This is a genomic window from Paracoccus wurundjeri, assembly GCF_030678915.1.
Classification (GTDB): Bacteria; Pseudomonadota; Alphaproteobacteria; order Rhodobacterales; family Rhodobacteraceae; genus Paracoccus; species Paracoccus onubensis_A.
Genome location: NZ_JAUUTZ010000014.1, coordinates 1 through 55420, shown reverse-complemented (window position 1 = coordinate 55420; position 55420 = coordinate 1). Strand labels below are relative to the sequence as shown.

The 55420-nt window shown below is 62.1% G+C and carries 57 protein-coding genes (1 of these 57 cut by a window edge); 32 read left to right on the top strand and 25 right to left on the bottom strand.

The genetic code is table 11. From position 1 onward, the window contains the following. A protein-coding gene (locus Q0601_RS14580; protein ID WP_305290586.1) for an EI24 domain-containing protein crosses the window boundary here: on the bottom strand, positions 1 to 291 show its 5' portion. 426 nt of this gene lie to the left of the window's left edge; only the first 291 of its 717 coding nucleotides appear in the window; the start codon lies at positions 289 to 291; its stop codon lies off the left edge, out of view. After that, on the bottom strand, positions 288 to 860 hold the full coding sequence (locus tag Q0601_RS14575; protein ID WP_305290585.1) for a nitroreductase family protein: 573 nt from the start codon (positions 858 to 860) through the stop codon (positions 288 to 290). The genes Q0601_RS14580 and Q0601_RS14575 overlap by 4 nt, the downstream gene beginning before the upstream one ends. A gap of 111 nt (positions 861 to 971) precedes the next feature. On the opposite strand from Q0601_RS14575, the gene Q0601_RS14570 reads away from it, so the two are divergent. Further along, a complete protein-coding gene (locus tag Q0601_RS14570; RefSeq protein ID WP_305290583.1) occupies positions 972 to 1220 on the top strand; it encodes a DUF167 domain-containing protein in 249 nt (82 codons plus the stop codon). Between the two features lie 30 nt (positions 1221 to 1250). Here the strand turns inward: Q0601_RS14570 and Q0601_RS14565 are convergent, their stop codons facing one another. After that, positions 1251 to 1496: a hypothetical protein gene (locus Q0601_RS14565; RefSeq protein WP_119747743.1), complete on the bottom strand. Its 246-nt coding sequence runs from the start codon at positions 1494 to 1496 to the stop codon at positions 1251 to 1253. 138 nt (positions 1497 to 1634) lie between these two features. On the opposite strand from Q0601_RS14565, the gene Q0601_RS14560 reads away from it, so the two are divergent. Next, positions 1635 to 2390: a M48 family metalloprotease gene (locus tag Q0601_RS14560; protein WP_305290582.1), complete on the top strand. Its 756-nt coding sequence runs from the start codon at positions 1635 to 1637 to the stop codon at positions 2388 to 2390. 290 nt (positions 2391 to 2680) lie between these two features. Then, a complete protein-coding gene (locus Q0601_RS14555; RefSeq protein WP_305290581.1) occupies positions 2681 to 3001 on the top strand; it encodes a hypothetical protein in 321 nt (106 codons plus the stop codon). Between the two features lie 37 nt (positions 3002 to 3038). Here Q0601_RS14555 and ilvN read toward each other — a convergent pair whose 3' ends face one another. From ilvN to Q0601_RS14540, 3 genes are all read right to left on the bottom strand, one after another. After that, entirely contained in the window at positions 3039 to 3599 is a 561-nt protein-coding gene (gene ilvN / locus Q0601_RS14550; RefSeq protein ID WP_305290580.1) for an acetolactate synthase small subunit, read from the bottom strand. 64 nt (positions 3600 to 3663) lie between these two features. Then, a complete protein-coding gene (locus Q0601_RS14545; protein ID WP_305290579.1) occupies positions 3664 to 5418 on the bottom strand; it encodes an acetolactate synthase 3 large subunit in 1755 nt (584 codons plus the stop codon). 160 nt (positions 5419 to 5578) lie between these two features. Then, a complete protein-coding gene (locus Q0601_RS14540; protein ID WP_305290578.1) occupies positions 5579 to 6418 on the bottom strand; it encodes an arginyltransferase in 840 nt (279 codons plus the stop codon). A 200-nt stretch (positions 6419 to 6618) separates the two neighbouring features. Here Q0601_RS14540 and Q0601_RS14535 point away from each other — a divergent pair, with 200 nt between their 5' ends. Further along, positions 6619 to 9420: a [protein-PII] uridylyltransferase family protein gene (locus tag Q0601_RS14535; protein WP_305290577.1), complete on the top strand. Its 2802-nt coding sequence runs from the start codon at positions 6619 to 6621 to the stop codon at positions 9418 to 9420. A 25-nt stretch (positions 9421 to 9445) separates the two neighbouring features. On the opposite strand, the gene Q0601_RS14530 is transcribed toward Q0601_RS14535, so the two are convergent. Beyond that, positions 9446 to 11497 carry a glycosyltransferase gene (locus Q0601_RS14530; protein WP_305290576.1) on the bottom strand — a complete coding sequence of 684 codons (2052 nt, stop codon included), beginning with the start codon at positions 11495 to 11497 and terminating at the stop codon, positions 9446 to 9448. A gap of 76 nt (positions 11498 to 11573) precedes the next feature. After that, positions 11574 to 12722, bottom strand: a complete 1149-nt coding sequence (gene carA, locus Q0601_RS14525) for a glutamine-hydrolyzing carbamoyl-phosphate synthase small subunit (protein WP_305290575.1) — start codon at positions 12720 to 12722, stop codon at positions 11574 to 11576. A gap of 177 nt (positions 12723 to 12899) precedes the next feature. Here carA and Q0601_RS14520 point away from each other — a divergent pair, with 177 nt between their 5' ends. Then, a complete protein-coding gene (locus tag Q0601_RS14520) occupies positions 12900 to 13364 on the top strand; it encodes a GatB/YqeY domain-containing protein (protein WP_305290646.1) in 465 nt (154 codons plus the stop codon). A gap of 315 nt (positions 13365 to 13679) precedes the next feature. On the opposite strand, the gene Q0601_RS14515 is transcribed toward Q0601_RS14520, so the two are convergent. The 5 genes from Q0601_RS14515 to Q0601_RS14500 form a co-directional block, all read right to left on the bottom strand. Beyond that, positions 13680 to 14177, bottom strand: a complete 498-nt coding sequence (locus Q0601_RS14515; protein WP_305290573.1) for a DUF2244 domain-containing protein — start codon at positions 14175 to 14177, stop codon at positions 13680 to 13682. Continuing rightward, positions 14177 to 15853 carry a cytochrome c oxidase subunit I gene (locus Q0601_RS14510; RefSeq protein WP_305290572.1) on the bottom strand — a complete coding sequence of 559 codons (1677 nt, stop codon included), beginning with the start codon at positions 15851 to 15853 and terminating at the stop codon, positions 14177 to 14179. Before Q0601_RS14510 ends, Q0601_RS14515 begins: the two co-directional genes overlap by 1 nt. A gap of 187 nt (positions 15854 to 16040) precedes the next feature. After that, a complete protein-coding gene (locus Q0601_RS24705; RefSeq protein ID WP_370656143.1) occupies positions 16041 to 16502 on the bottom strand; it encodes a DUF6636 domain-containing protein in 462 nt (153 codons plus the stop codon). A 9-nt stretch (positions 16503 to 16511) separates the two neighbouring features. Continuing rightward, positions 16512 to 16943, bottom strand: coding sequence for a c-type cytochrome (locus tag Q0601_RS14505; protein ID WP_305290571.1), 432 nt, complete (start codon positions 16941 to 16943; stop codon positions 16512 to 16514). Positions 16944 to 17207: 264 nt separating this feature from the next. Further along, positions 17208 to 17858, bottom strand: a complete 651-nt coding sequence (locus Q0601_RS14500) for a GntR family transcriptional regulator (protein ID WP_305290570.1) — start codon at positions 17856 to 17858, stop codon at positions 17208 to 17210. A 115-nt stretch (positions 17859 to 17973) separates the two neighbouring features. On the opposite strand from Q0601_RS14500, the gene Q0601_RS14495 reads away from it, so the two are divergent. The 9 genes from Q0601_RS14495 to Q0601_RS14455 all read left to right on the top strand — a co-directional run bounded on the left by Q0601_RS14495 (position 17974) and on the right by Q0601_RS14455 (position 26854). Beyond that, on the top strand, positions 17974 to 18957 hold the full coding sequence (locus tag Q0601_RS14495) for a TRAP transporter substrate-binding protein (protein ID WP_305290569.1): 984 nt from the start codon (positions 17974 to 17976) through the stop codon (positions 18955 to 18957). Then, positions 18954 to 19460, top strand: coding sequence for a TRAP transporter small permease subunit (locus tag Q0601_RS14490; RefSeq protein WP_305290568.1), 507 nt, complete (start codon positions 18954 to 18956; stop codon positions 19458 to 19460). Before Q0601_RS14495 ends, Q0601_RS14490 begins: the two co-directional genes overlap by 4 nt. Continuing rightward, on the top strand, positions 19460 to 20776 hold the full coding sequence (locus tag Q0601_RS14485) for a TRAP transporter large permease (protein ID WP_305290567.1): 1317 nt from the start codon (positions 19460 to 19462) through the stop codon (positions 20774 to 20776). Before Q0601_RS14490 ends, Q0601_RS14485 begins: the two co-directional genes overlap by 1 nt. Beyond that, positions 20773 to 22065, top strand: a complete 1293-nt coding sequence (locus Q0601_RS14480; RefSeq protein ID WP_305290566.1) for a malonyl-CoA decarboxylase — start codon at positions 20773 to 20775, stop codon at positions 22063 to 22065. The genes Q0601_RS14485 and Q0601_RS14480 overlap by 4 nt, the downstream gene beginning before the upstream one ends. Beyond that, positions 22062 to 23567, top strand: a complete 1506-nt coding sequence (locus Q0601_RS14475; protein WP_305290565.1) for a malonate--CoA ligase — start codon at positions 22062 to 22064, stop codon at positions 23565 to 23567. Before Q0601_RS14480 ends, Q0601_RS14475 begins: the two co-directional genes overlap by 4 nt. A 220-nt stretch (positions 23568 to 23787) precedes the next feature. Then, positions 23788 to 24366 carry a peroxidase-related enzyme gene (locus Q0601_RS14470; protein WP_305290564.1) on the top strand — a complete coding sequence of 193 codons (579 nt, stop codon included), beginning with the start codon at positions 23788 to 23790 and terminating at the stop codon, positions 24364 to 24366. Further along, complete coding sequence (locus tag Q0601_RS14465; protein WP_305290563.1) at positions 24363 to 25307, top strand: DMT family transporter; 945 nt, start codon at positions 24363 to 24365, stop codon at positions 25305 to 25307. Before Q0601_RS14470 ends, Q0601_RS14465 begins: the two co-directional genes overlap by 4 nt. Before the next feature lie 216 nt (positions 25308 to 25523). Beyond that, a complete protein-coding gene (locus Q0601_RS14460) occupies positions 25524 to 26585 on the top strand; it encodes an MBL fold metallo-hydrolase (protein ID WP_305290562.1) in 1062 nt (353 codons plus the stop codon). 68 nt (positions 26586 to 26653) lie between these two features. Further along, positions 26654 to 26854 (top strand): hypothetical protein, encoded by a 201-nt coding sequence (locus tag Q0601_RS14455; RefSeq protein WP_305290561.1) that lies wholly within the window; start codon positions 26654 to 26656, stop codon positions 26852 to 26854. On the opposite strand, the gene Q0601_RS14450 is transcribed toward Q0601_RS14455, so the two are convergent. After that, on the bottom strand, positions 26847 to 27299 hold the full coding sequence (locus tag Q0601_RS14450; RefSeq protein WP_305290560.1) for a DUF1801 domain-containing protein: 453 nt from the start codon (positions 27297 to 27299) through the stop codon (positions 26847 to 26849). The genes Q0601_RS14455 and Q0601_RS14450 overlap by 8 nt on opposite strands. Before the next feature lie 195 nt (positions 27300 to 27494). Here Q0601_RS14450 and Q0601_RS14445 point away from each other — a divergent pair, with 195 nt between their 5' ends. From Q0601_RS14445 to Q0601_RS14435, 3 genes are all read left to right on the top strand, one after another. Then, positions 27495 to 28265, top strand: coding sequence for a division plane positioning ATPase MipZ (locus Q0601_RS14445; protein WP_305290559.1), 771 nt, complete (start codon positions 27495 to 27497; stop codon positions 28263 to 28265). 94 nt (positions 28266 to 28359) lie between these two features. Further along, positions 28360 to 29532 (top strand): efflux RND transporter periplasmic adaptor subunit, encoded by a 1173-nt coding sequence (locus tag Q0601_RS14440; RefSeq protein ID WP_305290558.1) that lies wholly within the window; start codon positions 28360 to 28362, stop codon positions 29530 to 29532. Further along, positions 29529 to 32585 (top strand): efflux RND transporter permease subunit, encoded by a 3057-nt coding sequence (locus Q0601_RS14435; RefSeq protein WP_305290557.1) that lies wholly within the window; start codon positions 29529 to 29531, stop codon positions 32583 to 32585. The genes Q0601_RS14440 and Q0601_RS14435 overlap by 4 nt, the downstream gene beginning before the upstream one ends. Before the next feature lie 129 nt (positions 32586 to 32714). On the opposite strand, the gene Q0601_RS14430 is transcribed toward Q0601_RS14435, so the two are convergent. The 4 genes from Q0601_RS14430 to ccmI all read right to left on the bottom strand — a co-directional run bounded on the left by Q0601_RS14430 (position 32715) and on the right by ccmI (position 35823). Then, positions 32715 to 33773: an aldo/keto reductase gene (locus tag Q0601_RS14430; RefSeq protein WP_305290556.1), complete on the bottom strand. Its 1059-nt coding sequence runs from the start codon at positions 33771 to 33773 to the stop codon at positions 32715 to 32717. Between the two features lie 150 nt (positions 33774 to 33923). Further along, the gene (gene ruvX / locus Q0601_RS14425) at positions 33924 to 34391 is read right to left on the bottom strand and encodes a Holliday junction resolvase RuvX (RefSeq protein ID WP_119747691.1); all 468 of its coding nucleotides are present in this window, start codon (positions 34389 to 34391) and stop codon (positions 33924 to 33926) included. Continuing rightward, on the bottom strand, positions 34388 to 34594 hold the full coding sequence (locus tag Q0601_RS14420) for a hypothetical protein (protein ID WP_305290555.1): 207 nt from the start codon (positions 34592 to 34594) through the stop codon (positions 34388 to 34390). Before Q0601_RS14420 ends, ruvX begins: the two co-directional genes overlap by 4 nt. Continuing rightward, positions 34594 to 35823, bottom strand: a complete 1230-nt coding sequence (gene ccmI / locus Q0601_RS14415; RefSeq protein ID WP_305290554.1) for a c-type cytochrome biogenesis protein CcmI — start codon at positions 35821 to 35823, stop codon at positions 34594 to 34596. Before ccmI ends, Q0601_RS14420 begins: the two co-directional genes overlap by 1 nt. 174 nt (positions 35824 to 35997) lie before the next feature. On the opposite strand from ccmI, the gene Q0601_RS14410 reads away from it, so the two are divergent. The 15 genes from Q0601_RS14410 to mnmH all read left to right on the top strand — a co-directional run bounded on the left by Q0601_RS14410 (position 35998) and on the right by mnmH (position 48567). Further along, on the top strand, positions 35998 to 37269 hold the full coding sequence (locus Q0601_RS14410; protein WP_305290553.1) for a sarcosine oxidase subunit beta family protein: 1272 nt from the start codon (positions 35998 to 36000) through the stop codon (positions 37267 to 37269). After that, a complete protein-coding gene (locus Q0601_RS14405; RefSeq protein ID WP_305290552.1) occupies positions 37269 to 37595 on the top strand; it encodes a hypothetical protein in 327 nt (108 codons plus the stop codon). The genes Q0601_RS14410 and Q0601_RS14405 overlap by 1 nt, the downstream gene beginning before the upstream one ends. Positions 37596 to 37746: 151 nt before the next feature. Next, entirely contained in the window at positions 37747 to 37959 is a 213-nt protein-coding gene (locus Q0601_RS14400) for a hypothetical protein (protein ID WP_119752138.1), read from the top strand. A gap of 168 nt (positions 37960 to 38127) precedes the next feature. Beyond that, entirely contained in the window at positions 38128 to 38463 is a 336-nt protein-coding gene (locus Q0601_RS14395; RefSeq protein WP_305290550.1) for a TfoX/Sxy family protein, read from the top strand. Further along, the gene (locus Q0601_RS14390) at positions 38464 to 38829 is read left to right on the top strand and encodes a sarcosine oxidase subunit delta (protein WP_305290549.1); all 366 of its coding nucleotides are present in this window, start codon (positions 38464 to 38466) and stop codon (positions 38827 to 38829) included. It abuts the gene before it with no gap. Next, positions 38826 to 41756, top strand: a complete 2931-nt coding sequence (locus Q0601_RS14385; RefSeq protein ID WP_305290548.1) for a sarcosine oxidase subunit alpha family protein — start codon at positions 38826 to 38828, stop codon at positions 41754 to 41756. The genes Q0601_RS14390 and Q0601_RS14385 overlap by 4 nt, the downstream gene beginning before the upstream one ends. Beyond that, entirely contained in the window at positions 41749 to 42267 is a 519-nt protein-coding gene (locus tag Q0601_RS14380) for a sarcosine oxidase subunit gamma (RefSeq protein WP_305290547.1), read from the top strand. The genes Q0601_RS14385 and Q0601_RS14380 overlap by 8 nt, the downstream gene beginning before the upstream one ends. A 115-nt stretch (positions 42268 to 42382) precedes the next feature. Further along, positions 42383 to 43366, top strand: a complete 984-nt coding sequence (gene meaB / locus Q0601_RS14375) for a methylmalonyl Co-A mutase-associated GTPase MeaB (protein ID WP_305290546.1) — start codon at positions 42383 to 42385, stop codon at positions 43364 to 43366. 49 nt (positions 43367 to 43415) lie between these two features. Continuing rightward, a complete protein-coding gene (locus Q0601_RS14370; RefSeq protein ID WP_305290545.1) occupies positions 43416 to 44483 on the top strand; it encodes a bifunctional transcriptional activator/DNA repair enzyme AdaA in 1068 nt (355 codons plus the stop codon). A gap of 39 nt (positions 44484 to 44522) precedes the next feature. Further along, complete coding sequence (locus Q0601_RS14365; protein WP_305290544.1) at positions 44523 to 45251, top strand: isocitrate lyase/PEP mutase family protein; 729 nt, start codon at positions 44523 to 44525, stop codon at positions 45249 to 45251. Between the two features lie 127 nt (positions 45252 to 45378). Beyond that, the gene (gene rpmB / locus Q0601_RS14360) at positions 45379 to 45678 is read left to right on the top strand and encodes a 50S ribosomal protein L28 (protein ID WP_119752130.1); all 300 of its coding nucleotides are present in this window, start codon (positions 45379 to 45381) and stop codon (positions 45676 to 45678) included. Between the two features lie 166 nt (positions 45679 to 45844). Beyond that, complete coding sequence (locus Q0601_RS14355; protein ID WP_305290543.1) at positions 45845 to 46189, top strand: hypothetical protein; 345 nt, start codon at positions 45845 to 45847, stop codon at positions 46187 to 46189. A gap of 31 nt (positions 46190 to 46220) precedes the next feature. Continuing rightward, positions 46221 to 46700: a copper chaperone PCu(A)C gene (locus Q0601_RS14350; protein ID WP_305290542.1), complete on the top strand. Its 480-nt coding sequence runs from the start codon at positions 46221 to 46223 to the stop codon at positions 46698 to 46700. A gap of 234 nt (positions 46701 to 46934) precedes the next feature. After that, positions 46935 to 47507: a L,D-transpeptidase gene (locus Q0601_RS14345; RefSeq protein ID WP_119752127.1), complete on the top strand. Its 573-nt coding sequence runs from the start codon at positions 46935 to 46937 to the stop codon at positions 47505 to 47507. 7 nt (positions 47508 to 47514) lie between these two features. After that, the gene (gene mnmH, locus Q0601_RS14340) at positions 47515 to 48567 is read left to right on the top strand and encodes a tRNA 2-selenouridine(34) synthase MnmH (protein ID WP_370656142.1); all 1053 of its coding nucleotides are present in this window, start codon (positions 47515 to 47517) and stop codon (positions 48565 to 48567) included. Between the two features lie 79 nt (positions 48568 to 48646). Here the strand turns inward: mnmH and Q0601_RS14335 are convergent, their stop codons facing one another. The 7 genes from Q0601_RS14335 to Q0601_RS14305 all read right to left on the bottom strand — a co-directional run. Next, positions 48647 to 49453, bottom strand: coding sequence for a purine-nucleoside phosphorylase (locus tag Q0601_RS14335; protein WP_305290541.1), 807 nt, complete (start codon positions 49451 to 49453; stop codon positions 48647 to 48649). After that, positions 49437 to 50402, bottom strand: a complete 966-nt coding sequence (locus Q0601_RS14330) for an ABC transporter permease (protein ID WP_305290540.1) — start codon at positions 50400 to 50402, stop codon at positions 49437 to 49439. Before Q0601_RS14330 ends, Q0601_RS14335 begins: the two co-directional genes overlap by 17 nt. A gap of 2 nt (positions 50403 to 50404) precedes the next feature. After that, complete coding sequence (locus Q0601_RS14325) at positions 50405 to 51043, bottom strand: LysE family translocator (RefSeq protein ID WP_305290539.1); 639 nt, start codon at positions 51041 to 51043, stop codon at positions 50405 to 50407. Beyond that, on the bottom strand, positions 51043 to 52140 hold the full coding sequence (locus Q0601_RS14320; protein ID WP_305290538.1) for an ABC transporter permease: 1098 nt from the start codon (positions 52138 to 52140) through the stop codon (positions 51043 to 51045). Before Q0601_RS14320 ends, Q0601_RS14325 begins: the two co-directional genes overlap by 1 nt. Continuing rightward, positions 52140 to 53789 (bottom strand): ABC transporter ATP-binding protein, encoded by a 1650-nt coding sequence (locus Q0601_RS14315; protein ID WP_305290537.1) that lies wholly within the window; start codon positions 53787 to 53789, stop codon positions 52140 to 52142. The genes Q0601_RS14320 and Q0601_RS14315 overlap by 1 nt, the downstream gene beginning before the upstream one ends. Before the next feature lie 8 nt (positions 53790 to 53797). After that, positions 53798 to 54793 (bottom strand): BMP family lipoprotein, encoded by a 996-nt coding sequence (locus Q0601_RS14310; protein ID WP_305290536.1) that lies wholly within the window; start codon positions 54791 to 54793, stop codon positions 53798 to 53800. Between the two features lie 152 nt (positions 54794 to 54945). Then, the coding region (locus Q0601_RS14305) for a GNAT family N-acetyltransferase (protein WP_370656141.1) at positions 54946 to 55420 on the bottom strand (475 nt) is incomplete at its 5' end.

Genomic DNA, 55420 nt, shown 5'->3' with positions numbered 1-55420 from the left:
CCGCTCGGCGAAGATGCCGCAGAACCCGGCGGCCACCGGTGCCATCAGGAAGAAGCCCATCAGCGGAAACAGCGCCAGGGAACTCCAGGACAATGCACTGCCGACATCGACAACGCCGATCCATGGCAGGCTGAAACTGCCGGGCGTGAACAGCCGGATCAGCCAGAACGTCCCGGCTTGCAGCAAGATGAACAACAGGATCGTCAATGCGATCCCCATCAGCACCAGCGACAGGATCTGTGGCCGCAACAGGTCGCCCCAGGCGCGGAACAGGGCGCGGGTGACGATCATTCCAGCCAGCTTGTCTTGGCGGCGATATCGGGGCGGGGACGCTCGGGCGGGGGATTGCCGCGCGTGCCGATATGTACCAACCCGGCGATTTTCTCGCCCTCCTTCAGCCCCAGATGGCTGCGTGCGAAATCCTGATTGATTGCCGCGAAACCGGTCAGCCATGCGGCCCCCCAACCCGAGGCAAGCGCCGCGTTCACCAGTCCCAGACAGACCGCCCCCGCAGACAGGACCTGCTCCCATTGCGGGATCTTGGCGCTGTCGACCGGCGATGAGATCACCGCGACGATCACCGGCGAGGCGAATGCCGAGGCAGCCTTGTCTGCCGCCGCCTCGTCCTGCCCGTCTGCAAGAACCTCTTGCCTCAGGATCGGCTGCAAGCGATCGAGGATCCCGCGGCCAAGAATCACGAAGCGCCAGGGTTCCAGCTTGCCATGATCGGGCGCGCGGGCCGCCAGTGTCAGCAGTTCCTGCAACTCGTCCCGGTCCGGCGCGGGGCCTTGCAACAGTTTCGGCGGGTGCGAGCGGCGGGTGGCCAGAAATTCCAGTGCCGCGTCGTTGCGATATTCCATGCAGTTCCTCCTGTGGCGGGTGAACAGATAAGGCGATATCCGGCGCTTTTCCAGTGCGCTTGCATATCCCGGGGGATTGCGGGCGGATGATCGGCGCGGCATTCTGACGTCATGACCGATCTCAGCCATCTTGCCCGCGACGGGGCCGAGCTACGCCTGCGCGTCACGCCGCGGGCGCGACGCAATGCGATCAGCGTCGAGGCTGGCGTGATCCGCGTTTATGTGACCGCGCCACCTGAAGATGGCAAGGCGAATGTCGCCGTCGCGAAATTACTTGCCAAATCCATGGGCGTCGCGAAATCACGCCTGACATTACTGCGCGGCGCGAGTTCGCGAGACAAGCTGTTCCGGCTTGATTAGCATCGACTGCCGAGCCCTGTCGCTTACCGGCTAATCTTCTTTCTCGATTCTGTAATTCCCCTCGGGCAGGTTCAGGGCAAGGCGCAGCTCGGCAAGCTGATGCAACGTAAAGATGACCCGCGCGACCTGAGTGCCATCCGGGTCCATCTGTTCGACGATAACCCTGTCGTCAAAGGTCTGGATCACCACATCCTCATTCAGCGGGCGGGTATTCGGCCCGGTTTCGTCTATCAGCGTGATGACCGTGGCGTCGAATTCATGTTCGATGGTGAACATTCGGACCTCCATGATTTACGCCACAGTCGCGTGAAATCTGCCGGCGGACAAGGGGCCGGGGGTTGCACCGGCCCAAAGCCGGGATAATGTGAGAAACGATCAAGATGAAAACCCTTGCGGTTGTGGGACGGAAACGGAATGCGTGCAGGTTCGGGCAAGTTCGGTATTGTTGCATTGGCTTTGGCGGCGTTTACCGCTCTGACGGCTTGCGAACCCGTTCCAACCCAGCCGCAACCCGCGCCTCAATCGCAGCAGACACAGACAATCGCGCAGGTCAGAACGCCGGAATCCGCTGCCCGGACCTTTGTCAGCGTCATGCGCCGCATGGAACCCGCGGTCGAGCGGGAATGCCACCAGCGCCGCACCCAGCCGATCAATTGTGATTTTCAGTTCGTCGTCGATGACCGCCCGAATCTTGAACCGAACGCGTTCCAGACCCTTGACGATACCGGCCGCCCGGTCATCGGTTTCACGCTTTCCCTGATCGCCGCAACGCATAATGCCGACGAGATCGCCTTCGTCGTCGGCCACGAAGCCAGCCACCACATCCTGAATCACCTTGACCGCAAGGCCGGCGCCGCAACCGCCGGGGCGGTCATTCTGGGCAGTCTTGCCTCGGTTTATGGCGGCGACGATTCCATCATCACGACCGCACAGCAGATCGGGGCCTCGGTCGGGTCGCGCTATTACTCGAAAGACTGGGAATTGCAGGCCGATTATCTGGGCGCGATCATCACCCAGAACGCCGGTTATGATCCAAGGGTCGGCGCGCGGTTCTTCGAGCGCTTGCCCGATCCCGGTAATCACGTGCTTGGCAGCCATCCGCCACGCGCCGCCCGCCTTGCCCAGGTCGAACGCGCGATCGAGGATGTCCGCAGCGGTCGCGTGCGTTAGCGTCTGAATTCGGAAAAACACCGATATTCGGGAAAAGGCCGGCGATCGATGAATCGCCGCAGCCTTTGCATGGCGGGTTCATGTGGATTTGCGTGATCCAATGACCACCCGTCAGGGATTACTAAAAATTTAAGAGATTTTTTGTAACGAAACTCGCCTTAAAGATGTATAGTCCTGCGTGCATCCTGTCCTGACGGGTCCGATACGCGTGGATCATGGGACAGGCTTTGGCGCGGTGCGGCAGATTTGTTGCGCGAAACCGGTGAAACAACGCATGGGAAAGAAGATCCATGATTGGCGTCGTCCTTTGGGGCAAGGAAGAAAGCGAAACCGCCGTAATCTGGTGCGAAGATCAGGCATCGATGATTTATCTGAACGGGCGCAGGCATTTGCGCGACGCGTCCTGGTGGCCCGGCCCGGGTGATCTGGTCGAACTTGACAATGAAATTTCCGGAAACCGGCGCCATGCACGACGGGTTTCACGCCTGCCACAGGGGCAAAAAGCGAAGGTCCCGCAGGAAATACGCTGCCCGGTCGATCCAAGCTGCACCAGCCTTAGCTTTCCGGTATGCGATTACACCTGTCCGCCATGCAAGCAGCGCTGCGGTTAAGATCGCGCGGAGCCACCCGTTACGGTAGTTCGATGGTTCAGACGCCACGCGCTATTGCGGCAACGCCGGTCCGTGCCAGTTCCTTCAGCCCCAGCGGGCGCATCAGATCGGCGAACGCGTCCAGCTTGGAGGGTGTGCCGACAAGCTCGAACACGAAACTTTCCAATGTCGAGTCGACGACATTCGCGCGGAAAATCTCGGCAATCCGTAGCGCTTCGACCCGCTTGTCACCCTGACCACAGACCTTGAACAATCCCAGTTCGCGCTCGACCGAGGCGCCCTCGACGGTCAGGTCATGTACCTCATGCACCGGCACGATCCGGCCAAGCTGCGCCTTGATCTGCTCGATCACGGCCGGGGTGCCGCTTGTCACCATGGTGATCCGCGACTGATGGCCGGTATGATCGACCTCGGCTACCGTCAGGCTGTCAATATTGTAACCGCGCCCCGAAAACAGCCCGATCACGCGGGCCAGTACGCCCGGCTCATTTTCGACCAGAACCGCCAGCGTATGCCGTTCCTCGACCTGCGAATTCGGATCCCGCAGATCATAGGCCGAATGGCTCGACGCGCCCTGCTGTATGTTCAACGCATTCATGTTCAGCCCTTTCTTCTTTGCTCAAATACCTCGGGGGCGTGGGGGCTGGCCCCCGCGCGGCCTGTCAGACCAAAGCCGCCCCGGCGCCCTGTATCGCCCCTTCGGTCGAGGCATCGCCAAGCAGCATCTCGTTATGCGGTTTGCCCGACGGAATCATCGGGAAGCAATTCTCATGCTTCTCGACCAGAACGTCGAGGATGAACGGCCCGTCATATTCGATCATCTGCCGGATCGCATCGTCCAGATCCTTCGGATCCTGAACCTGCGCGCCCTTGCAGCCGAACGCCTCGGCCAGCTTGACGAAATCGGGCAGGCTGTCCGACCAGCTCTGGCTGTAGCGCTCGCCATGCAGCAATTGCTGCCATTGCCGCACCATGCCCAGCCGTTCATTGTTCAGGATGAACTGCTTGACCGGCAGGCGGAACTGAACGGCGGTGCCCATCTCCTGCATGTTCATCAGCCAGCTTGCCTCGCCCGCGACATTGATCACCAGCGAGTCGCGATGCGCCATCTGCACGCCGACCGAGGCAGGCAGCCCGTAGCCCATCGTGCCCAGCCCGCCCGAAGTCATCCAGCGGTTCGGTTCATTGAAATGCAGGAATTGCGCCGCCCACATCTGATGCTGGCCGACCTCGGTCGTGACGTAACGATCCCGGTCCGCGGTCAGAGCCTGCAGGCGTTGGAGGGCATATTGCGGTTTGATGATCGTGTCGCTGTTCTTGTAGGCAAGGCAGTTCTTGCTTTTCCAGCCCTCGATCTTTTCCCACCACTTGCCGATGGCGGCGGAATTGGTCTTGCGGCCGCGCGATTTCCAGATCTTCAGCAGATCCTCCAGCACATGTCCGACATCCCCGGTGATGGCGATATCCACATGGATAACCTTGTTGATGCTTGATGGGTCGATATCGATATGCGCCTTGATCGAACCGGGGCTGAAATCGGCGACGCGCCCGGTGATGCGGTCGTCGAAACGGGCACCGATATTGATCATCAGATCGCAGTCATGCATGGCAAGATTGGCTTCGTACAGGCCATGCATCCCCAGCATCCCGATCCAGTTCCGCCCCGAGGCAGGATAAGCGCCCAGCCCCATCAGGGTCGAGGTGACGGGAATATTCGTCGCATCTGCGAGTTCGCGCAGAAGCTGGCTGGCGCCCGGCCCCGAATTGATCACGCCGCCGCCGGTATAAAGAATCGGACGTTCGGCCTTTTCGATCAGTTCGGCAAGCTGGGTGATCGCCGTCACATCGCCCTTGCGCGCGGGTTGGTAGCGCGCCGGCTCGATCTGCTTGAGGCCGCGATACTCATCCTCGGCGAACTGGACATCTTTGGGGATATCGACCAGCACCGGACCCGGACGGCCCGAGGTGGCGACGTGGAACGCCTTGTGAATGGTTTCGGACAGTTTTGCCGTATCCCTGACCAGCCAGTTATGCTTGGTGCAGGGGCGGGTGATGCCGACGGTATCCGCCTCCTGGAAACCATCGGTGCCGATCAGGAAGGTGGGAACCTGCCCGGACAGGACGATGATGGGGATCGAATCCATCAACGCATCGGTCAGACCGGTGACCGCATTGGTCGCGCCCGGCCCCGAAGTCACCAGAACGACCCCGGGCTTGCCGGTCGAGCGGGCATAGCCCTCGGCCATATGCACCGCGCCCTGTTCATGGCGCACCAGGACATGGGTAATGTCGTTCTGCTGGAAAAGCTCGTCATAAATCGGTAGCACCGCCCCGCCCGGATAGCCGAATACGGTATCGACGCCCTGATCGCGCAGCGCTTCGACAACCATTCTTGCACCCGTCATTGTTCGGGACATCTTCTCTACTCCATCTGACCTAACTTGCAGCGCCGGTTCCGCCCGTCGCCGTGTCGGCGCAAACTATGGGGAGGTCACGGAAGGGTCAATGGGGTATGGCGGATAAAATGACGCCAATGGCGCTAAAATTGAAATTTTCTTTCGCGAACCGGTTTTGCGATCATCGTCCGAACTGGGGCAAGGAGATTCGCGCGACCTGTTCGACGATGGGATCGACCGAAAGCGGATGGGTTTCGTTCGAGTGATCTTCCGGCTTGCCCAGCCTTTGCCAGACCCCGCCCTTGTAAATCTCAAGCGCCGAGAAGCGGGCCTTGTAATCCATCTTGCGACTGCCCGGAACCCAATAGCCCAGATAGACATAGGGCAGGCCCGCGCCACGCGCGATCTCGATATGGTCAAGGATCATATAGGTGCCAAGACTGGCCGCCTGAAGCTGCGGGTCGTAGAAGCTGTAGACAAGGCTCAACCCGTCATCCAGCACATCGGTCAGGCAGACCGCCGCCAGATGATCGTCGCCTTTCGCCAGCTTTTCCGGGTCCGCCCCGTCGCAGCGATACTCGATGATGCGGGTCTGGACCGGCGTTTCCTCGATCATGGCCGCGAATTCGAACACATCCATATCTGCCATGCCGCCATCGGCGTGACGACAGTCCAGATAGCTGCGGAAAAGCTCGTATTGTTCCTCGGTTGCCCAGGGCGTCATGTTGATGCGGCTCAGGCCGCCATCACGTCGCAAAAGCCGCCTTTGGGTGCGGGAAGGCGTGAAATCCGCCACCCGGATCCGCGCGGACATGCAGGCCACGCAGCTTTCGCAGCTGGGCCGGTAAAGCACATTCTGTGAACGGCGGAAGCCCTGCCGCGACAGGGTGTTGTTCAGTTCCGGCGCATTTTCGCCCTGCAGGGCCGTGAAAAGCTTGCGCTCTGCCCGGCCGTGAAGATAGGGGCAGGGTTGGGGCGCCGTGACATAGAACTGAGGCGCATGAGGCAGAGTATGGCGCATCAGCTCGACCCCTTCTGCAATATTTGTGTTTTCGTAGGTTTCATGCGCGTTCGGGCCGGAATCTGTCGATGACGTGAATCTGTCGGTACTGGTTATTCGGGAAGCCTAGCAACGAATGCGAGGATCGCCAAGCACCGAAAGTATGACAAGGCGCAATCTTTGCGCGTTGACCGGGGCCGGGCTTCGGATAGTCTGACGCCATGGATTTTGCAACTCGTATCACCCGTTATCCCCTGCCCATAGATCAAACCCGTGCCGATTCGGTTTCCGGGCTGTTTTCGACGCTGCCGGCGCCGGTGCAAAAACTGATCGCGGGCGTGGCGGGAACCAGCCCGTATCTGGCGGGATTGCTGGAACGCGAGGCCGAATGGCTGCCCGGGGCCTTGGAGCAGGACGATGTCGTGGCGCGGGAAACGGCAGGTTTCGAGGAACTGGACGCCGCCGATCTGGGTCCCGCACTGCGCCGTGCGAAGCGGCGTGTCGCGCTGTTCACGGCGCTGGCGGATCTGGGTGGCGTCTGGTCGCTTGAACAGGTGACCGGCGCTTTGTCGGATCTGGCCGATCGTGCGGTCGATCTGGGCTTGCGGGTGCATGTCGCTCAGGAACTCCGTCGCGGCAAGCTGCCGGAAAGCACGGCCGATGCGGGCGGGATATTCGCGCTTGCGATGGGCAAGGGCGGCGCAAAAGAGCTGAATTACAGCTCGGATATCGATCTGATCGTTCTGTACGACGATTCGGCCTATGCTTCCGGGGATCAGCACGAGGCCCGCGCCGCATTGATCCGCGCCACCCGCAAAATGGCCGCGACCCTGTCGGATGTGACCGAGCATGGCTATGTCTTTCGCACCGATCTGCGTCTGCGCCCCGATGCGTCGGTGACGCCCGTCTGTATTTCCGCATCCGCCGCGCTTGGCTATTACGAGGCCGAAGGCCGCACATGGGAACGCGCAGCCTTCATCAAGGCCCGCGCGGCAGCGGGCGATATCGCCGCGGGCCAGCGGTTCCTGCATGAATTGCGGCCTTTCGTCTGGCGCAAGCATCTGGATTTCGCGGCCATTCAGGATGCCCATGACATGCGCCTGCGGATCCGCGACCACAAGGGTCTGGGCGGCAGGCTGGAGGTGCCCGGCCATAACATGAAACTGGGGCAGGGCGGCATCCGCGAGATCGAATTCTTCACCCAGACCCGGCAGCTGATCGCCGGCGGGCGCGATCCCGATCTGCGGCAGCGCGATACTGTCGGGGGGCTGGCGGCGCTGGCCTCGAAGGGCTGGATCCCGGAAGAGGTCGCGCAGGAACTGACTGCGCATTACCGGGAACATCGCGAGATCGAGCATCGCATCCAGATGGTGAACGATGCCCAGACGCATAATCTGCCCAAGGATCCCGAGGGCCTTTCGGTCATCGCGGCAATGATGGGTGAAAGCGATGCCGGTGCCTGGGCCAACCAACTGAAAACGCGGCTCGAACGGGTGCATGAACTGACCGAGTCCTTCTTTGCCCCCGGTGAACGCCGCGAGCGTCCGGAATTGTCCGATGAGGCGCAGGGAATCATCGCGCGCTGGCAAAGCTATCCTGCAATGCGCTCGAACCGCGCCCGCGAGATCTTCCAAAGGGTCGAGCCTGAATTGCTGTCCCGCATGGCGCGCCTTGGGCATATGGACGAGGCACTGGCGCATTTCGACAATTTTCTGGCCGGGCTGCCCGCCGGGGTGCAGCTTTTCTCGCTGTTCGACGCCAATCCGCAATTGATCGATCTGATCGTCGATATCTGCGGCACCGCGCCGGAACTGGCCAAACATCTTTCCCGTTATCCCGCAGTTCTGGATGCGGTTCTTGCAGGTAGCTTCTTTGCGCCGTGGCCCGGAATGCGGGCGCTACGCGAGGAACTGGAACAGGCCATGCAATCGGCACTGACCGCGGTGGATGGCGGCTATGAGCGGGCATTGGATGCCGCGCGCCGATGGGCGCATGAATGGCATTTCCGGATCGGCGTGCATCACCTGCGCGGGCTGATCGACGCGGATGAGGCCGGATTGGAATATGCCGATCTGGCCCATGCCTGTCTGGCAGCCATGATGCCGATGACGGCGGCCGAATTCTCGCGACGCCACGGCTCGCCGCCGGGACAGGGGGCGGTGGTGCTGGGCATGGGTTCGCTTGGGGCGCGGCAGCTTAATGCCGATTCGGATCTTGATCTGATCGTGATCTACGATGCCGATGGCGCCGAGGGGTCCGACGGGCCGAAGCCGCTTGCGCCCCGGCCATATTATGCGCGGCTGACGCAGGCAATGATCACCGCCATTTCCGCGCCGACCGCCGAGGGCCGTCTATACGAGGTCGATATGCGCCTGCGCCCCTCGGGGCGGCAGGGGCCGGTGGCGACATCAGTGCAGAGTTTCGAGAATTATCAGATGACCGAGGCATGGACATGGGAGCATCTCGCCCTGACCCGCGCCCGCGTGGTGGCGACGACCGGCGAAGCGGCTTCGGGCCTTGCCGAACGGGTCGAGGCGCTGCGGCTGCAGGTCTTGGCTGAGCGTGGCGGGGATACGCGGGTCATGCCCGATCTTGCGGCGATGCGACACCGGATATTTGCCGCTAAAGCGCCGGACGGAGAATGGGAGGCCAAGATCGGGCCGGGGCGATTGCAGGATATCGACCTGATCGCGCAATCCTGCGCCCTGCGTGCAGGTGACGCGGCCAGAGGCACGATCGCTCAGCTTCGGGCGGGGCGGCGTGCGGGCATATTCGCGAGGGATACGGCTGATGAACTGTCATCCGCATATCGGTTTTTGTGGCGGCTGCATGCTTCCGCAAGGCTGCTGACGGAAAAGCCGGTGGATTTCGATGCAATCGGGTCGGGCGGGCAAGAATTCCTGTTGCGTGAATGCGGTTGCAAGGATGCGCGCGAACTGCGTGAACGGCTGGATTCTGCCACGTCCCGGGCCGCCGCGTTGATCGGTGCCGAACTTCCGGCAGAATCCGCATCTGCCAAGTAACCGGCATGCCCCTGACGCGGGGTGCCTATGCGATCTTGCGGTCCCGGGTTCGGTCCTGATCCTTCCCCATATCGACAGCATCCACGAGCGACGAGGCGGGCTTTTCATCGCCGATCTGCCCCATGACCGGCACAGACACAGTGTTGCCAATGGTTTCCACACCGCCGGACGGCGGAAGCGTCGAGGCGAAGATGCCATGTGCGGTCTTGTCCCAGTAATAGGGCCGCCCCAGAAGTTCCAGGGCGGATTTCCACGCGGCAAGACCAGCCAGCGGAAAATAAGCGATCATGAATGGCACCCACGGGCGAAGATGACGATGCTTCGGCGCATGGGTGGCGTATAGGTTCAGCAGGATACCCAGTACTTCGGTACCCAGCAGAAATCCAAGGAACAATCCGGGTGCGGCTGGTCCGAAAGCAACCGGCAGGGCATCATGCAGCGGGAAGGACAGGCCGAAACCGACAAGCCAGAAACCCCATATCGCAGGTGCAAGCAGATGTTGCGACAGCATGAAGAAAAACTGCACCTGAAAGCCGATGAAACGCCGCATGCCCAGATCGCGCCACAGGCGCCAGGGATTGCGCATATGAACGCCCCAGGTCATCGCATAGCCCTTGAACCAGCGCGAGCGTTGCTTGACCCAGGGCACCATGCGGCAATTCGCCTCTTCATTCGTGACTGTCGGGACAATTTCGGTCCGCCATCCGCGCCGCGCCAGACGCACGCCCAGATCCGCGTCCTCGGTGACGTTCCAGGCGTCCCATGCATCCGACTGCTCTAACGCTTCGCGGCGGAAAAAGCAGGTCGTGCCGCCCAAGGGGATCACCAGCCCCATTCTGGCCATCGCGGGCAGCATGACACGGAACCACGCCGCATATTCGATGGTAAAGAACCGGGCCAGATGGTTGGTTCGCGGATTGTAGTAATCCAGAATGCCCTGCACGCAGCCAAGATCGGGGCGCGCGTGATGGAAATGCCTTGCGATGCGGTGCAACTGGTCGGGTTCGGGCTGATCCTCGGCGTCCCAGACACCGATGATCGCCCCCTTGCAGAATTTCAGGGCGTAATTCAGGGCGCGCGGCTTGGTTCTGACCGATCCTTCAGGCAATTCGACCACGCGAATCCACGGCGGCAAGGCCATTCCGGCAAGCGCGGATTTCGTCAGCCGGTCGCCCGCCTCGACCGCCAGAACGATATCGGTAAGTTCGCGCGGATATCGCAGCCGCAGCAGCCGCGAAACGAGATCGCGGGCGATGCCGGCTTCCTTGTACAGCGGAACGATCACAGACATGACGGGCAGAGGCAGGATATCTTCGCTGTCATCTTCTTGCTGCGCATGGCGGGGGCGGGGCGTGGCAAGCGCGGTCAGCAGACAGGCAAGTTTCAGCCCTGATTGCAGGATCAGCCCGGCGAAGATAGCCGATATCATGGCAATCTGCATCGCGGATGGCGCTGCCCAGAAGCCATAGACCAGCGCGGCGATTGCCGTTACATACAGGCAATTCAGCAGCTTGTGTGGGCGTGACCGGCAGCTTTCGCGCTTTGGCACGCGATATTCCGCGGCCCGGATCAGTTCGGCAGAGCCGATGGACAGAAGTGCATCCTGGATCTGCGCCTCGGTACACAGAACCATGCGGATCTGGTCGTGATCCGGGGCAAGATCCCGTGCCACCTCGGCGAATTCCCCGGGCTGGCAGGTCGCGATCAGCGTGACCTCATCCGTCCTGTTGAGGGGAAGGATATGGCGGGCAAGGCAATAATCGATTCCGATCGCTTCGACCAGTTTAGGGTCCGGAGGCGTCTGGGTGGGGTCCGCCAGCTTGCTTTGCCAGAAGATGCTTTGCGCGCGGATAAGCGCCTGTGGCGTCACCCATCCATGCGCAAGAAGGATGCGTTCGACAGGCGTATCCTGCCTGCGCTGCCTGGCAAGGGATTTGATCAGGTGAACCGGCTCGATATCGCCTTCGTCAAGAAGGATTTGTGCCACGGATTTTGCCGGTGGCTTCGTTGCTTCTGCGGCCGGAGGGTGGTTTTCCTGCCCTGCAATAATCGGAACCGGTTCCAAGCGCCTGATCATGAAGGTCTCCCTGCTGGAATACCTTCGCTAGCATGAGGAAAGATAAGATCAGGTTAACCCGCCTCGACAGGCGCGATCATGACCGCTGACGGCCCATCGAATCGACGAAGCGGCGGAACAGATATGTGCTGTCCTGCGGCCCGGGCGAGGCTTCGGGATGGTGTTGCACGGAGAAGACCGGTTTGCCGTCCACGCGGATACCGCAATTGCTGCCGTCGAAAAGGCTGACATGGGTTTCGATCACGCCTTGCGGCAGGGTCTGCGAATCGACGGCGAAACCGTGATTCATCGAGGTGATCTCGACCTTGCCGGTCTCGACGTCCCGCACGGGATGGTTGGCGCCGTGATGGCCGTGACTCATCTTGACGGTCTTTGCGCCAAGGGCAAGCGCCAGCATCTGGTGGCCAAGGCAGATACCGAAAATCGGCAGGTCGCGGTTCAACAGCTCCTGGATCATCGGAACGGCATATTCGCCGGTCGCTGCGGGATCGCCCGGCCCGTTGGAAAGGAATACCCCTTCGGGCTCATGGGCAAGCACTTCCTCGGCGGTCGCGGTTGCCGGCATGACCGTCACATCCGCGCCATGCGATACCAGCGAACGCAGGATATTGCGCTTGGCGCCGTAATCCAGCGCGACGACCTTGAACGGTTTGCCCTCGGGCTTTGCGCCGAAACCCGCATTCCATTCCCAGCGGCCCTCTTCCCAGCGATAGCTTTGCCGGCAACTGACGTCCCGCGCCAGATCAAGCCCGACCAGCCCTTTCCAGCCGCGAGCCCGCGCAATCATCGCCTCCAGATCGAATTTGCCGTCGGGATCATGGGCCAGCACGACATGCGGCGCGCCCTGCTGCCGGATCGCCCGGGTCAGCCGCCTGGTATCCACACCGCCGATACCGATCCTGCCGCGGCGCTGCATCCAGTCCTGCAAAGGCCCCGAGGCGCGCCAGTTCGACGGCTCGGTCGGATCCCAGCGGATGACAATGCCGCTGGCGACAGGATCGGGGGCCTCGTCATCCTCGGGGGTGATGCCGGTATTGCCGATATGGGGAAAGGTGAAGGTGACGATCTGGCTGGCATAGGAGGGATCGGTCATGATCTCCTGATAACCGGTCATCGCGGTGTTGAAAACGAGTTCGGCCACGACCTCTCCGGTTGCGCCGAATCCCTGGCCGTAAAATACGGTCCCGTCGGCTAGCACTAGGCAGGCGGTCGGTTGTCTGGCCATCTCGGCACCTCTGTCGTGAAATCAGCAGGTCAATAGGACCGTGGGCTGCCAAGGTCAAGTCGCGAGCGGGAAAGGAAAGCCGTGAAGCTTGATTTTCAGGAGGGCGATGTCTACATGGCGGGCTTCGCGCCGGCCCGGTCATCGGGTGGCGATTTGGGGTCACCCCGGGAGTATGTCATGGATCTGCGAGCAAAATTGCAAGCTGCAACCAAGGAAGCGATGAAGGCGAAAGACAATGCGCGGCTGTCCACGCTGCGCCTGATCTCTGCCGCCATCAAGGATCGCGAGATCGCGGCGCGCGGAGAACGCGGCGATGAAGCGTCCCTGGGTGATGCCGATCTGATCGCGATCCTGTCCCGGATGGTCAAGCAAAGCCAGGAATCGGCCAAGGCCTATGAAGAGGGCGGCCGTCTGGAGCTTGCCCAGAAGGAAGAGGACGAGATTGCCGTGGTCCGGGAATTCCTGCCCCGGCAAATGAACGATGCAGAGATCGCCGAGGCGGTCGACAAGACCGTATCGGATCTGGGTGCCTCCAGCATCCGCGATATGGGCCGCGTTATGGCCGAGCTTCGCACCCGTCATGCCGGACAGATGGATTTCGGCGCGGTTGGCGCGATGGTGAAGGCGCGGCTTCTGCATTAGAGCAGGTTGCGGTCAACCGGTGTCAGAGAGGCGTCCCGCGAGGGCCGGGGGCGCTGCCCCCGAACCCCCGAGGTATTTTCGCAAAGAAGAAATGCGGTTATCCGAATGCGGTAATCTGCAACCGGTTATAACCGGCTGTAAGGCGCGTCTCGTTTGTTCTGGAATGCCATCGCCGGGTTCCGCGATGGCTGGCGGTGGTCCGTCGCAGATTGGTTCGTGCGCCCGCGGTGCATCTGTCGGCAGACCCAAGAGATATTTGGAAGAAGAGGGGGGGGGCGATTGCGGAAGGAATGTTTCGCTAGAAACAGGTTGCCTCTAACGGGTTTCGTTTAACCGGCGGGACAATTCGTCGCGAAGCGACTGACGTTCTTCCGGCGTCAGGAATGCGCCCAGCTCTATCTCTCTTTGGCCATCGGTGAGGGTCAGGTATTCTTCTACAGGCCCGCTTCGCAGCGTGACACGAACCCAATAGGGATTCGTTTGCCATATCCGGTCGGGCCTTCCCGGATCCCGTCGCCGAACTTCCAGCTTTTCCCGGCTTAGCAGTAATTCCTCGCGGGTTTCGCCGCTGCGATAACTGCGCTGCAAGGCGATCCATATCCCCAGCATTGTCAGAGCGATAAAGGGAAGCAACCCCCACCAGATTGTCGTTCCAAGCATGGCGGCCAGCGGCAGGGCCATGAGTGTTGCTGTCACGCTGATGAACCAGACGAAGCCGCGCTGCGGCAGCGAGCGATAGGGCCAGAGCGTCAGCCGATATGAAACGGCCCCGGAATCATCATCCGGGGCCGTGCTTTTCCATTCATAGGGCATCAGTGCGAATGCGCATGATCCCAGTCCGAGCGCTTCGGAAGCTGCTCGAACGTGTGTTCGGGCGGCGGGGACGAAAGCGTCCATTCCAGCGTATCGGCATATTCGTTCCAGTAATTATTCTCGGTCACGCGCTTGCCGGCGAACAGCGTGTAGAACATGATTCCGATGAAGAACAGGAACGAGGCGAAGGACAGATATGCGCCCAGCGAACTGATATTGTTCCAATACGCGAACTCGATCGGGTAATCGATATAGCGGCGCGGCATACCCTGACGGCCAAGGAAATGCTGCGGGAAGAAGGTCAGGTTCGCGCCGATGAACATCATCCAGAAATGCAGCTTACCTGCCCATTCCGGATATTGACGGCCCGACATCTTGCCGATCCAGTAATAGATGCCCGCAAAGATCGCGAAGACCGCGCCAAGCGACATCACATAGTGGAAATGCGCCACGACGTAATATGTGTCATGATAAACCCGGTCCAGCGGAGCCTGCGACAGCACAACACCGGTCACGCCGCCCACGGTGAACAGGAACAGGAAGCCGAAGGCCCAGAGCATCGGTGTCTTGAACTCGACCGAGCCGCCCCACATCGTCGCGATCCACGAGAAGACCTTGATGCCGGTGGGCACTGCGATGGTCATGGTGGCCAGCATGAAATAGCTTTGCTGGGTCAGCGACATGCCGACGGTGTACATGTGGTGCGCCCAGACGACGAAGCCCAGCACCCCGATGGCCGCCATGGCCAGAACCATCGGCAGATAGCCGAAGATCGGCTTTTTCGCGAAGGTGCTGATCACATGGCTGATGATGCCGAAGCCGGGCACGACGATGATATACACCTCGGGATGGCCGAAGAACCACAGGATGTGCTGATACAGGATCGGGTCGCCGCCACCTGCCGGGTTGAAGAAGTTGGTGCCGAAATTGCGGTCCATCAACAGCATGGTGATCGCGCCCGCCAGAACCGGCAGCGCCAGCAGGATCAGCCATGCGGTGATGAAGACCGACCATGCGAACAGCGGCACCTTGAACAGCGTCATGCCGGGGGCGCGCATGTTCAGGAAAGTGGTGATGATATTGATCGCGCCAAGGATCGACGAGGCGCCCGAGACGTGGACGGCGAAGATCGCCAGATCCATGGAATAGCCGCCCTCGGTCGTGGATAGCGGCGGATAGAGCACCCAGCCGACGCCCGATCCCATCTCGCTATTGCCGCCGGGAGCCAGCAGCGAGGCGATGCCAAGGCAGACGCCCACGACATACATCCAGTAGGACAGGTTGTTCAGGCGTGGAAAGCTCATGTCCGGGGCGCCGATATGCAGCGGCATGAAATAGTTGCCGAAGCCGCCGAACAGCGCCGGAATCACCACGAAGAACATCATCAGCACCCCGTGATAGGTGATCATGACGTTCCACAGATGGCCGTTGGGCGTACATTCAGCCGACGAATCGGCGATGAAGCGCGCGCCCTCCATGCACATATATTGCACCCCGGGGTGCTGAAGTTCCATCCGCATGTAAACGGTGAAACTAACCGAAATCAGCCCGACCACAGCGGCGGTCAGCAGATAAAGGATACCAATGTCCTTGTGATTGGTGGACATGAACCAGCGGGTGAAGAACCCGCGTTGGTCGTGATGGTCTTCGTGGCCGTGAGCGGCTGCGTCTGCCATACCCGAACTCCCTCAGATATCGTCGAGCCGGTCAGGCGGACCGGCGGTATTCCCCGTGTTTCTAGACCAGCCTTCCGGCGCGGGCAATGCGTAAGAAGCGCCAAAAAACACGCAATTGCGCTATGATATCACAGTCAACCCGGCTGGCGGGCGGTAAAACTGCGACAAATTGTATCAACCCCTTGTCTTACTCCGCTACTGGTGGCGTGAGAATCCTGTAACGAGCGCGCGCGATGGCGAAACCGTGTCCCTGCCGATTCCGGCAATTCATCCCGCCTTTCTCGCTTGCGCAGCGGAATCCGGGACCATGCAGGGAATAACCATATGGCAGGACAAACCGGTTTTCGGTTGGCCAGAAGGCATCGCCATGACAGGACATGAAGATATTCGGCGGACCCTGTACGGGTAATTCGAAGACCGGTGTCAGATCGAGACCGCATTCTTCCTCGTCTTCGAAGGCAAGCCCGCCCTGCTGAGACTCGTTCCAGTCGTTTTCGAAGATGATGCAGGTTACAGCGGTTGTTTCTGTCCGATAACAGATAATATTTCCCGACGGGCTGTCAAAGGTTGCCTGTGCATATGCCGGCAAGGACAGAAAAAGACAGGCCGCCCACAGAAAAGGGGCGGCCTGTCGGAAATTTGCAGGCATTGGCCTGGGTTATTCGGCCGGTGCGTCGGGCGATACGCTGACGAGATAGGCCGCGATATCTTCCTGCCCCTTCTTCATCTTGAAGGTCATCTTGGTCTTGGCGCTGTCATCGCCGGTCTTTTCCTGAACAAAGGCGTTCGGATCGGTGATATAGGCGGCCAGATCTTCCGCGGTCCAGACTTCGCCGGAATCCTTGAGCGCGATCAGCGCGTCGGAATATTTGAAATCTTCCTGACTGCCGGCGGGGCGACCAACGACGTTCCACAGATTCGGGCCGGTTTTTCCACCTTTGACGATATCTTCGCCGTCGGCGCTTTGGATCATATGGCAGGCCTTGCATTTGCGGAATTCCTTCTCGCCTGCGGCCGCGTCACCTTCCTGCGCAAAGGCAGGAACGGCGAAGGCAACGGCAAGTACTCCGCTGATGATTGCAAGTTTCATATGGCTCTCCTCACTCGTACTAGCTGGGTGTCCCGGTGCGGATCATAAGGGGGCTGACCGGCCGATTCCACCTAGCATAAGGTCGCAGGCGGAAAATATGATGGAAGGCACGGGGCCTGATGCATGTGTGCCACGGCCTTGAGTCGCGCAATCGCGGGATTTCAAGGGGATACGGGGATCGACCCGCATTTGCGGGGAAACCGGCTGTGATATTCTTGCATGAAACCACGCTGACATGAAACCGGGGCCGGCATATCCGGCCGTTCAGCTTCTTGCGCTGAATTGCGCCAGGAAATCGCCGAAACGTTCACCCTGGATCAGGATATGGTCGCGCTGCGCGGTCTCGGCGGCCTGTCCGTCTCCGGCTTCGATTGCAGCGACGACTGCGGAATGTTCGGTCAGCGATTGCCGCATGCGGCGGGGCAGGCGCAACTGCTGCCGCCGGAACGGCGTCAGGCGCAGATGCAGGAGTTCCGCCTGCTCGGCAAGGAAACTGTTCCCCGAGCCCTTGTAAATGGCAAGATGAAAGCTGCGATTGGCGTCGTAATAGGCCGATGGATCCCCTGATTCCGCGGCCTGCTCGCAGCGTTTCAGCCAGTCGCGCAGCGTGGCAAGCAGTTCCGGGCTGGCGCGGCGGGCGCATAATCTGGCGCAGACGGCCTCGAGTTCGGCCATGACCTCGAACATCTCGACGATACGGCCGATGGACGGGTTCAGAACCTGCGTTCCGCGCCGCCGCTTCAACTCGACCAGACCGGATGCGGACAGACGCTGCAAAGCCTCGCGCACGGGGGTGCGCGAGACTCCGAAACGTTCGGCAAGGGCGGGCTCCTCAAGCCGGGTGCCGGGGGGAAGAATCCCCTCGACGATCTCTGTTTCCAGCGTTTCGCTGATCTCATCTACGGCACCGGTCATGCACAACATCCTTATTCGCATGCACTATTTTCTGTTGTGTATACACAAAGGCAAGTGCAGTATGCTTCATGGGAGTATGAAATTCGATGCACGACATCGCAAGGGAGGAAAATCCATGAAGAGAATCATACCCGCCGCGATCATCGCGGCAGCCGTGCCTTTGGCCGCCGGGGCCGAGGTTTTGAAGGCCAGCCACCAGTTTCCGGGGGGCAAGGGCGATGCGCGCGACGAGATGGTGCAGATGATCGCCAGAGATGTCGCAGAGGCGGATGTCGATCTGGAAATCCGCGTCTATCCGGGCGAATCGCTGTACAAGGCCAAGGAGCAATGGGGGGCCGTCACCAGCGGTCAGCTTGATATGACCTCCTTCCCGCTGGATTACGCGGCGGGCCGGGTTCCTCAGTTCAGCGTAACGCTGATGCCGGGACTGGTGCGCAACCATGAGCGGGCGCGGCGGCTGAACGATTCGCCCTTCATGGAAGAACTGCACGGGATGATCGAGGATGCCGGCGCTGTCGTTCTGTCGGATGCCTGGCTGTCGGGCGGCTTTGTCAGCAAAAAGAATTGCATCTCCAATCCCGACACGATCTCGGGTCAGGTTACGCGCGCCGCCGGACCTGCGTTCGAGCAGATGCTGGTGGCTGCCGGCGCGTCGATTTCCTCGATGCCCTCATCAGAGATTTACACCGGAATGCAGACAGGAGTTCTGGATGCGGCCAATACATCCTCGGGATCGATGGTCAGTTATCGGCTGTTCGAGCAGGGGAAATGCCTGACCGCGCCGGGCGAGAACGCGCTGTGGTTCATGTATGAGCCGGTGCTGATCTCGAAAAAGAAGTTCGAGCGGCTGGACGAAGCGCAGCAGAAGGCATTGATCGATGCCGGAAAGCGGGCGGAAGACTGGTTCGCCGAGCAGGCAGCGGGTCTTGACAGCAAGATGGTCGAGACTTTCACCGAAGCCGGGGTCGAGGTGGTTGAAATGTCCCAGGATGATTTCGACGCCTGGCTGACTATCGCGCGGGAAACCTCTTACAAGAATTTCGCGGATGAGATCGAGGGTGGTCAGGACCTGATCGACAAGGCGATGGCAGTCGAATGATCGCATTTCAGCGTATTCTTGACGAACTGGCGAGGCTAAGCGGGATCCTTGCGATGATCCTGCTGGCCTCGGCCACGGTGGTGGTCACTCAGATGGTGATCTGGCGCTATTTTCTTGGCGCCTCCACCGTCTGGCAAACCGAATATGTCATTTTTTCGACGACGGCGGCAATGATGCTGGGCGCGCCCTATGTGCTGGCGCTGAAAGGCCATGTCGGCGTCGATATTCTGGTTCAGGCCGTGGGCGGGGGCACGCAGCGGGTCTTTGCCCTGATTTCGGGGCTTGCCTCGCTGGGCTTCGTAGGCGCGCTGGCGTGGTCGGGGATCGGTTTTCTGTACGAGGCGACGATGAAGGGCTGGACGACCGACACGATCTGGGCTCTGCCGCTGTGGATCCCGTTCTGGCCCATACCGTTCGCCTTTGCCCTGATGAGTCTTCAGTTGATCGCGCAGATGATCGTGGCGATCTTCCCCGGCCGTTCCGCGCAGGAAGGAGGGCTGTGATGTCGCCGTCAATGGCCGGTCTGGCAGTTCTTGTCACGATTCTGGTGCTGCTGGCTGTCGGCACGCCAATCGCCTTCACGCTGGGTTTCGTCGCCGTCGGGGCTTTGATTCTGTCCGAAGGCTGGTTCGCCATCTACGGGGTGTCGGAAACATTTTTCGCGGGCCTCGCCAATTTCGGCATGGTCTCGGTGCCGATGTTCATCCTGATGGGCGCGGCGGTCGCGTCTTCGCCGGCGGGCAAGGATCTGTACGAGGCGCTTGACCGCTGGCTGTACCGGGTGCCGGGCGGCATGGTGATGTCCAATATCGGCGCCTGCGCCCTGTTCGCGGCGCTGTCGGGCTCGTCGCCCGCCACCTGCGCCGCCATCGGCAAGATGGGCATCCCCGAGATGACCCGGCGCGGCTATCCCGACTCGCTGGCCGCAGGGTCGATCGCTGCCGGAGGCACGCTGGGCATCCTGATCCCGCCCTCGGTCACGATGATCGTCTATGGAATCTCGACCGAAACCTCTATCGGCCGGCTGTTCCTTGCCGGGCTGGCTCCGGGGCTGATGCTGACCGGATTATTCATGATATGGGCGCTGTTCGACTGCTGGCGCAGGGGGATCGGGCTTAGCAATGTGACCCGTCACTTTTCGCTTGCCGAAAGGCTGGAAAAACTGCCGAAGGTCCTGCCCTTCCTGATCATTGTCGCATTGATCCTGTTCGTGCTGTATGGCGGTGTCGCCACGCCTTCCGAGGCGGCGGGGACAGGGGCGTTGATCTGTCTTGTGCTGGTGGCGGTGATCTATCGCATGTGGCGCGCCGGTCCGATGGTCAATGTGTTCCGCGATACGATCCGCGAGGCGGTGATGATCATGCTGATCCTTGGCGCAGCGGAACTGTTCGCTTTCGCGCTGTCGTCGCTGTTCATCACTCAGACGGTGGCCGACGCGATCGCAGGTCTCGAAGTCAATCGCTGGGTGCTGCTGCTCGTCATCAATATCTTCCTGCTGGTCGCAGGCTGTTTTCTGCCGCCGGTGGCGATCATCCTGATGACCGCGCCGATCCTGATGCCGATCCTCGATTCGGCGGGGTTCGATCCCTATTGGTTCGCTGTGATCCTGACGATCAATATGGAGATCGGGTTGATCACGCCTCCGGTCGGACTAAATCTTTATGTGATCAACGGCATCGCGCCGCAGATCAGTCTGCGTGACATCCTGATGGGATCACTGCCGTTCGTGGGTATGATGATTCTGGGAATGCTGCTGCTGTCGCTGTTCCCGCAGATTGCCCTGTTCCTGCCCGATCTGATCATGGGGGCCGCGATTTGAACCTGACGTCGCAGATATACGACCGGCTGAGCAATCTGGTCGTCAATACCGGATGGGGCCGCAAGGACGCGGCCCCGCCCAGACCCGAAACGCTGATCGAGGCGGCCCGCAAGCTGCCCGGCCTGCGTTCGGAAACCCGGGTCATGGCGCAGGCGGCAGAGCTGCTGGCGGGCTATGCGATATTGGACGATGCCGGCAAGCTGTCATTCTTCGAGTCGCTGCGCGACGGGTTCGACCCGGATCCCGATGCGTTGGCCGGGGCGGCGCGGCAATATCTGGAAAGCGCCGATCCCGCCCGACTGGAGGCGCTGTCACGTCTTGCCGAACCGCCGCGGCAGGAACTTTTACGGCGGTTGAACACGGCGGCGGGCGGCACGGCGGCGCTTGTGGGGATGCGCGACGATCTGCTGCGCCTGACCGGGCGCGACCCGGCATTCGCGCGCGTGGACGCGGATTTCCGGCATCTGCTTCGGTCATGGTTCAATCGTGGTTTCCTGCAACTGGTCAGGATCGACTGGCGCAGCCCGGCGTTGCTGCTGGAAAAGCTGATCAAATACGAGGCGGTCCACGAAATCCGCGATTTCCGCGATTTGCAGCGCCGCGTGCTGCCCGCCGACCGGCGCTGTTATGCTTATATGCACCCCGCGATGCCGGATGAGCCGCTGATCTTCGTCGAGATCGCCCTGATCAACGGCCTGCCGGATTCGGTGCAGGGGCTGATCGACGAAGCGCGCGAGGTGCTGCCGCCCGATCAGGCCGATACCGCTGTGTTCTATTCGATCTCGAATTGCCAGAACGGGCTGGCCGGGATCAGTTTCGGAAATCTGCTGATCAAGAATGTCGTGGCCGAATTGCTGCGCGAATTGCCGAACCTGTCCGGTTTCGTCACGCTTTCGCCGATTCCCGGCCTGCGCAAATGGCTGGAAGAGCGCGCCGGGGCCGAGCCCGCGATTGCGAAACTGCTGGAAAAACCCGATCCCGCTGCCCTGTCGGCGCAGACTGCCCGCTATCTGTTGAAGGCCAGGGACGCAAAAGATCGCCCGCGCGACCCGGTGGCGCGGTTTCATCTGGGCAATGGCGCCGAGGCGCATCGCGTAATTCCCGATGCGGATATCTCGGAACGGGGGCGGAAGCAGTCTTTGGGGATGATGGTGAATTATCTCTACGATCTGAAGCGGATCGAGGCCCGGCATGACGCCTTCACCGAGCGCGGCGTGATTGCCGCGCCGCGAAAAATGCAGGATATGGCCCGCAAGGCCGAGCCGAAACAGACGGATGAAGAAACATGAGCAACATGCTTTTCGACGCCTTGATGGATCAGCATGCCGGATCGGCGCGGGATTGCCTGATCCTGGGGGACGGCACGCGGATCAGCTATGATGAGATTTACCGGCTGTCGGGGCGTTTGGCGAATCTGTTGCTGGCCGAGGGCGTCAGCCCCGGCGACCGGGTGGCGGTGCAGGCCGAGAAATCTCCGCAGGCTCTTGCGCTTTATCTTGCCGCCATTCGGGCAGGCGCGGTGTTCTTGCCGCTGAACACCGCCTATACCCCCGCCGAGATCGCGTATTTCGTCGAAGATTCCGAACCTGCTCTGGTCGTCTGCGATCCCGCGCGCGAGGCGCGGCGGGCAGAGTTTCGCCCGCAAGGCAAACTGCTGACGCTTGGCGCGGATGGCACGGGCAGCCTGATGGATGCCGCGGCCGCGTATCGTGACGATCATGCCCCGGTGGCGCGATCTGGCGGCGATCTGGCGGCGATCCTTTATACATCGGGGACCACGGGCCGGTCGAAGGGCGCGATGCTCAGCCATGACAACCTGCTGTCGAATGCCCGGACATTGGTCGATGCGTGGCGGTTCTCGGCGGATGATGTGCTGCTGCATGCCTTGCCGATCTTTCACACGCATGGGCTTTTCGTGGCCTCGAATGTTCTGATGCTTGCGGGTGGCGCGATGATCTGGCTGCCGAAATTCGATGCCGCGCAGGTAGTCGGATTGCTGCCGCAGGCAAGCAGCATGATGGGTGTGCCGACCTTTTACACGCGACTGCTGGATCGTGACGATTTCACCCGCGATCTGGCTGCGGGCATACGGTTGTTCACATCGGGCAGCGCGCCGCTTCTGGCCGAGACGCATCGCGAATTCGAAGCCCGGACGGGGCATCGCATCCTTGAGCGCTACGGCATGACCGAAACCAATATGAGCACCTCGAACCCCTATGAGGGCGAGCGGCGGGCGGGCACCGTCGGTTTCCCCTTGCCCGGCGTTGACCTGCGGATCATGGGTGAGGACGGAGTGGAACTGCCGCAAGGCGAAATCGGCATGATCGAGGTGCGGGGCAGCAATGTCTTTCAGGGCTATTGGCGGATGCCCGAAAAGACCGCCGAGGAACTGGGCGCGGATGGCTGGTTCAAGACCGGCGATCTGGGGCTGATCGATGCGGATGGCTATGTCACCATCGTCGGGCGCGGCAAGGATCTGATCATTTCCGGCGGGTTCAATATCTACCCGAAAGAGGTGGAATTGCTGATCGACGAGATGCCGGGCGTGCTGGAAAGCGCGGTAATCGGCGTGCCGCATCCCGATTTCGGCGAAGGCGTGGTGGCGATCGTTGCCCGCGGCCGCGGCACAGAGCCCGATCCGCAGGCGATTATCGGCGGGCTGGCGGACCGGCTGGCGAAGTTCAAGCAACCCAAGAAGGTGATCGTGGTGGATGAATTGCCGCGCAATGCAATGGGTAAGGTGCAGAAGGCCGAATTGCGGGCCCGGCACGAGGGGTTGTTCGCGGGCTGATCATCCGTCTGCTCCATCGCCCTTGCACCTGACAGTGCGGGGGAGGGGGCGTTCGTGCCCCCGCTTGACCCGGGGCCAATTCACCCCCTGAGGATATTTGAGTGAAGAAGAAGTCATACCGGTTTGGCCGGAACTGCGGCGGGGCAGGGTGCGGAAGGGCGGTTGACGTCTTCCATCTGCATCGCCGGTAACGCAGACTGGCGCGCGAGGAGGAACCATCATGACGCAGTCCGCCCCGCCGATCAGCCGTTTTCCGGTGCCGGATCTGGCCAGTCTGCCCGAGGATATCCGGCAGGCGATCGAGAAGGTGGCCGAGAAATCCGGCTTCATTCCCAATGTTTTCCTGGCGCTTGCGCATCGCCCGGCGGAGTTCCGGGCCTTCTTCGCCTATCATGATGCCTTGATGGACAGCGACGAGGGGCTTGGCAAGGCCGAGCGGGAATTGATCGTGGTCGCGACAAGCGGGCTGAATCGCTGCCAGTATTGCGTTGTCGCGCATGGCGCGATCCTGCGGATCCGCGCCAGGGATCCGTTGATCGCGGATCAGGTGGCGGTCAATTGGCGCAAGGCGGATCTGACCGGACGGCAGCGCGCCATGCTGGGCTATGCCGAGAAGGTCGCCCTGAACGCGCAGGAAATCGGGGATGAGGATCACAAGGCCCTGTCCGATGCCGGTTTCACCCAGGACGAGATCTGGGATATCGGCGCGATTGCCGCCTTTTTCGGGATGTCCAACCGGCTGGTGAATGCGGGCGATATCCGCCCCAATGACGAATTCTACATGCTGGGGCGGGAATGAGGGCGCCGCTTGCGCCCGGCCCCCGCGTGGCCCTGCCCGAGATAAATGCCAGGATGGATCCCGCCGACTGGGCGCAATTGCTGCTGTTGTCGCTGTTATGGGGCGCGTCCTTCTTTCTGATCGCCGTTTCGGTGACCGCTTTGCCGGTTCTCAGCGTGGTTGCCATCCGCCTGATCGTCGCATCCGCGGTGCTGTGGCTGATCGTGATCGCCACGGGCCGCCGCCCTCCGCTTCGGCCGGATATCTGGGGGGCGTTCCTGATCATGGGGATTCTGAACAACGCGATCCCCTTTGGGCTGATCGTCTGGGGGCAGACCTCTGTTCCTTCGGGCGTGGCCTCGATTCTGAATGCGACCACGCCGCTTTGGACCGTCATCGTCTCGGGGTTGCTGCTGACCGATGAGGGTTTCAGCACGCGCAAGCTGGCGGGCGTTCTGCTTGGGCTTGGCGGAGTTGCCGTGATGATCGGGCTGGATACGCTGTCGGGGCTGGGCCATGCGGTCTGGGGGCAGATCGCGATTCTGGGGGCCGCGCTGTCATATGCTTTCGCCAATGTCTTTGGGCGGCGGTTTCGCAGGATGGGCCTTGATCCGGTGGTGACGGCTGCGGGCATGGTCACCTGTTCGGCCGCCCTGCTTGTGCCACTGACGCTATCGGTCGACGGCTGGCCGGGCGCAGAGGTGCCGGGGCGTGTCTGGCTGGCGGTGATTGCGCTGGGCATCTTCAGCACCGGGCTGGCCTATGTCCTGTATTTTCGCGTGCTGGCGCGGGCGGGGGCGACGAATATTTCGCTGGTGGGTTTCCTCGTGCCGGTCTCGGCGATCCTGCTGGGCTGGCTGTTTCTGGGCGAAATGCTGGGGCTGGCGCAGCTATTGGGCATTGTCCTGATCGCCATGGGTCTGGCCCTGATCGACAGGCGGCTTTTGAGCAGGGGCGGATAAGCGCCCGGTCCCGGCAGGTGCAAAGCCGCGATCCCCTGCCGAAGCGGCAGGGCAGGAATTCAACCGCATTATGCGCGGAAACCTAAGCCGCTTGTGCATGATGGGCATGTGTATTAACCCCGTGGACCGGACCGGCTGCCGATCCGCGCCGTGTTTGCGGCCTGACGGGTCGTCATTGTCGGCGCGCCATTTTCGCGATCCCGGGAGAGGCAGGATATGACTGATCTGAATGTCGGTTACGAGTCCCCTTCGGCGGCGGCTGCAACCGGAAGCGATGACCCGGTCAAGGCGCGGATTACCGAAATCCTGCCGGGGATCCTGTTGCTGCGGGCCGAATTGCCCTTTGCGCTGGATCACGTGAATATCTACCTGATCGCAGAGGATGACGGCTGGGCGATCGTGGATACGGGCGTCGATGACGCAAGGACACGCGCGGCCTTTGCGCAATTGCTGGAAGGGCCGCTGAAGGGGCAGCGTTTCAGCCGGCTGATCGCCACGCATCACCACCCGGATCACATCGGTCTGGCAGGCTGGCTTTGCGCCGAATACGATTTGCGGCTGTTCACCAGCCTTTCGGCCTATCTGGCCAGCCTGACGCTGCATGGCAATCCCGAACGGCTGGGGCGCGCGTTTTACGCGACCTATTATCGGCGGCATGGCATGACCGCCGCGCAGGCGAAATCCCTGCAGGGCTGGCCGGAACATTATCGGGAACTGGTCGGAACGCCGCCCCCGGAATTCACGCGGCTGCTGGCCGGAGACCGGCTAAAGCTTGGCCACAGGGAATTCGAGATCCTGACCGGCGACGGCCATGCGCCCGAGCAGCTTATGCTGTATTGCGCCGCCGAAGGGCTGTTGCTTGCCGGCGATCAGGTGCTGATGCGCATCTCGCCCAATATCAGCGTGGATCCGACCGGTCCCGAAAGCGATCCCTTGGGCCATTACCTGCGATCGCTGGAGAATTTGCGGGACCGGGTGCCTGACGGAACATTGGTGCTGCCGGGCCATCACAAGCCGTTTCGCGCTTTGCATGCGCGAATCGGGGAATTGCAGGAGCAGCACCGGCAGCGGCTTGAGACGATCCTGCGGGCATGTGCGGATTCCGAATTGTCGGTTGGCGATCTGGTTCCGGTCCTGTTCAGCCGGCCACTTGACGGATTCCAGCTTGGCTTCGCATTCGGAGAGGCCCACGCGCATGTCAACCGTCTGGTTCATGACCGCCGCCTGAAGCGCAGTTCCGGGGATGATGGCATCCGCTATCGCATATCGCCTGACTGATTTGCCGCGAGCATATCCCTGTCAGATCGCGCCCGCCCGGCTTCGCTTCCTCCCCCTCTGCTTCTTCTTTGCCCAAATACCTCCGGGGGGGGGGGGGGGGGGGGCCCCCCCCCCCCCCCCCCCCCCCCCCCCCCCATCGCGGGACGCAAATAGCCGCATTTACGATCCAGCTGCGGTACGCTCTGGGCGCCGGTTTCTGCGGGGAAAGCTGTAACTCTCAGCCATCCACGTCAATCGTCCGCATGAAGGTCGCGCGTTATCTCAGGTAATCCAGCCCGGGATTTCCGATGCCTGCTTGATCCACTTTGCCAATTGTTCGCTATCGGGCTGATCGCCCTCGTGGATATGGAAATAACGGGTATTCGGATCCTTCGATGTCACCGGCGGAGGCGGCGACAGCGACGTGCCGCTGAAGAACGTGATCTTTATGTATTTGGTGAAACAGTGATAGCTGACGATCCAGCCATGGCCTTCGACCCCGTAAAAGGGCGAGTTCCATCTGACGGCCTTGTGGATATGGGGAACCGTTCTGGTGATGAGCCTGTCCAGTTTCTGCCCCGCCTCGCTTTTCCAGCCGGGCATCGCGGCGATATAGGCCTGAACCGGCTCATCGCCGTCGCCCTTGGGAATCTGGGGGTTCCCGCCGGACAGCAGGACGGGCTTGCCGTCATCCGGTTGGCCGGGCCTGGCGCCCTTGCGCGATTTTCCGGTCATGGGGTCCCCGTCAGCTTGCCGTTCTGCTTTTAACGAGCCGGTCGGAAAATGGTTCCGTTCGCCGGAATGCCGTGGATATCCGGGGATATGGGACCACGCGGAATCAAAGGCGGCCCCAATGCGACAAGGCAGCTTTTCTTCCCCTTGCGCAGCCGCTAGGTTCCGCCCGGAAAGCGAAAAAGAACGAGGCGGCCGGTGGCGCATATTATCGTTGTGGGCAACGAAAAAGGAGGTTCGGGCAAATCGACGACCTCGATGCATGTGGCGACGGCGCTTGCACGTATGGGGCATAAGGTCGGAGCCCTGGATCTGGACGTGCGGCAGCGGAGTTTCGGCCGTTATCTTGAAAATCGCAGCGCCTTCGTCCGGCGCGAGGAACTGGATCTGCCGACCCCGCAGCTGGGAGAGCTGGCCGAGGGAAGCGACCCGCTGACCCCTGCGTTGCAGGCGCTCGAGGCGGAATGCGATTTCATCCTGCTGGACTGCCCCGGCTCGCACACAAAGCTGAGCCAGATGGCGCATACATTGGCTGATACCCTGATGACGCCGATGAATGACAGTTTCGTCGATTTCGACCTGCTGGCGCGGATGTCGCCCGAGGGCAAGGTGATCGGCCCGTCGATCTATGCCGAGATGGTCTGGGCGGCCCGCCAGATGCGGGCAGAGGCCGGAGCGGGGCCGATTGATTGGGTCGTGCTGCGCAATCGTCTTGGCACGCAGGCCATGCATAACAAGCGCAAGGTTGGCGGGGCGCTGGAAACATTGTCGAAAAGGATCGGTTTCCGCGTCACCACCGGATTTTCCGAGCGGGTGATTTTCCGGGAACTCTTTCCGCGCGGCCTGACGCTGCTGGATCTGAAGGATATCGGGACCGAATCTCTCAGCATGTCGAATATCGCGGCTCGGCAGGAGTTGCGCGATCTGATACAGACGCTTGATCTTCCGGGGGTAAAGGTCAGGTTCTGAGGCTCTTCACCTCTCCTTGAAAATGCCAGGATTGTTGACGTAAGCGTTCGGCTTTATGTTGCGTGATTCTAATGCGGATTTACAGGCGGACAGGATGCGAGGTCTCTTTATCGTTATGCTCCTGGCCGGGTTGGCCGGCCCCGCCGCTTCCGTCGCGGAATCGGCGGATGAGCATGCGGCGGATTCCGCCGTCGAACGCGCCATTCCCGCAGTCACCGTATCGGTCGCCGAGACATCGGAGGTTCAGGCCAGAGTGCCGGTTGTCGGCACGCTGACGGCGCGCGAAGAGGTGCAGGTGCATTCGCAGGTCACGGGCCACGAGATCACCGAGATTCTGGTTGAAGCCGGCGACCGGGTCGAGAAGGGGCAGCCATTGGCGCGGCTGTCACGCGACACTCTGGAGGCGCAGCTTGCGCAGGCCGATGCCGGTTATCAGCAGGCCGAGGCCGCGTTGAAACAGGCCGCGACCGCGTTGAAACGGGCGCAAAGCCTGCGGGCCTCGAACAATGCATCGCAGGCGGCGCTGGACGATGCGGTTGCCGCCGAAGCCAATGCTCAGGCCGGGCTTGCGCAGGCCGAAGCCGCGCGCCGGCTTGCGCGGCTTGATCTGGACCGGACCGAGATCGTCGCACCGGTGACCGGCCAGATCGTCGAGCGGAATGCAACGCTTGGAACGATGTCGGGCGGAACAGAGCCGCTTTTCACGCTGATCGCGGATGGCGCGATCGAGATGTCCGCCGAAGTGATTGAAACCGCGCTGCAAAGCCTGCAACCGGGCGCTCCGGCCCAAATCTCGGTAGCCGGGCTGGGACAGGTGTCGGGAGAGGTGCGGCTGATTCCCGCCTCGGTCGATCCGGTGACGAGGCTGGGCAAGATGCGTATCGCGCTGGACGATGTGCCGGGGCTGCGCCGCGGATTGTTCGCCAGCGGCTGGGTCATCACCGCAAAGCGCGAGGCGGTGACGATCCCGGCGACGGCGGTCCTGTCGGATGATGACGGGGACCGGGTGCAGGTGGTCAAGGACGGGGTCGTCCAGTCCCGGCAGGTCAGGGCGGGGTTGCTGTGGGAGGGTCGGCGCGAAATCATCGAAGGCGTTGCCGCGGATGAGCAGGTGATCACCCGCTCGGGCGTGTTTTTCCGGGATGGGGATAGCGTGAAGATCGTTGACGGCGCTTCCGATCCGGATACCGCCGAAGCCGAATCCGGCACGGAGCCTGCCGCAGAGGCGGATGCTGACGGCGCCGGTGAACAGGCGGACCAGCCATGAATATGTCCACCTGGTCGATCCGGCATCCGGTTCCGCCGATCGCGATCTTTCTGGTGCTGCTGGTCGTCGGGCTTTACAGCTTCTTCAAGTTGCCGGTCACGGCCATGCCGAATATCGACCTGCCCATCGTCAGCGTGGATATCGGCCAGCCGGGCGCGGCCCCGTCGGAACTGACGACACAGGTCATCCAGCCGGTCGAGGACAGTATCGCCTCGGTCACCGGCGTCCGGCATATCAGTTCCACCGCGACCGACAGCATGGCCTCGATCACCGTCGAATTCGAGCTGGAAACCGACAGCGACCGCGCCGTGAACGACGTCAAGGACGCAGTGTCGAATGTGCGCGGGGAACTGCCGGAAAGCATCAGTGAACCCATCGTGCAGCGGGTCGATGTCACCGGATACCCGATCCTGACCTATGCCGTCAGCGATCCGACCCAGAGCATCGAGGGATTGTCGAAATTCGTCGATGACGTGATCGGGCGTGATCTTTCCACGGTGGACGGCGTGGGCAAAACCACCCGGATCGGCGGAGCCGAGCGCGAGATCAAGGTCGAGCTCGATCCCGATCGGTTGCTGGCGCATGGGCTGACCTCGGCGGATGTCTCGAACCAGCTTCGGGCCAGCAATATCGACATGGGCGGCGGCCGCGGCGACCTGGCAAGCACGGAATATTCGATCCGCGCTCTTGGGGGCGCGGCAACGGTCGACCAGCTTGCCGCTACGCCGGTCACCATCGCCGATGGCCGCACGATCCGGCTGGACCAGCTTGGCGATGTCATCGATGGCGGCAGCGAGGCGCGCAGTTTCGCGCTTCTGGACGGTCAGCCGGTGGTGGCCTTCGGCGTCTATCGCGCAACCGGAAAATCGGATCTGTCGGCGGGCGACGGCGCAAAGACGCGGCTGGATGAGATCCGCGAGGAATATCCGAATACCCGGATCACCCTGATTGACGACGCGACGACCTATACATCGTCAAGCTATCATAGCGCGATGGATACGCTGTATGAAGGCGCGGCTTTGGCCGTGATCGTGGTGTTCCTGTTTCTGCGCAACTGGCGGGCCACGGCGATTGCCGCGGTGGCGCTGCCATTGTCGATCATTCCGACCTTCTTCGTAATGCAATGGCTGGGCTTCACGCTGAACGGGATCAGCCTTCTGGGGATCACTCTTGTAACCGGGATTCTGGTCGATGACGCCATCGTCGAGATCGAGAATATCGTGCGCCATATCGGCATGGGATCGCCACCCTACGAGGCCAGCGAAGAAGCCGCGAGTGAGATCGGCCTGACAGTGATCGCGATCAGTTTCTCGATCGTTGCGGTCTTTGCGCCGGTCAGCTTCATGGGCGGAATCTCGGGTCAGTATTTTAAACAATTCGGCCTGACCGTCGCGGTTTCGGTGCTGTTCTCGCTATTGGTCGCGCGGATCATCACGCCGATGCTGGCCGCCTATTTCATTCGCGGCACCACTCATCCGGCGGACAAGCCCGATGGCTGGATCATGCGCGTGCTGATGTCGGTGCTGCGCTGGACGATGCGGCATCGCTGGCTGACCCTGTTCGCGGGTTTCGGGGTTTTCGCGATGTCGATCTTTTCGGCGACGTTGTTGCCGACCGAATTCATTCCGGCCTCGGATATCGGGCGCAGCCAGATCGAGATCGAGATGCCCCCCGGTTCCACCATCGAGGATACCGAAGATGCCGTGCGCCGCATGTATGGCCGCATCTCTGACACCCCAGAAGTGCAGTCGCTTTTCGCCTATAGCGACGGCTCGGATGTCACCTCGGCGCGGCTGATGATCAATTACGGCAAGAAGGAAACCCGCGACCGGTCCCAGTTCGAGCTGGAAGACGAGTTGAAATCCATGCTTGCCGACATGCCCGACATGCGCATCAATTTCCAGAACGAAGAGGGGCAGAGCGACTTCACCATCAGCGTTCTGGGCACAACCGAAGAAAGCGCTGCGCTTGCCGCCGAACGGCTGGTCGACGCGATGAAGAAACTTCCGTCACTGGAAGGCGTGACCTCCTCGGCAAGCCTGAAACGCCCCGAAATCCAGATCGTGCCGAAACCCGATATCGCCGCGCAGCTTGGGGTGACGGCAAGCGATCTGGCGACAACCCTGCGGATCGCGACCCTTGGCGATAACGAGGAAAACCTGGCCAAGTTCAACGCCGGCGACGAACAGATCCCCATCGTGGTGCGTCTGAACGAAGAATCGCGCAACGATCTTATGCAGGTGCAGAACCTGCGCGTGCCCAGCTCTGCCGGGTCGGTGCCGATCTATACGGTGGCGGATGTGACCCTGTCGGCAGGCGCGACCGAGATCGGGCGCTATGACCGGGAGTTCCGCACGACCGTCAGTGCCAATCTCGCGGGTGGCGCGTTATTGGGTCCGGTCAATGCGCAGGTTGCGCAGCTGCAACAGGAGATCGAGCTTCCGCCCGGCACAAGCATTCAACCCGCGGGCGATGCCGAGATCATGGCCGAGGTTTTCGAGGCTTTCGCAACCGCAATGGCCGCAGGGATCATGCTGGTCTATATCGTGCTGGTCCTGCTGTTCCATAATTTCATCACGCCGGTGACCATTCTGCTGTCGCTGCCCCTGGCGATCGGGGGCGCGATCATCGCGCTGTTCCTGACCGGGAACTCGATCAGTATGGCCGTCGTGATCGGTTTCCTGATGCTGATGGGGATCGTCACCAAGAACTCGATTATGCTGGTGGAATTCGCCCTGACATCGATGGCGGCGGGCACGCATAAATACAACGCGATCCTTGATGCGGTGCATAAGCGCGCCCGGCCCATCGTGATGACCACCATCGCGATGACCGCCGGCATGGTTCCCTCGGCGCTGGCGACCGGAGAGGGCGGAGAATTCCGCGCCCCGATGGCGATCGCGGTGATCGGCGGGCTGTTGCTGTCCACGTTGCTGTCGCTGCTTTTCGTGCCGTCGCTGTTTTCGCTTATCCATGGCGGTCAGGGGCGGATATTCGGCTGGGTCGCGCGCAGGATCGGCCTGAACCGCGCCCGGGACCCGCTACAGGAATAAGACGCGTTTCGTCATGATCCGGGGGCGCTGCCCCGTCGCGCTTGCGCGCGACTCCCCGGGATATCCGGATGAAGAAGAGGGGGCAGGGGCGAATTCGGTCAGCTGTGGCTTAGCCCTTTGGGCGATAAATCAGTAAGGCAGGCCGTGCTGCCTGTGCAGATCGTCTATCGCCTTGCACAACTCTTCCGATGGGGTTTTGCCGAAACCCGCGATGCCATGTTCAAGCTGTTCGATATCGGTCGCGCCGATGATCGGGATATTCCGGAAGGGCCGCGTCAATTGCCATGCGATGGCAAGGTGTACCGGATCCCAGCCATGCTCTGCCGCCAGTTCGTGATAGGCGGAAACCGCCTCCAGCGCCCTTTCGGTCTTTCGTCCGCCAAGCAGGCCCGGGCCGCCATGGGCGCGATCCACCGCGGCGCGGCTGCCTGCGGGCATCGCTCCGTCCCGGTACTTGCCGCTCAGCAAACCGGCGGCCAGCGGGGAATAGGCCAGCAAAGTCACCTCTTCGGCATTCGCGGTTTCGGCCAGATCGGTGTCGTAAAGCCGGTAAAGCAGCGAATATTCGTTCTGGATCGAGGCGACGCGCGGCCCGCCCGTCCGCTCGGCCATATCGCACCAGCGGGTCAGTCCCCATGCGGTTTCGTTGGACAGCCCGAAGGCCCGCAGCTTGCCGGCGCCGATCGCGTCGGTCACGGCCTCCAGCACATCCGCCATGTGATCCAGAACCTGCTGTTTCGAACGGCCCGTGGAATCAAAATCCCAGTTCCGGCGGAAGGCCCATGTGCCGCGCAGCGGCCAGTGCAGTTGATACAGATCGATCCGGTCGGTTTGCAGGCGGCTCAGGGAATTGTCGATGGCCTGACGGATGATCGCGCCGTCATAGGGTTTACCGTCGCGCAGGTTCGCGTTGGGGCCGGTAATCTTGGTGGCGATCTCGACCCGGTTCCGGTTGCCGGGCCGGGCCAGCCAGCGGCCAAGGATTTCTTCGGATTTACCCACGGTTTCGGCGCGGACCGGATTGACAGGATACATCTCGGCGCAATCAAGGAATGTCATGCCGATCGCCGCCGCCCGGTCAAGCTGGGCGTGGGCGTCCGCCTCATCCGTCTGATTGCCGAACGTCATGGTGCCAAGGCAGATCTCGCTGACCTCGACATTGCTGCCGCCAAGTGTGACTCTTTTCATCGCTGTCCCCGTATGTTCGGAATTGGCGGCAAGCTAAGGATAACCGCGCCGGATACAAGCCTGTCCGTCGGCAAAGGCTTTGGTTGCCTCGCGTCCCATTTCTTCTTCACGCAAATATCCCGAGGGTTCGGGGGCTGACCCCCGGCTTGCTTAATAGCTGTTCCGCAACCGGTCCAGGGCACCTTGCAGGATATAACCTGCCGCGACCTGATCCACGACCTCGGCGCGGCGTTTGCGCGATGTATCGGCCTCCAGCAAGGCCCGCTCGGCCGCCACGGTCGAAAGGCGTTCGTCCCAGAACCCGATGGGCAGGTCGGTGAGACCCGAAAGGTTCCGGGCGAAGGCGCGGGTGGATTGCGCGCGCGGGCCTTCGGTTCCGTCCATATTGCGGGGCAGACCAAGGATCAGGCCGGTAAGGCGACGCTCTGCCACGATCGCCAGCAGATCGGCGGCATCCAACGTGAATTTCCGCCGCCGGATGACCCGCAGAGGAGAGGCGATCTGCCGCATGCCGTCACTGACCGCGACGCCGATCGTCTTGGTGCCAAGGTCCAGCCCGGCAAGCGCTCCGGTCCGGGGCAGGGCTCGTGCCATGTCGGTAATGTCGTCAAAGATCATAGCCGCGCCTGCATGTTGCGGGTTTCGGGAAAGTCCGGGGAAAGAAATCGTACCGCCCCGAAGGCGCGATCCCCGATGACGCAACGGCCATGCAGGCAATTCCGTGCGGAATCGCGATCAGCGGCTTTTTCATCATATCGCGGCGATAGCAGGACATAACCGGCCCCGGCACATCCGGCCAATTCTGCGACGGTATTGCTCATCACTCGGTCAGTCCTGCCGTCTCGGCGGCTTCACGGATCGGCGCGATGGCTTCGGGCTGTGCGCCGAAGCGTTCCTGCGCCTCGTTCCAGATCGCGCTTGCGCGGTCGGTCTGTCCCAGCACCGCAAGCGAGCCGATCAGCCGGGCCCATTCCTCGGGCGAGCCGCCCTGCGTGGCCAGCCGCGATTCCAGCCCCGAAACCATGCCCTGAATCATCTCCTGACGTTCTTCGGGGCTCATGTCTTCGGTGGCCGCCATCGTATCGGCATCGGGGCCGGGCAGGGCGGGCATGCCGCCATTCTCCGGGGGGGCAACATAGTCCGGCTGGCCCGCCAGCCATGCGAGATCGTCGATGCTGGCGCGGATCGGGACGTTCCACGGCGCGTCATAGGGGCCCTCTTCCAGCAGGCCGCGCCAGATGGGGAATGCGCGGTCGGGACGCTCGTTCTGGATTTGCAGAAGCCCCAGAAGATAGCGGCCCTGCGGCAGAGAGGGATCCATCTGCAAGGCCCGGGCAAGCACCTTTTCGGCCTCGGGTGTGATAAGCCCGCCCGCCGCCTCGGTCATCATGGCCGAGAGACGCAGCAATTCGTCGGCGCTTACCTTGTCGCCGCGCAGATCTACCAGTTTCTGCTGCGCTTCGCGGGCCGCGACGGGATTCCCGACGCGCATTTCATTGGTGGCAAGCAGCATCAGGCCCTGTGGATCGTCCGGCTTCTTCGCCACGGTCTCCCGCAGTTTCTCAAGCAGTTCGGCATATTCCTGATCGATCTCGGGCGCGGGGGGTTCCGGCGCATTGGCCTCTGCTTCGGTCTGGCTTGGCCGGTTGGCATAGATGGTCGAGGCCGTCGCGATTCGTTCCGAAAGCGGCAGATCCGGCATGCTGGGCGCGCCCTGATACAAATACAGCCCGGTCGCGCCGGCCAGCAGCAGCACCAGCACCGCCCCCGCGCCGATCATGCCGCCGCCGCTGTGCAGGGGGCGGGCGGCATTCAGTCTGCGGTCGGCCTCAAGCACCTTGCGGCCGATCTCTGTCCGCAGGCGTCCGGCTTCCTCCGTGCCGATCACGCCGCGATCAAGGTCGCGTTCGACCTCGCGCAGCTGATCGCGATAGACCCGCAGATCGAATGCCGCAGCCGAGGGCGCGTCCCTGTCGCGCATCCGCCGAAGCGGAGCGGCAATCGCCAAGGCAATCACCAATACCAGAGCCGCGCATATCAGCCAGAACATTCCCGCATCCTTATTCCTTCCGAAGCGGATTACCCCGTTTCGGGCGCGCGGAAAAGTGAAACCGCGATGACAAGCTCGTGCGGGCGTGTCGCATTTTGCCGCGATCTGCCGCAAGATGCGTTGTAAGATGGCACCGCTCGGGACAATCTGAGCCGCGATTCACAAGGGGGACCCATGGCTATCGCATCCGCACCGCGTTCCGGCCGTTATTCGGTTTTCGCCATCGCCCGCGAGGCGCTGCGCCAGCATCAGGGCTGGCATCGCGCATGGCAGAACCCTCAGCCGCGCGACCGTTATCAGGTCGTCATCGTAGGGGCCGGGGGGCATGGTCTGGCGACGGCTTATTATCTTGGCAAGAATTTCGGGATCACCGATGTCGCGGTGATCGAGAAAGGCTGGCTGGGCGGCGGGAATACCGGGCGGAATACCACGATCATCCGCTCGAACTACCTGCAGGATCCCTCTGCCGCGATCTATAACAAGGCGCTGCAGCTTTATGAAAACCTGTCGCAGGAGCTGAATTACAACGTCATGTTCAGCCCGCGCGGCGTCATCATGCTGGCCCAGACCGAGCATGAGGTGCGCGGTTACAAACGCACCGCCTATGCGAACCACCTGCAAGGCGTGGCGACCGAGTGGATCGAGCCTGCGCGCGTCAGGGAACTGGTCCCGATCATCAATCTGGAGGGGCCGCGCTATCCGGTGCTGGGCGGGCTGTATCAGGCGCGCGGCGGCACGGCGCGGCATGATGCGGTGGCATGGGGCTATGCACGGGCGTGCAGCGACATGGGCATGCATATCATCCAGAACTGCGAGGTGCAGGGGGTCGAGACCGAGGGCGGGCAGGTCCGCGCGGTGAATACCTCGAAGGGCCGGATCGGTTGTGACAAGCTAGCGATGGTGGTGGCGGGGCATTCCAGCCAGCTTGCCGAAATGGCCGGGTTCCGGCTGCCGATTGAAAGCGTGGCCTTGCAGGCGCTGGTGTCCGAGCCGATCAAGCCTTGCATGGATGTCGTGGTGATGGCGAACACGGTTCACGGCTACCTGTCGCAATCCGACAAGGGCGAGATGGTGATCGGCGGCGGCACCGACGGGTTCAACAATTTCACACAGCGCGGGTCATGGCATCATGTCGAGGAAACCGTGCGCGCTCTGGTGGAAACCTTCCCGATGATCTCGCGGCTCAAGATGCTGCGGCAATGGGGCGGGATCGTGGATATGACCGGCGACCGCTCTCCGATCCTGTCGGCGACGCCGGTTGGCGGCGTTTTCGTCAATTGCGGCTGGGGCACTGGCGGGTTCAAGTCGATCCCCGGTTCGGGCTGGGCGATGGCGGAACTTGTCGCCAATGGCACGCCCGGCCCGCTGGCTGCCCAATTCGGCCTGAACCGCTTCCGCGAAGGGCGCTTTATCGATGAATCCGTCGCGGCAGGAGTGGCGCATTGATGGCGCTGTGTGAGTTCCGGGGGATTTTCCATGGATTGCGGGACGCCCGGGATGTTTCGACCGGGTCCGGGCGATATCTGCCGGAAAATGTTTCCTTTCCCGAATTTCATACGCAGGACCGGATCGGAAGACCTGCATGTGATCGCGCCGATATAAGCGATTTTACGCTGGATCCGCGCCGGTTCTTTGGCTGGCCCATCGAGAAACGTGACGAAAACAGCTGTATCCGCCCGCCGCATGAGCAGGAAAAGACCGCATATGGCGCCCGTTCCGTGATGCAGGCCGGTATCTGGATTTCCATTGAAAATCCGGGTTTTTCATTATGATGCGGGCCTATTGCATGTCTTTCGATGGGGCGAGGTCCGGTAGCCCGCGTCATCCGGTTGGCAAGGTTCCGCGCATGGCGATTTCTTCTGGAACTCCTTGGGCAGGCTGTGAATTGGTCCGTTGTCAACCATGCCAACGGAAGGGACAATTATGGCTGAAGGTAACAAGAACGGACTCTATATCATCATCGGCGCCGTTGTGGTCGTCGTTTTGCTGCTGTTTGTCTTCATGGGCGGCGGTGGTGAAGGTGGCGGCGATGCCGCGGTCGATGATCCGGCAGCAACCGCTCCGGCAGAGACCGAAGCTCCTGCAGATGCTCCTGCAGACGGTGCTGCGACCGACGCACCGGCAGCTACCGAGTAAGCGTGATCCCTGGGGGAAAACCTCCACTGAATCACCAGAGGTTTTGCAGAGCGGCGTGAAACGCGGCATGGCACTTTGGGATGCCGGTCGGATAGCGTCACTCGCCGGGATCGGGGGCGGATGGCCCCCGGTCCCTTTCTTTACCGCTTGTCCCCCGGGTTGCCGGTCATGACCCGCGATCCCGGTCTTGAGGCCCAGCTTCCCGAAGATCTCGGCCAGCCGGACGGGCTGCGCAGCCGCCCGATGTTCGGCGGGCTTTGCTTCATGCTGAACGGGCATATGCTTTGCGCCGCACGCGCGGGCCATGCGATGTTCCGCGTCGGCAAAGAGGCCGAAGCGCAGGCGCTTGCCCTTCCCGGCACGTCGCGCATGTCGCATGCAGGCCGCGAAAAGCCCGGCTTTGTCTGGCTGTCCGGCCCTCCGCTTTCCGATGATGACATCCGTCAGGGCCTCGCCCGTATGGCGTTGACCCATGTTTCCACCTTTCCTCCCAAGGATTGCTGAATGCTGATACTGACCTGTCCCTATTGCGGTGTTCAAGCCGAGGAATCCGAGCTTCATCCCGGTGGCGAAGCGCATCTGAAGCGTATCGGGCCAGACGGCAATGACGATGATTTCGAAGCCTATCTGTTCGCCCGCAAAAACCCCAAGGGCGTGCATTTCGAACGCTGGCGGCATGCTTATGGCTGTGGGAAATGGTTCCTCGCCGCCCGCGATACCGCGACATTGCAGGTCTATGGCACCTATCGCGCCCAGACCACGCAGCCGCCGCAAGAGATCATCGACAAGATCCGCAAATCCCGCCCCGACTGGCAACCTGACTGGTCCCCCGAAAAAGTCTGGTCCTCTGAGAAAGGCAGCGCCCAATGACCTATACGCCTCCTTTCCGTCTGGCCCGGGGTGGCCGCCTGATCGACCGCGCCTTTCAGCTTCCGTTCCGCTTCGATGGGCGTCATCTGCGCGGGGTTCAGGGCGATACGCTGGCCTCGGCTCTGCTGGCCAATGGCCAGATGCTGATGGGCCGTTCGTTCAAATATCACCGTCCGCGCGGGCCGATCGCCTCCGGGGCCGAGGAACCCAATGCCCTGTTCGGCCTTGGTCAGGGCGGCCGGTTCGAGCCCAATCAGCGGGCCACCACAACTTCGCTGGTTCACGGCATGGTGCTGGGCAGCCAGAATTGCTGGCCCTCGCTGGACGCCGATATCGGGGCGGTGAACAACTTGCTGTCGCCGATGCTGCCGGCGGGGTTCTATTACAAGACCTTCATTCATCCCCGCCCGTTCTGGAAACACCTGTTCGAGCCGATCATCCGCCGTAGTGCCGGGCTTGGCCGCGCCCCGAAAGAGCGTGACCCGGACAGCTATGAACAGGCATATGGTTTCGCCGATCTCGTCGTCGTCGGTGGCGGGATATCCGGCCTGACCGCCGCCCGCGACGCCGCCGGGAACGGGCAGCGCGTGATCGTGCTGGAACAAGGTCCGGAATGGGGCGGGCGCACCCCCGCCGATCACACCAAAGGGACCGAGGCGATCGACGCCCTGCTTACGGATCTGCGCGGGCGCGATAATGTCATCCTGCGCCGCAACTGCATGGCGACGGGGCTTTACGATCACGGTTATCTGCTGGCGCGCGAGGCTCTGGCCGATCACGATCCCAATCAGGGCATTCCCCGGCAACGCCTGTGGCGTATCCGCGCCGGGCATGTGATCACGGCGACAGGGGCGCTTGAGCGGCCATTGTCATTTGCCTGCAACGACGTCCCGGGTGTCATGCTGGCCTCGGCCATGCGGGATTTCATCAGCGAATACGGCGTGGCCCCCGGCCAGCGGATCGTTGTCGTCACCAATAACGATGACGCTTATCGCACCGCCCTGACGGCCTCGGATGCGGGGCTTGACGTGGTTGCCGTGATAGACGCCCGCCCCGGCGCCTCTGGCGAATTGCCGCAGGCGGCGCGCGCCCGCAATATCCCGGTCCTGACCGGCACGGCCATCGCCAAGGTCAAGGGCAGCCGCCATGTGGAAGGGGTGGCGCTGTGCGATCAGGCAGGCGACGGCACGATCACCGGCGGTGTCGAATGCGATGCGGTGGCGATGTCCGGCGGCTGGTCCCCCGTGGTCCATCTGTGGAGCCATTGCGGCGGCAAGCTGATCTGGGACGAAGGTCCGGCCATGTTCCGTCCCGATCCTAAACGTCCGCCACTGGGCGCGGACGGCAAGGGGATGGTTACGGCCGCAGGTGCCGCGAATGGCGATCTGCTTTGCGCGGGCGATTTGGAACTGCCCGAAGCCGAAACCATGCCGGTCTGGGTCATGCCGCAGAATGCGCCCTATAAGCTGCGCTCGAAAATGTGGCTGGATTTCCAGAACGATGTGAAGGTTTCCGATGTCGAACTGGCCGCCCGCGAAGGCTATGCCAGCGTCGAGCATACCAAGCGCTATACCACGCTGGGAATGGCCACCGATCAGGGCAAGGTCAGCAATATCAACGGCCTTGCCGTGCTGTCGAAGACGCTTGACCAGCCTATCCCGGCCACTGGCACGACGACCTTCCGCCCTCCCTATACGCCGCTGACACTGGCCACCATCGCGGCGGATGCGCGGGGTGAGGCGTTCCAGCCCCTGCGCAAGACGCCCATGCATGACTGGCATCAGCGTCACGACGTTTCATGGGAGCCGGTGGGTCACTGGCGCCGCCCCTATTGCTATCCGCGCGGGGCCGAGGACCGTCACGCCGCTGTCAACCGCGAGATCATGGCGGTGCGCGAAGGCGTCGGTACGCTGGATGCCTCGACCCTTGGCAAGATCATCGTCAAGGGACCGGATGCCGGGCGCTTCATGGATATGCTGTACACGAACATGATGTCCAATCTGAAACCCGGTCGGTGCCGTTACGGCCTGATGTGCAGCGAGAACGGTTTCCTGATGGATGACGGGGTCGTCGCGCGGCTGTCGGACGATACATGGCTGTGCCACACCACCACCGGCGGGGCCGAGCGTATCCACGGCCATATGGAAGACTGGCTGCAATGCGAATGGTGGGACTGGCAGGTCTATACCGCCAACCTGACCGAGCAATATGCACAAATCGCCGTTGCCGGACCGAAGGCCCGGGTCCTGCTTGAGCGGCTGTCCGGCAATATCGACCTGTCCGCCGAAGCCTTCCCCTTCATGAGCTGGAAAGAGGGCGAGATCGCCGGTATTCCGGCCCGGATTTTCCGCATCAGCTTTTCGGGCGAACTCAGCTACGAGATCGCGGTGCCTGCCTCGCGCGGGCTGGAACTCTGGCAGAAGCTGCACGAGTCTGGGCATGATCTGAACATCACCCCCTACGGCACCGAGGCGATGCATGTCATGCGCGCGGAAAAAGGTTTCATCATGATCGGCGATGAAACCGATGGCACGATCATTCCGCAGGATCTGGGCCTGCATTGGGCGATCTCGAAGAAGAAAGCCGATTATATCGGCAAGCGGGCGCAAAGCCGCAGCCATATGCGCGATGGCAGCCGCTGGCAGCTTGTGGGGCTGGAAAGCCTTGACGACCGTGTTCTGCCCGATGGCGCCTATGCCGTGGATGAGGGCAAGAACGATAACGGGCAGCGCAAGACGCAGGGGCGTGTCACTTCCAGCTATTATTCGCCCACGCTGAACAAGCCCATCGCCATGGGGCTTGTCCGTCACGGGCCGGAACGGATGGGACAGGTTCTGGAATTCCCGCTGCCCTCGAATGAGGTAATGAAGGCACGGATCTGCGAGCCGGTGTTCTTCGACAAGGAAGGGAGCCGTCTCAATGGCTGATGCACTCGCCACGATCGCCCGCCGCAGCGAGTTCGGCATGATCACCATCCGCGCCGATCTTGAGCGTGCAGGCGATGCCATCGCCGAGGCCGCGGGTCTGCCCATTCCGCAGGCGGCCTGCATCACCAGGGATGGCAGCCTCAGTCTTGGCTGGATGTCTCCGGATGAGTTATTGCTGCTGCTTCCTGTCGCCGAGACCGCCAGGACCGTGCAGGCGCTGGAACAGGCGCTTACCGGCGAACATGCACTGGTTGCGGATGTCTCGGATGCGCGCGCCGTTTTCGATATCACTGGCCCCCATGCGGGCGATGTGATCGCCAAGCTGTGCCCTGCTGATCCCGATGCGCTGCCCCGCGACGGCCTGCGCCGCACCCGCGCCGCGCAAACCGCCGTCGCATTCTGGCACATCGGAAACGGCTTCCGCATGATCGGCTTTCGCTCGACCGCCGATTATCTCGATCGGATCCTGAACAACGCGGCGACCCCGGGCAGCCAGCTTGCCCCGGGCTGAGCGTCTGGCACTTCTTCTTTGTCCAAATACCTGTCGGGGTTGACGGCTGTCATGCGGCTGGTTCAAGTACCTTCCGCAGACGAGGCAGCTTGCCGCCGCTTTCAGACGGGGTCATATGACAGAACTTCTGGACTCTTTGACCAAAGGCAATCGCCGGGCGCTGTCCCGTGCGATCACCCTGATCGAATCGACCCGCCCCGATCATCGCGAACAGGCGGTTGAACTGCTGTCGCAACTGCCGCCGCGTCAGGCCCTGCGCATCGGCATGTCCGGAACACCGGGCGTCGGCAAATCGACTTTCATCGAGGCTTTCGGCACGATGCTGACCGAACAGGGGTACCGGGTCGCGGTCCTTGCCGTCGATCCGTCCTCGGCGCGGTCGGGGGGCTCTATCCTTGGCGACAAGACCAGGATGGAGCTGCTGTCGCGCAATCCGATGGCGTTCATCCGCCCTACGCCCTCATCCGCCGAACTGGGCGGCGTCGCCCGGCGCACACGAGAATCGATCCGGTTATGCGAGGCGGCGGGCTATGACGTGGTGCTGATCGAGACGGTCGGCGTCGGCCAGTCCGAGACGCTGGTGGCCGAGATGTCCGATCTGTTCATCCTGCTGCTTGCCCCCGCCGGCGGGGACGAGTTGCAGGGCGTCAAGCGCGGCATCATGGAGATGGCCGATCTTATTCTGGTGAACAAGGCCGATGGCGATCTTCTGGCCACGGCGCGGCGGACATGCGCGGATTATGCGGGCGCGCTGCGCCTGCTGCGCAAGCGCCCGCAGGACCCCGGGGGTTTTCCCAAGGCGCTTGCCGTGTCGGCTGCGACCGGGGACGGGTTGCGCAAGGCGTGGGACGAGATGCAGGAACTCGCGGATTGGCGCCGCGAGAACGGGCATTTCGAGGCGACCCGCTCGGCCCAGGCGCGTCATTGGTTCATGGCAGAGCTAAGGGCCGGGCTGCTTGCGCGGTTGGATCAGCCTGAAATCAAAGGGGAATTGCAACGGCTGGGCGATGCGGTTGCTGCGGGTGATATGGCGCCGGGGTTTGCGGCGACGCAGTTGCTGGATCAATTGAGCAAAGGGCAGGGCGGCGCGCTGGAATAAACGCCCGATTTTGCGTCCCATGCCGCCCGCGAATCGGATAGAAAAGGGCATGAGGAAGGAAACCGCCATGCTTGACCTGCCTGAACCCGAAACGCTTTATGCCGCGCTTCTGGCCCGCGACCCGGCCTATGAAGGCCGCGCCTATGTCGCGGTCACCACGACGGGTATCTTTTGCCGGCTGACCTGCCCGGCCCGCAAGCCGCGCCCGGAAAACTGCCGCTGGTTCACGCATCCTGCCGAGGCGGAGGCCGCCGGTTTCCGGCCCTGCCGCCGCTGTTTCCCCGGCGGTCCCACGGCTGACGGCGATCGGATCGTCTCGCGGTTGATGGCGGAACTGAAGGCCGATCCCGCGCGCCGCTGGTCCGAAGGCGATCTGACCGAGATGGGGCTTGACCCTTCGACCGTGCGTCGTGCCTTTCGCCGCCATTTCGGGCAAAGCTTCCTGCAGATGGCGCGGGAATTGCGCCTGCGGGGCGGTATGAAAGCATTGACGGAGGGATCAGCGATGATCGACGCACAACTGGATGCCGGATTCGATTCGGCCTCGGGGTTCAGGAACGCTTTCGCGCGGCTGTTCGGCCACAAGCCGCATGTGCTGCGCGGTCCCGCCGATCTCAGGGCCGACTGGATCGACACGCCGCTTGGCGGGATGATCGCTATTGCGGATGACGAGGCGCTGCATTTGCTGGAATTCATCGACCGCAAGGCGCTGCCGGAGGGGCTGCGGAAGCTGTCGGGCTTTGTCGGCGGGCGGATCGGATTGGGGCGCAGCGCGGTCACGGATCGCGTGGAAGCCGAGCTGAATGCCTATTTCGAGGGGAACAATCCGAGCTTTTCCGTGCCGGTTCAGCTTCACGGGACCGATTTTCAACGCCGCGTCTGGCAGCAATTGCGCCGGATCCCCGCGGGCGAGACCTGTAGCTATGCCCAGCTTGCCGCCGATATCGGCCAGCCCACCGCAACCCGCGCCGTGGCGCGCGCCAATGCCACGAATCGCATCGCGCTTGTGGTGCCATGTCACCGGGTCATCGGCGCGGACGGTACCTTGACCGGCTATGCCGGAGGGCTGTGGCGCAAGGAAAAGCTTATCGAAACCGAACGTGCCTATGCCGCCTGAACAGGCGGCGCCGCGCTGTTCCAGGAAAAGGTTAACCAAATGCGTGACTTACATCAGCCGGGAAATCCACTGATCCTGTTCAATATCTGGGATGCCGGATCGGCCAGGGCCGTCGCCGAAGCCGGCGCAAAGGCACTCGCGACCGGCAGTGCCTCGGTCGCCGGTGCGCTTGGCTATCCGGACGGAGAAGCGGTACCGCTGGAGGATTTGCTGCATGTCGTCACCCGTATCCGCGCCGTATCGGATTTGCCGCTCAGCGTCGATTTCGAGGCGGGATATGGCGAAACGCCGGAACAGGTCGCGGCCAATGCTGCGCGATTGGAGGAGCTTGGCGTTGCCGGGATCAATCTGGAGGATGGCATTCCGCCCAACAAGGGCATTCGCCCCGCCGCCGAACATGCCGGGCGAATCGCGGCGATACGGGCACGCACCGGCCTGTTCATCAATGCCCGCACCGATCTGTTCCTGAGGAGCCCGACCGAGGATCACGCCGCATTGCTGCCAGAGGCATTGGAACGGTCCGGGATCTATCATCAGGCAGGCGCGGACGGCTTCTTCGCGCCGGGACTAATCGCCCCTGAATTGATTGAAGAATTATGCCGCGAATGTGCATTGCCGGTGAATATCATGGTGTCTCCGGCGGCTCCTTCACTTGCCGAGCTGGCGCGGCTGAACGTGGCGCGGGCCAGTTTCGGGCCTTTCCCTTGGCGGGACGCGATGGCGGGATTGACGCAGGCGGCGCGGAATCAGATAAGCTATGGGACTTGACGCGGGGGGCGGTCCGCTATAATCACCCGCGAACGGATTTTCGGGCGCAGCGGGGCTGCGCCCCTTCACATTGGGCCGAACCCGATCCCGGGAAAGCCCGCCAAAGCTGAGACGAAGGATTATCACCATGTCGCGCGTCTGCGAACTGACCGGTAAAGGCCCGATGACCGGTAACAATGTCAGCCACGCCAACAACAAGACTCGTCGCCGGTTCCTTCCGAACCTGAACGAGGTCACGTTGACGTCTGAAAAAATGGGCCGCAGCTATTCCCTGCGTATTTCGGCCGCCGCTCTGCGCTCGGTGGATCATCGCGGTGGTCTGGATGAGTTTCTGGCCAAGGCGAAAGACGCCGATCTGTCGGCCCGCGCCCTGAAGATCAAGCGCGAGATTTCCAAGCTTGACGGTCCGGCCGAACTGCAAGCCTGATTGCTGCCTTGAACGGCTGCACCTGCCCCGCTTTGGCGGGGCGTTTGCGTTTATGGATACCGCGCCGGTCTGATATCCGGCAGGCGGCGGACATATCCCTATATACCCCTTTGCTGCGACAGATTGGGTGATGCCTGTCGCAGGATGATCCGTTAAACTGGCCGTCATGACATCCGCCCTGCGCCTTGTTCTGGTTTTCTGTTTGGCCCTGACCGGGATCGGTCTGGGGATAGCGCGGGGGACCGTGCAGAATGGCGGGCAGGTGGTGATCTGTACAGGCGATGGCGTTGTGATCCGCCATCTGCCCGGCGCTGCGGGAAAATCGGTGGCGCATATCTGCCCCGACATGGCGCTGTCATTTCTTGATGCGACGGCAGGCGCCGATATCCTGATCACGCGCGATGCCGGGCACTATCGGCCCGTACCGCATCCGGGGGGCTTGTCAGAGCATTCTAGGTCGGTGCCGCTGGCATCGGCGCGCGATCCTCCGTCCGGGTTGACGACGATCTGACCCGATTATCCAACCCAGGAAGGACTGACGAATGAAAACGCTAATTTTCGCCGCCTCTGCGGCCATGCTTCCCTATGCCGCGCTGGCCCATGACGGTATGGCCGTCACGGATGCCTATGCCCGTGGCGCAAATCCCAAATCCGGCGCGGCCTTCATGCTGCTTGAAAATCACCGGAAGGTCGATTGCACGCTGTCGGGCGTCGCCTCGGATGCGGCCGAGCGGGTTGAGCTGCACAGCAACAGCGAGGTGGACGGCGTGATGAAGATGGCGCCAATCCCGGACGGGATCACGATTCCCGCCGAGGGCGAAGAGCTTCTGACGCGCGGCGGCAATCATGTGATGATGATGGGGCTGAAAGCTCCGCTGGAGGACGGGCAGGTGATCAAGATGACGCTGGATTTCGGCGAATGCGGCACGGAAGAGGTCGAGATACCGGTCGATAACCAGCGTTCCGGGGATTCCGCGGCCGATGATATGGACGATCATCAACACGGGCATGAAAACCACTGATCCGATGGCGCAGGCGGCGGGCAGGGCCATGACCCGCCGCCGCCAGTGCTATAACAAACCTTAGTGCCGCATAGGCCAAGCCCCCATGCCACGCAGGCCACTGGTGCTGCACAAGAGGCACGCTTTCCTGCGGGCGATGCGCGATAACGCTTTGTCGAGTTGCAAGAATGCGCAAAATCGGGATAGTGTTTTCCCGAGGCCGATAATCTGAGCAGTTTACAGGAATTATATATCATGAAACGCCGTCAGTTGATGTCGCTGGCCCTGCCGCTGATCGCCGCTCCGTCTCTGGCGCTGTCGCAGGCCGCTCCGGAAGCGCCCGCTGCGACGCAGCCCCGCGATCCCTATTCCCCGACCCAGGTCGCGATCCGCGACGATTTCGAGGTGGGCAGCATCGTCGTGGTCAGCAAGGATTTCTTCCTTTATCACGTTATCGCGCCGGGCAAGGCGATCCGCTACGGGGTGGCCGTGGGCAAGAATGAGCTTGTCTGGAAAGGCAAGGCCACCGTCGGCAAGAAGGTCGAATGGCCAAGCTGGCGCCCCACGCAAGAGATGATCCAGCGCGATCCCGCCGCCTACAAGAAATACGAAAACGGGATGCCGGGCGGGCCGACAAATCCGCTGGGTGCGCGGGCGCTGTATCTGTATAACGCCCAGGGGCAGGATACCGCGATCCGTATTCACGGCACGACCGAGCCGGGCTCGATCGGGCGCGCGGTTTCCAATGGCTGCCTGCGGATGCGGAACGAGGCGGTGATGAGCCTGTTCGATCAGGTGCCGTTGGGAACGCCCGTCTACGTATTCTGACATCGCATTGCCGATAACGCTGACCCGTGTCCTTGATCCTGCATTTGTCGGGGTCGATGATATCATCGATGTCCGCTCGCCCTCGGAATTCGCCGAGGATCACCTGCCCGGCGCGATCAACCTGCCGGTTCTGGACGATGACGAGCGCGCCCGGGTCGGCACGATCTACAAGCAGGTTTCGCCATTCGATGCGCGAAAGCTGGGCGCCTCGTTGGTGGCCGCCAATGCCGCGCGGCATCTGCGCGAGACTCTGGCGGGCCGGGATGGTGCCTGGAAGGCCATCGTCTATTGCTGGCGGGGCGGGCAGCGTTCGGGCAGTTTCGCGGGTATTCTGAAACAGATCGGCTGGCGGATCGATACGGTCGAGGGCGGCTATAAATCATGGCGCGCGCTGGTCGTGGACCGGGTGCAGAACGGACCTGTCGCCGCGCCGGTCGTGGTGCTGGACGGCAATACCGGCAGCGCCAAGACCGCGATCCTGCAACGGCTGGCGGCGCGGGGCGTTCAGGTCATCGATCTTGAGGGTCTGGCGCGGCACCGCGGCAGCCTGTTCGGCGCCTTCGCAGGCGGGCAGCCCAGTCAGAAATGCTTCGAGGGGCAATTGGCCATTGCCATCGAAACCCTGGATCCCGCGCGGCCGGTTCTGATCGAGGCAGAAAGCAGCCGGGTTGGCGACCTGCTGATTCCCAAGGCTTTGTGGCGGGCTATCTGCGCCGCTCCCCGTATCCGGCTGGAAGTTCCGCTGCATGAACGCGCAGCCTATTCGGTCCGCGATTACGGCGATGTCGTGACCGATCCAGCACGGCTATGCGCGATCACTGCCTCGCTTGCCCCGCTGCATCCCGCCGCGCGGATCGAGACATGGCAGGCACAGGCACGGGACGGGGATTGGCGCGGCCTGGCCGAGGGGTTGATGCGGGATCATTACGATCCGCGCTATCTCAGGCACCGCCTGCGCTATGCCGGGCGCGAGAAAGCCGTTATTCCACTGGATAATCTGCGTGATCTCGAACTTGCGGCAAGCAGGGTCGAGGCGGCATTGGGTCGCGTGATCGGGTGAAGGCAGGCTGCGATATCCGGCGCCGGAGCCTCCGGCGGAGGTATTTGAGCAAAGAAGAAGAGGATTTGGGGGCCATGACCTATGGGGCTGTGTCCCGCAGATAGGTGCGCAGCAGCTTTTCCAGCTTGACGGCGCCGAGCGGGGCCATGGCTTTGGTATGATCGTGGCTGATCGCCTCGTCGCTGAGGCCCGCGCCCATATTGGTGATGACCGAGATTGCCGCGCAGCGCAGCCCCAAGAAGCGTGCAAGGATGATCTCGGGGACGGTGGACATGCCGACGGCATCCGCGCCAAGAATTGCCGCGGCGCGGATTTCGGCCGGGGTTTCGAAGCTGGGGCCTGAAAACCAGCAATAGACGCCCTGCGGCAGGTCGATCTGCGCTTCGGTTGCGGCGCGGGCAAGTGCCTCGCGGATCCCGGGGTCATGGGCATCGGTCATGGGCACGAAGCGTGCATCGGTCTTCTCGCCGATCAGCGGGTTGGTTCCGGCGAAGGCGATATGATCGCTTAGCATCATCAGCCCGCCCGGCTGGATATCCGGGCGCAGCGAGCCTGCCGCATTGGTCAGGATCAGCTTTTCCGCGCCAAGCGCCGCCAGGGTCTCGAGCGGAAGCCGCATCGCATCGGCTCGTCCCGATTCATAATAATGCGAACGCCCTCCGAATACGGCGACGCGGCGGGTTTCGAACTCGCCCACAACCAGTTGCGGCACATGTCCCGAGACGCCGGCATGAGGAAAACCCGGCAATTCGTCATATGGGATCGCCACGCCATCGACCGCACCCGACAGATGACCAAGGCCCGAGCCAAGGATCAGCCCGTATTCCGGTGGTTCTGCCCCGGCGCGGTCGCGGATCAGGGAGGCGAGTTCAACGCTCTTTGACATAGGGTTCGCCTCCGGCGCGGGGGGGAATGGCACGGCCGACGAAACCGGCAAGGATGATGACGGTCAGGATATAGGGCAGCGCGTTCATGAACATCGACGGCACGGTGATCAGCCCCAGATCAAGATCGGGATAACGGTTCGCGATAGCTTCCAGCAGGCCGAACAGGAAGGTCGAGAACAGCGCGGCCCACGGCCTCCATTTGGCGAAGATCAGGGCGGCCAGCGCGATGAAACCGCGCCCCGCCGTCATTTCCTTGACGAAGCCCGCCGAAAGGCCGGTTGCCAGATAGGCCCCGGCCAGCCCGCAGAGGATGCCGCAGATACCGATGGCCGCGAAACGCAGCCGCGTGACCGAAACGCCTGCCGTATCGACCGAGGCGGGGTTTTCGCCGACTGCCCGCAGGCGCAGGCCGAAACGGGTGCGGAACAGTACCCACCATGTCAGCGGAACCAATGCGAAGGCGACATAGACAAGGATCGAATGGCCCGAGATCAGCTCCGCATAGATCCGCCCCAGTACCGGGACATTCCGCAATGTATCGGCAAATGGCAGGGTGATTTCGCCAAAGCGGCCCTCGCCGGTCAGCGACGGGGTTCGGCCGCCAAGGCCGAAAAACCGCTGCCCCATCAGGATCGTCAACCCCGAGGCAAGGAAGTTGATGGCCACGCCGGCGATAAGCTGATTGCCCCTGAAGGTGATCGAGGCGATCCCGTGAATGGCGGCCAGCGCCATCGAACCGCCGATCCCAGCAAGCAGGCCAAGCCACGGGTTGCCGGTCACGGCGGCCACGGCGGCAGAGGAAAAGGCCGCCATCAGCATCTTGCCCTCCAGCCCGATATCGAACACGCCCGAGCGTTCCGAATAGAGGCCGGCAAGGCAGGCAAGCAATAGCGGCGTCATCAGGCGGATGGCGGAATCGAGGATCTGGATAAAGGTGGCGAAATCCATGCTCAGCTCCTTTCCGTGGCCAGACGGAAGGCGACATAGGTCAGGAACACGCCCAGAGCGGCCTCGATCCAGCGGCGGGCGCGGTCATAGGCGAGACGGAAAGGAGAAGAGGACAACAGCACGGCATAGGCCCCGTGACCCGCGAGCGACAGCACGAAGGCTCCGGCGATGAAAAGCGCCAGGACCGGCAGCGGCGCGTTATTCGTGGCTCCGACCGTGGCGATGGCAAGCCAGAAGACGATGGCTTTTGGATTGGTGATCTGCATCAGGTAGCCCGCGACGAAAGACCGGATTTGTCCCGTGGGGCGGCCGATAGCGGCTACCGCCACTTTCGGAGGCTGCGACGCGCGGCGGAACGCCTTCAGGGCCAGCCACAGAAGATAGGAGATTCCGGCAATGCGGATGATTGTGGATAGCCACGCCACCCGTTCCATCAGCAGGCCCAGCCCCTGCGTGGTTGCCAGTGCCAGACAGGCCGCACCCAAAGCAATGCCGAAGGCGGCGGCAACCGCGTTCGCACGGCCCTGTGACAGGGCGATGCCAAGCAACAGGGCGACACCCGGACCGGGGGAGGCGACGGATACCGCTTGTATCGCATAGGCCGCGCCGAAACCCGGCAGATACGGAATAAGCCAGTCCATCACGCGCGCCCCTTTTTTCGCAGGGCAAGGAATATCCGCTCAAGCGGCATCCGCACCATATTGTCGAGCGCGCCGGTGAACAGGATCACAAGGGCCTGAATCACCACGATCAATTCGCGTGGAATCGTGGTCCACAGCGCGAGTTCGCCCCCGCCCTGATACAGGAATCCGAAAAGCAGCGCGGCCAGCAGCACGCCAAAGGGGTGGTTGCGGCCCATCAGGGCGACGGCGATGCCGATGAAACCCGCGCCCTCGACGGCGTTCAGCACCAGACGCTCTGCCTCGCCCATCACATTGTTGATTGCCATCAGCCCGGCCAGGCCGCCCGAGATCAGCATCGCGATCACGGTAATCCGGACTGGCGAGATCCCGGCGTAAAGCGCCGCGGGCTCCGAGCGGCCAAGGGCGCGGATCTCGTATCCAAGCCGGGTGCGCCAGATCAGCAGCCAGACCAGAATACAGGCGATCAGGGCGATGAAAAAGGTGATGTTGACGGGCGTGTTCTTGCCCCATTCGATCCCGATCCCGGCGGCCATTTCCGATAATTGCGGCAGATGGGCGCCGGCCGGGAATCTGGCCGTGGCGGGGTCCTGACTGCCTTGGGGGCGCATGATATTGACCAGCATGTAGTTCAGCAGGGCCGCGGCGATGAAGTTGAACATGATCGTGGTGATCACGATATGGCTGCCGCGTTTCGCCTGAAGGATCGCCGGGATAAAGGCCCAGGCCGCGCCGAACAGGGCTGCCCCGATCATTGCGGCCGGCAGGGCGACGCCCCAATGCGGCCAGGGCAGAGCCAGACAGATCAGGGCCACGCCAAGCCCGCCGATCATCGCCTGTCCCTCGCCGCCGATATTGAACAGGCTGGCGTGATAAGCCACTGCGACCGCCAGACCGGTAAAGATGAAATTCGTCGTGTAATACAGGGTGAAGCCCCAGCCATAGCTGGAGCCAAGCGCCCCGGTGACCATGGTTTTCAGGGCCATCCACGGGCTTTCCCCGATGGCCAGAATGACTAGCGCCGAGATTGCCATGGCAAGGATCAGCGAGATCAGCGGGGTCAGGATCACATCCGCCCATTTCGGCATCTTGTCCATCAGCCTGCCCCCCCTGCCTGTTCATCCGGCAATTCCTCGACATGCTTTGATTCCGGCGGAATGCCGTCGCTGGCGTCGTGTCTTTCGGTATCTGTGACACCGGCCATCAGCAGGCCCAGTTCGCCGGTCGTGGTTTCCGAGGGCAGACGCTCGCCCATGATGCGCCCGTCGAACATCACCGCGATCCGGTCGGACAGCGCAAGGATTTCATCCAGCTCGACGCTGACCAGAAGAATAGCCTTGCCGGCATCGCGCAGCTCGATAATGCGCTTGTGGATGAATTCAATCGCGCCGATATCGACCCCGCGCGTGGGTTGCCCGACCAGAAGCAGATCGGGATTCCGCTCGATCTCGCGGGCGACGACGATCTTCTGCTGATTGCCGCCCGAGAAATTCCGCGCCGCCAGATGCGGGTCGCGGGGGCGGATGTCGAAACGCTCCATCTTTTCCTGCGCATCCTGCTGGATCGCGTTGTTATTCATGAACAGGCCGGCATTATATTCGGCGGCATGGTGATATCCGAAGGCGCTGTTCTCCCATGCCGCGAAATCCATGATCAGGCCTTCGGATTGCCGGTCCTCTGGGATATGGCCGATGCCACGGGCGCGGCGGGTGGCGGCATCCGATCTGGTGCCGGTCAGGTCCAGTTCCTGCCCGTTCATCCTGACCGTGCCGCTGATCGTCGAGCCTTTCTCGGGATAGCCGCCCAGCAGTTCAAGAAGCTGGGTTTGCCCATTGCCCGATACGCCAGCGATGCCGAAGATTTCGCCTGCGCGGATATCAAAGCTGACATTTCGCAAACGCTGCACCCCTTCATCGTCGGCCAATTGAAGGTCACGGACCTCCAGCACCGGCTGGGCGGGTTTCGCGGGGGATTTCTTGACATTCAGCAGAACCTTGCGGCCAACCATCAACTCGGCCAGTTGCTCGGGACTGGTTTCCGATGTCTTGACCGAGGCGACCATTTCACCCCGGCGCATGACGCTGACGTTATCGGTGATCTCCATGATCTCGCGCAGCTTGTGGGTGATCAGAATGATCGTCTTGCCCTCGGCCTTCAACCCTTCGAGGATCCGGAACAGGTGATCCGCCTCGGCGGGCGTCAGCACCCCGGTCGGTTCGTCAAGGATCAGGATATCGGCCTGCCGATACAGGGCCTTGAGGATCTCGACCCGCTGCTGATGGCCCACGGACAGCTCTTCGATGGTTTCATCGGGATCGACATTCAGCTGATACTCGGCGGCAAGCTGTTTCAGCACGCCGCGCGCCTTGGCCAGCGAGGGGCGCAGCAATTTTCCATCCTCGACCCCCAGAATGATGTTTTCCAGCACGGTGAAGTTCTGCACCAGCTTGAAATGCTGAAACACCATGCCGATCCCCGCGCGGATCGCGGTCTGGCTATCGGTGACGTTCAATGGCTGGCCGTTCACCAGGATCTCGCCGCTATCGGGCTTGTAGAACCCGTAAAGGATCGACATCAGGGTGGATTTACCCGCCCCGTTTTCGCCGATGATCCCGTGGACGGTGCCACGGGCGACCTTGAAGGAGATATTCTTGTTGGCCTGAACCGGTCCGAAGGATTTGCTGATCCCCCGCAATTCGATCGCCGGGGAAGAGGCCGTCTCCGGCCTCTTCGCCTTGTCAGCCATGCCGGGCATCAGAAGGACAGGGCCGGGCAGGTATTGTCGGAATAATAATCATGCACCTCGATTTCACCCGACTGGATCTGCTGAGACACTTCGTCGACGCGGGTCTTCATCTCTTCGGTGATCAGATCCTTGTTGTTGTCGTCAAGCGCATAGCCCACGCCGCCTTCGGCAAGGCCCAGAACCTGCGCCCCGGTTTCCAGATTCTCGCCGGCGGTGAAGGCGTCGTAAACGGCATTGTCCACACGCTTGACCATCGAGGTCAGCACCTTGCCCGGATGCAGGTGGTTCTGGTTGCTGTCGACGCCGATGGACAGGATATCCGCATCGGCGGCGGCCTGAAGCACGCCGATCCCGGTGCCGCCGGCTGCGGCATAGACCACATCCGCGCCCTGCGAAATCTGCGCCTTGGTCAATTCGCCGCCTTTCACCGGATCGTTCCACGCCGCCGGAGTGGTGCCGGTCATATTGGCAAGGATTTTCGCATCGGCCTCCTGATGTTTCACGCCCTGCGCATAGCCGCAGCCGAATTGCCGGATCAGGGGAACATCCATGCCGCCGATAAAGCCGACGGTCTTGGATTCCGACGCCATGGCCGCCAGAACTCCGACGAGGAAACTGCCTTCCTGTTCGGCGAACATGATCGATTTGACATTCGGCTGCTCGACCACGGCATCGATGATGACGAATTTGGTTTCGGGATAGTCGGGGGCGACCTCTTCAAGCGTGTTGCCAAAGGCAAAACCGGTCATCACGATCGGATTTGCCCCGGTCTCGGCCAGACGGCGCAGGGCTTGTTCCCGCTGCGCCTCGGATTGCATCTCCAGTTCCTTGTAGCTGCCACCGGTCTCCTCGGTCCAGCGTTGCGCGCCATTATAGGCGGCTTCGTTGAAAGATTTGTCGAACTTGCCGCCCAGATCGAAGATCAGTGCCGGATCGGCCAGCGCCGCTCCACCCGCGACGGCGGTGACTGCGGCGCCGGCCATCAGCGTTTTCATGAAAGACATACAGATAACCCCATCCTGTTGTGGCGGGCGATTCAACGCGCCCGCATGATGGATCGATTAGGACGCATTGCCCGGAACTGGTCAACCGCCTTCTTGCCCATTTCCTTGCGTAACGGAGATGGTACTCGCAGTGTTTCGGCATCCCTTGCCGTTCAGCCCGGCAGGTTCAGCCGCAAGATCAGGGCATCCAGCCCCGGCGCGTAATAATCCGGCCTGCGCCCCGCCTGTTGCCAGCCCAAGGCCGCGTAAAGCGCCTGTGCGGGCAAATTGTCGGATGCCACTTCGAGAAACAGATGCCCGGCATCTTTGGCCTGCGCCGCAAGAACGAATTCCCGCACCAAACCGCGACCAATACCCTTGCGCCGCGTGGCGGGATCGACGGCAAGGGTCAGCAATTCCGCCTCATCCGCGATTGCGCGGCCAAGAAGGAAGCCGTTCGGGCGGGTAAGAAGGAAGCAGCCGCGGGTTTCCAGAAGCGCGGCGAATTCATCCGCGCTCCATGGCCGGGGAATAGTGAAGCAGCGGGCATGCAGCGCCGATAGCTGGCCGGGGGTCACGGCAGGATGACCGGGGCAGGATCCCGTGGCGGCGCGGCATCCGCGGGGCGCAGATAGATGGGGGCGGGGC

Bases quoted from the DNA above. Each gene is read 5' to 3' on its own strand.
- rpmB (WP_119752130.1), top strand. From the start codon at position 45,379: ATGTCGCGCGTCTGCGAACTGACCGGTAAAGGCCCGATGACCGGTAAC.
- Q0601_RS14510 (WP_305290572.1), bottom strand. From the start codon at position 15,853: ATGGCAGACGCAGCCGCTCACGGCCACGAAGACCATCACGACCAACGC.
- Q0601_RS14325 (WP_305290539.1), bottom strand. From the start codon at position 51,043: ATGGACTGGCTTATTCCGTATCTGCCGGGTTTCGGCGCGGCCTATGCG.
- Q0601_RS14320 (WP_305290538.1), bottom strand. From the start codon at position 52,140: ATGGACAAGATGCCGAAATGGGCGGATGTGATCCTGACCCCGCTGATC.
- Q0601_RS14390 (WP_305290549.1), top strand. From the start codon at position 38,464: ATGCTGATACTGACCTGTCCCTATTGCGGTGTTCAAGCCGAGGAATCC.
- Q0601_RS14370 (WP_305290545.1), top strand. From the start codon at position 43,416: ATGAGGAAGGAAACCGCCATGCTTGACCTGCCTGAACCCGAAACGCTT.
- Q0601_RS14405 (WP_305290552.1), top strand. From the start codon at position 37,269: ATGGCGCTGTGTGAGTTCCGGGGGATTTTCCATGGATTGCGGGACGCC.
- ccmI (WP_305290554.1), bottom strand. From the start codon at position 35,823: ATGTTCTGGCTGATATGCGCGGCTCTGGTATTGGTGATTGCCTTGGCG.
- Q0601_RS14490 (WP_305290568.1), top strand. From the start codon at position 18,954: ATGATCGCATTTCAGCGTATTCTTGACGAACTGGCGAGGCTAAGCGGG.
- Q0601_RS14385 (WP_305290548.1), top strand. From the start codon at position 38,826: ATGACCTATACGCCTCCTTTCCGTCTGGCCCGGGGTGGCCGCCTGATC.
- Q0601_RS14345 (WP_119752127.1), top strand. From the start codon at position 46,935: ATGAAACGCCGTCAGTTGATGTCGCTGGCCCTGCCGCTGATCGCCGCT.
- Q0601_RS14530 (WP_305290576.1), bottom strand. From the start codon at position 11,497: ATGATCAGGCGCTTGGAACCGGTTCCGATTATTGCAGGGCAGGAAAAC.
- Q0601_RS14440 (WP_305290558.1), top strand. From the start codon at position 28,360: ATGCGAGGTCTCTTTATCGTTATGCTCCTGGCCGGGTTGGCCGGCCCC.
- ilvN (WP_305290580.1), bottom strand. From the start codon at position 3,599: ATGAATGCGTTGAACATACAGCAGGGCGCGTCGAGCCATTCGGCCTAT.
- Q0601_RS14565 (WP_119747743.1), bottom strand. From the start codon at position 1,496: ATGTTCACCATCGAACATGAATTCGACGCCACGGTCATCACGCTGATA.
- carA (WP_305290575.1), bottom strand. From the start codon at position 12,722: ATGGCCAGACAACCGACCGCCTGCCTAGTGCTAGCCGACGGGACCGTA.
- meaB (WP_305290546.1), top strand. From the start codon at position 42,383: ATGACAGAACTTCTGGACTCTTTGACCAAAGGCAATCGCCGGGCGCTG.
- Q0601_RS14365 (WP_305290544.1), top strand. From the start codon at position 44,523: ATGCGTGACTTACATCAGCCGGGAAATCCACTGATCCTGTTCAATATC.
- Q0601_RS14560 (WP_305290582.1), top strand. From the start codon at position 1,635: ATGCGTGCAGGTTCGGGCAAGTTCGGTATTGTTGCATTGGCTTTGGCG.
- Q0601_RS14435 (WP_305290557.1), top strand. From the start codon at position 29,529: ATGAATATGTCCACCTGGTCGATCCGGCATCCGGTTCCGCCGATCGCG.
- Q0601_RS14555 (WP_305290581.1), top strand. From the start codon at position 2,681: ATGATTGGCGTCGTCCTTTGGGGCAAGGAAGAAAGCGAAACCGCCGTA.
- Q0601_RS14450 (WP_305290560.1), bottom strand. From the start codon at position 27,299: ATGACCGGAAAATCGCGCAAGGGCGCCAGGCCCGGCCAACCGGATGAC.
- Q0601_RS14420 (WP_305290555.1), bottom strand. From the start codon at position 34,594: ATGAGCAATACCGTCGCAGAATTGGCCGGATGTGCCGGGGCCGGTTAT.
- Q0601_RS14575 (WP_305290585.1), bottom strand. From the start codon at position 860: ATGGAATATCGCAACGACGCGGCACTGGAATTTCTGGCCACCCGCCGC.
- Q0601_RS14515 (WP_305290573.1), bottom strand. From the start codon at position 14,177: ATGCCCTATGAATGGAAAAGCACGGCCCCGGATGATGATTCCGGGGCC.
- ruvX (WP_119747691.1), bottom strand. From the start codon at position 34,391: ATGATCTTTGACGACATTACCGACATGGCACGAGCCCTGCCCCGGACC.
- Q0601_RS14335 (WP_305290541.1), bottom strand. From the start codon at position 49,453: ATGTCAAAGAGCGTTGAACTCGCCTCCCTGATCCGCGACCGCGCCGGG.
- Q0601_RS14355 (WP_305290543.1), top strand. From the start codon at position 45,845: ATGACATCCGCCCTGCGCCTTGTTCTGGTTTTCTGTTTGGCCCTGACC.
- Q0601_RS14430 (WP_305290556.1), bottom strand. From the start codon at position 33,773: ATGAAAAGAGTCACACTTGGCGGCAGCAATGTCGAGGTCAGCGAGATC.
- Q0601_RS14500 (WP_305290570.1), bottom strand. From the start codon at position 17,858: ATGACCGGTGCCGTAGATGAGATCAGCGAAACGCTGGAAACAGAGATC.
- Q0601_RS14460 (WP_305290562.1), top strand. From the start codon at position 25,524: ATGACTGATCTGAATGTCGGTTACGAGTCCCCTTCGGCGGCGGCTGCA.
- Q0601_RS14410 (WP_305290553.1), top strand. From the start codon at position 35,998: ATGGCTATCGCATCCGCACCGCGTTCCGGCCGTTATTCGGTTTTCGCC.
- Q0601_RS14495 (WP_305290569.1), top strand. From the start codon at position 17,974: ATGAAGAGAATCATACCCGCCGCGATCATCGCGGCAGCCGTGCCTTTG.
- Q0601_RS24705 (WP_370656143.1), bottom strand. From the start codon at position 16,502: ATGCCTGCAAATTTCCGACAGGCCGCCCCTTTTCTGTGGGCGGCCTGT.
- Q0601_RS14400 (WP_119752138.1), top strand. From the start codon at position 37,747: ATGGCTGAAGGTAACAAGAACGGACTCTATATCATCATCGGCGCCGTT.
- Q0601_RS14465 (WP_305290563.1), top strand. From the start codon at position 24,363: ATGAGGGCGCCGCTTGCGCCCGGCCCCCGCGTGGCCCTGCCCGAGATA.
- Q0601_RS14570 (WP_305290583.1), top strand. From the start codon at position 972: ATGACCGATCTCAGCCATCTTGCCCGCGACGGGGCCGAGCTACGCCTG.
- Q0601_RS14315 (WP_305290537.1), bottom strand. From the start codon at position 53,789: ATGGCTGACAAGGCGAAGAGGCCGGAGACGGCCTCTTCCCCGGCGATC.
- Q0601_RS14535 (WP_305290577.1), top strand. From the start codon at position 6,619: ATGGATTTTGCAACTCGTATCACCCGTTATCCCCTGCCCATAGATCAA.
- Q0601_RS14485 (WP_305290567.1), top strand. From the start codon at position 19,460: ATGTCGCCGTCAATGGCCGGTCTGGCAGTTCTTGTCACGATTCTGGTG.
- Q0601_RS14310 (WP_305290536.1), bottom strand. From the start codon at position 54,793: ATGTCTTTCATGAAAACGCTGATGGCCGGCGCCGCAGTCACCGCCGTC.
- Q0601_RS14475 (WP_305290565.1), top strand. From the start codon at position 22,062: ATGAGCAACATGCTTTTCGACGCCTTGATGGATCAGCATGCCGGATCG.
- Q0601_RS14505 (WP_305290571.1), bottom strand. From the start codon at position 16,943: ATGAAACTTGCAATCATCAGCGGAGTACTTGCCGTTGCCTTCGCCGTT.
- Q0601_RS14330 (WP_305290540.1), bottom strand. From the start codon at position 50,402: ATGGATTTCGCCACCTTTATCCAGATCCTCGATTCCGCCATCCGCCTG.
- Q0601_RS14395 (WP_305290550.1), top strand. From the start codon at position 38,128: ATGACCCGCGATCCCGGTCTTGAGGCCCAGCTTCCCGAAGATCTCGGC.
- Q0601_RS14540 (WP_305290578.1), bottom strand. From the start codon at position 6,418: ATGCGCCATACTCTGCCTCATGCGCCTCAGTTCTATGTCACGGCGCCC.
- Q0601_RS14380 (WP_305290547.1), top strand. From the start codon at position 41,749: ATGGCTGATGCACTCGCCACGATCGCCCGCCGCAGCGAGTTCGGCATG.
- Q0601_RS14350 (WP_305290542.1), top strand. From the start codon at position 46,221: ATGAAAACGCTAATTTTCGCCGCCTCTGCGGCCATGCTTCCCTATGCC.
- Q0601_RS14470 (WP_305290564.1), top strand. From the start codon at position 23,788: ATGACGCAGTCCGCCCCGCCGATCAGCCGTTTTCCGGTGCCGGATCTG.
- Q0601_RS14520 (WP_305290646.1), top strand. From the start codon at position 12,900: ATGGATCTGCGAGCAAAATTGCAAGCTGCAACCAAGGAAGCGATGAAG.
- Q0601_RS14545 (WP_305290579.1), bottom strand. From the start codon at position 5,418: ATGTCCCGAACAATGACGGGTGCAAGAATGGTTGTCGAAGCGCTGCGC.